This is a genomic window from Aeribacillus sp. FSL M8-0254, from assembly GCF_038008845.1.
Classification (GTDB): domain Bacteria; phylum Bacillota; class Bacilli; order Bacillales; family Aeribacillaceae; genus Aeribacillus; species Aeribacillus composti.
In genome coordinates this window covers 2662647-2720317 of sequence record NZ_JBBOZY010000001.1, presented here as the reverse complement: position 1 = coordinate 2720317, position 57671 = coordinate 2662647, and the positions used below count along the sequence as shown (strand labels likewise).

Here is a 57671-nt window from a genome sequence, read left to right as displayed (position 1 = left end):
TCCGCATCAATTTTTCATGACCAGTTTGGTATTTCTTTCAGTGATCGTACGATGCAGGATATTTTAATAGAGGTTTCGTTTGAGCATGCTTTAAATCAAGAGGAGGCGAAAAAGCTCCGTGATCGGCTCAGCCGTTCTTGACATGACACAGTATTGTTCGTATGATAATATAAAATTCTAGATTTAAAAATAACGTACATAAACAACCGATGACGGAGACAAGTAGCTGGGATGCACATGGACAGAGAGGAAAGGCCTTAGGCTGAAAGCCTTTCCCCATGATCGCTTAGTGAAGAACACTCCGGAGGTTTTCCTCTGAAAGGTGTAAAAGTAGGAGGAAACGTAAATAGGCGTTAACTTTTAAGTGGAAGCATTGCTTCAATTAGGGTGGCACCACGGGAGACTCTCCCGTCCCTACGGGAATCGTCAGGGGACGGGTTTTTTTATGGAATTTATTTTATAAGTGGAGGAGAATCGACAATGGCTTTTCAAATCCCGCGAGGTACACAGGATATTTTGCCGTCGGAGGCTTCAAGATGGCAATATGTTGAGAAAAAAGCTAGGGAAATATGCCGTCTTTATCGCTTTCAAGAAATTCGAACCCCCATTTTTGAACATACGGAATTATTTCAAAGGGGTGTAGGCGAATCAACCGATATTGTCCAAAAAGAAATGTACACTTTTTCCGACAGGAAAGGAAGAAGTTTAACATTAAGACCGGAAGGAACGGCAGCAGTCGTCCGCGCTTTTGTTGAAAAGAAAATGTACGCAGATCCGAACCAGCCTGTAAAGCTTTTTTACATCGGTCCGATGTTTCGGTATGAAAGACCGCAATCAGGGCGTTTTCGGCAATTTGTTCAATTCGGTGTGGAGGCTCTCGGCTCGGACGACCCTGCGCTGGATGCTGAAGTTATTTCTTTGGCGATGGCGTTTTATCAATCGCTCGGCTTAAAAAAATTGAAGCTTGTCATTAACAGTTTGGGAGATCAAGAGAGCAGAGCTGCACATCGTGCTGCTTTAGTCAACCATTTTAAGCCGAGAATTGGAGAATTTTGCTCTGATTGCCAAAAGCGGCTTGAGCAAAATCCGTTAAGAATACTTGATTGTAAACAAGACCGCGAGCATGAATTGATGAAAAGCGCCCCTTCCATCATTGACTTTTTAAACGATGAATCAAAGCAATATTTTGATCAAGTGTTAAAATATTTAACGGAGCTTGGCATTGAGTATGAAATCGATCCAAATCTCGTCCGCGGATTGGATTATTATAACCATACAGCATTTGAAATCATGAGCAATGCGGAAGGGTTTGGGGCGATTACGACTTTATGCGGCGGCGGAAGATATAACGGCTTGGTCGAAGAAGCCGGAGGGCCAAGCACGCCGGGGATCGGCTTTGCTTTAAGCATTGAACGCCTGTTAGCAGCAATTGATGCTGAAAACATCGCTCTTCCGATTGAAAAAGGTCTAGATTGTTATATTGTGGCACTGGGAGATCGGGCGAAGGAACGGTCGGTATCTCTATTGCAGGAAATGCGGAAAGCCGGCATTTCTGCAGACAAAGATTATGAAAATAAGAAAATGAAAGCACAACTGAAGCAAGCGGACAGGCTTCAAGCCAAATTTGTCATCATCATAGGTGATGAGGAGTTAGAAAAAGGCGTGGCGAACGTAAAAAACATGGCAACAGGCGAACAAGATGCGGTGGCATTTGAACGACTTGCAGAGTATATAAAAGAGAGAAAGTAAAGGAGAGTATGTAGGATGTTTGGACGTTCGTATTATTGTGGAGAAATTTCCGAAAAAGCAATCGGCGAAAAGGTCGTTTTAAAAGGATGGGTGCAAAGACGCCGCGATTTAGGAGGACTTATTTTTATCGATTTGCGCGACCGGACAGGAGTTGTCCAAATTGTTTTTAATCCTGAAGTTTCAAAGGAAGCGTTAGAAATAGCTGAAAAAATCCGCAGCGAGTATGTATTGGACATTGAAGGCGAAGTGGTGAAAAGATCGGAAGAGACGATTAATCCGAACATTCGAACAGGAAAAGTGGAAGTGGTTGTTCAATCGGTAACCATTTTAAACAGCGCCAAAACTCCTCCTTTTTCACTTGCGGATCAAAAAGCGGACATTTCCGAAGAGGTTCGTTTAAAATACCGTTATTTAGATTTGCGCCGTCCAGTCATGTTTGAAACGTTAAAAATGCGGCATCAAATTACGAGAGCGATTCGCAACTTTTTGGATGAAAATGGATTTATTGATGTGGAAACCCCCATTTTAACGAAAAGCACACCGGAAGGAGCACGGGACTATCTTGTCCCTTCTCGCGTCCATGAGGGGGAATTTTATGCGCTCCCGCAATCGCCGCAAATATTCAAACAGCTTCTAATGGTTTCAGGATTTGATAAATATTATCAAATTGCAAGATGCTTCCGCGATGAGGATTTGCGCGCAGACAGACAGCCGGAATTTACCCAAATAGATATAGAAACTTCTTTTATGAGCCAAGAAGATATTATGAATCTAACCGAAAAGATGATGGCTCATGTGTTAAAAGAAGTGAAAGGAATCGAGCTTACTCTTCCATTCCAACGCATGCCATATGATGAGGCGATGGCGCGCTTTGGGTCGGACAAGCCGGACGTTCGATTCGGCCTGGAACTTGTTGATGTATCTGAAATTGTGAAAAGCTCCGCTTTCAAAGTTTTCAGTCAAGCAGTTGCAGGTGGAGGGCAAGTAAAGCTAATCAATGTAAAAGGAAAAAAAGACGAATTTTCACGCAAAGATCTAGATGCTCTCCAAGAGTATGTTCACAATTATGGAGCGAAAGGTTTGGCTTGGCTTAAAGTAGAAGAAAATGAAGTAAAAGGCCCAATTGCAAAATTTCTATCAGAAAATGAACAAAATAGTATTTTGCAAGCAGCTGAAGGACAGAATGGAGACTTGCTTCTGTTTGTTGCCGACAAGCCGAATGTTGTTGCTGATTCTTTGGGGGCTCTCAGACTAAAACTAGGAAAAGATTTAGGGCTGATCGAAGAAGATAAACTTGAATTTTTATGGATTACGGATTGGCCGCTCGTTGAATATAATGAAGAAGACGGCCGCTATTATGCATTGCATCATCCGTTTACTATGCCGTTTCGTGAGGACTTGGAGTACTTTGAGAAAGATCCTCTCAAAATGCGGGCTCAAGCATATGACTTAGTGTTAAATGGATATGAACTTGGCGGAGGGTCGATTCGGATTTTTGAAAAAGACGTTCAAGAAAAGATGTTCAAACTTCTTGGTTTTACAGAGGAACAAGCAAGAGAACAGTTCGGATTTTTGCTGGAAGCCTTCGAATACGGTACGCCGCCGCATGGTGGAATTGCACTAGGATTGGATCGGATTGTAATGCTTTTGGCAGGAAGAACAAACTTACGGGATACGATTGCCTTTCCGAAAACAGCAAGTGCGAGCTGTTTGTTAACGGAGGCACCAAGCCAAGTAAACAAAGAGCAATTGGATGAACTGCATCTTGAAGTGAAACATAGCTCAAGGTAATAATTTCCATTATTTGTTTTTTATCTTGAAATCTCATGCTAATTATGATATTCTTTATTCAAAATTTAAGTCCTGATGTGTGCGTCGTACACCTAGTTTTGACCGAACAACGATTTAAATGGGAGCCCGGAGTTTCTAAAGTGAGTAAATGCCTCAAATGCATATGGCACGAGGACTTACAAAGCTTTAGAACAGGGCACCCACCTGCTGAGAGCGGGTTCAAAACGAAGGAAACGGCGACGGCACAATTGGGACTTTTTTAGTTTGTACACTGAATTTTGACAAATTGGAGTGATTTTTTTTGCTTCATCAGTTTTCCCGAAATGAACTAGCGATTGGAAAAGAAGGTTTACATAAATTGAAAAACAGCTCCGTAGCCGTTTTAGGGGTTGGCGGAGTTGGATCTTTTGCCGTCGAAGCTCTTGCACGATCAGGCATCGGGCGATTGATTTTGATCGATAAAGATGATGTCGATATTACGAATATTAACCGGCAAATCCATGCGCTTTTGTCGACGGTTGGAAAACCGAAAGTGGATTTAATGAAAGCAAGAATTGCTGACATTAATCCGGATTGTGAAGTAATTGCATTAAAAATGTTTTACACGGAAGAGACGTATGAAGACTTTTTTAAGCTAAACCCTGACTATGTGATTGACGCCAGCGATACGATCAGCTATAAAATTCATTTAATGAAGGAATGCCTGAAACGGAATATTCCTATTATTTCAAGCATGGGGGCAGCCAACAAAACGGATCCAACCCGTTTCCGAGTAGCAGATATTTCAAAAACACATACAGATCCGATTGCCAAAGTGATTCGAACGAAACTGCGAAAAGAAGGGATCCGAAAGGGAATTCAAGTCGTATTTTCTGATGAACGCCCTGTTGTTATTAGAGAAGATGTCAGAAAAGAAGTCGGCAATAACGAATCAACGATCCGCAAAGCAAAAATGCCCCCGTCATCAAATGCCTTTGTGCCATCCGTAGCCGGATTGATTATGGCTGGTCATGTAATTAATGAATTGCTGAAGGATATAAAAATTTATCGTGTCGGCGACGACGATTAAAAAATGGGGGTGTCAAATAAGCCGTTTTTCGGCTTATTGACGCCCCCTTTTATTTACGTTTTCCATGAGGTTTTGACATTTTGGACAATCCTATTTATTTTTTCAAGATGACGCGGACATGACCGAAGCTTCCTATTCGTCCTTTTCTTTTTTCTTTTTCTCGATATTTTCATATATTTGCGCTAAAGCCTGCTCGAATTTGCCCGTTCTTTTTGGCTTGTAATATTTTTTATGCTTGATGGGGTCAGGCAAATATTGCTGGTTTACCCAGCCTGATTCATAATCGTGCGGATATAAATAGTTCACTCCTCTGCCAAGCTGCTTTGCTCCTTTATAATGAGCATCCCGCAAGTGGGAAGGGACCTCGCCTGTCACTCCTGAGCGAATGTCGGCTAAAGCTGCATCAATCGCTTTATAAGCAGAGTTTGATTTAGGGGATAAACATAGTTCAATCACCGCATTGGCCAAAGGGATGCGTGCTTCGGGAAAACCGATGCGCTCAGCTGCTTCTATAGCCGAAAGAGTTCTAGGTCCCGCTTGCGGATTTGCAAGACCAATATCTTCATAGGCGATGACCGTTAAACGCCTTGCAATCGAAGAAAGATCCCCTGCCTCAATTAATCTGGCCAAATAGTGAAGCGCTGCGTTTACATCGGACCCGCGAATAGACTTTTGAAAAGCAGATAAAACATCGTAATGATGATCTCCGTCTTTATCGTGGGAAAAGCTCTTTTTTTGCATGCACTCTTCAGCAATTTCAACCGTAATGCAAATGTTCCCATTCTCATCTTCCTTTGTTGATAAAACGGCGAGTTCTAATCCATTTAACGCCGCACGCACATCTCCGCCGGAGCTTTCGGCAAAATGTCTTAGAGCTTCGTCGCTGATTTGAACAGGAAAGTCGCTCAGTCCTCTTGGGTCTGTAAGAGCTCTTTTCAGGGCAATCATAATGTCATCTGGAGAAAGAGGGTGCAATTCGAAAATTTGACAGCGGCTCCGAATCGCCGGGTTAATGGCATGATACGGATTGCTTGTCGTTGCACCGATTAAAATAATCATGCCGTTTTCTAAATGTGGAAGCAAAAAATCTTGTTTCCCTTTATCAAGTCTGTGCACTTCATCTAAAATGAGAATGATTTGCCCTGACATTTTTGCTTCTTCTACAACAATTTCCATATCTTTTTTATTGTGGACAACCGCATTCAGCTTTCGAAAAGGCGTGTTAGTGCTGCCTGCTATTGCTGTTGCAATAGATGTTTTTCCGATTCCAGGAGGTCCGTATAAAATCATCGAGCTTAAATATTTAGCTCGCACCATTCGTTCAATAATCTTTCCTTTTCCAACTAAATGTTCTTGTCCAATAATATCTTCTATTTTGGTTGGACGCATTCTATACGCTAAAGGTTCCATTTTATCGCTCCCAAATAAAAATCATATCATCTCATTTACCCACTAATAAAATAATATGCTATAATGTCTAAAGTTTAAAGTAGAACAAAGATGGTGAAAATCTTGAAAAAACTAAAAAATAGGAGTGTAGAAACGTGAGAATTTCAACGAAAGGACGCTATGGTTTAACGATTATGATTGAATTGGCGCGAAAGTACGGAGAAGGACCGACATCTTTGAAAAGTATCGCACAATCTCATGATTTATCAGAGCATTATTTGGAACAATTAATTGCTCCTCTCCGCAATGCCGGACTTGTCAAAAGCATTCGCGGAGCTTATGGCGGATATATTTTAGCGAACGATCCGTCCAAAATAACGGCTGGTGACGTTATCCGTGTGTTGGAAGGACCGATCACCCCTGTTGAAGGAATTGAAGATGAACCGCCTGCTCAAAGGCATCTATGGTTAAAAATCCGCGATGCGGTGAAGGACGTTCTTGACAACATGACACTTGATGATTTAGCAAGCCATACAGGAGATAATGAGCAGGACGCTTACATGTTTTACATTTAAAGTCGGGAGGAATTAACTTTGGAACGGATATATTTGGATCATGCGGCAACATCGCCAGTCCATCCCGCAGTTTTAGATAAAATGACAACCTTTATGAAGGATTATTTCGGCAATCCGTCTAGCATCCATTCTTTTGGCAGAGAAAGCAGACGAGAAGTGGATGAGGCTCGAGAGCTCCTTGCCAAAAGTATTCATGCCGACCCAAAAGAAATCATATTTACAAGCGGAGGAACAGAAGCAGATAATTTAGCGGTAATTGGAACAGCGCTTGCTAATAAAGAAAAAGGAAACCATATTATCACAACAGAAATTGAGCATCCGGCTGTCCTCCAATCTTGCCGCTATCTAGAAAAAAACGGATTTCACGTTACGTATTTGCCTGTCAATCAATCGGGAGTTATTTCTGTCGAGGATCTTAAAAAAGCTTTAAAAGATGAAACGATTCTTGTCACAGTTATGTATGGAAATAATGAAGTAGGTGCCTTACAGCCTATTTCAGAAATAGGAAGATTATTACAAAACCATCAAGCGCATTTTCATACCGATGCAGTTCAAGCATACGGACTCGTTCCAATTGATGTTCGCGAGCTGAATGTCGATCTGCTGTCGGTTTCCGGTCATAAAATAAATGGGCCGAAAGGGATCGGTTTTTTATATGCAAAAGCTGGGGTGAAATTCACTCCGCGCATGCATGGCGGTGAGCAGGAATTGAAGAGAAGAGCCGGAACGGAAAATGTTCCAGCGATTATCGGGTTTGCGGAAAGCGCAAAAATTGCAGAACAAACAAGAAAGGAAAAAACAGAGCAATATGTGCATTTTAAACAAATCATGATCGATGTGTTTGAACAAGAGGGCATTTCCTTCGCTGTGAACGGCTCGATTGACAACAGCCTGCCTCATATATTAAACGTTTTCTTTCCGGGAACAAACGTTGAATCGCTACTTGTCAACCTCGATTTGGCGGGAATTGCGGCATCAAGCGGATCAGCTTGTACAGCAGGATCAGTTGAACCGTCGCATGTGCTCGTTTCAATGTTTGGCAAAAATTCAAAAGAAATAACTTCATCGGTTCGATTCAGCTTCGGCTTAGGAAATACGGAGGCACAAATTGAATCGGCTGCCAAAAAAACAGCCGAGATTGTTAAAAGGTTAACGTCAAAATAGAAAGAGGTGAGAGAGATGGAAAAGGCGCCGCATGAAACAAGAGTCGTAGTCGGGATGTCTGGCGGAGTAGATTCATCTGTAACTGCTTTGCTCCTAAAAGAACAAGGGTACGAAGTCATCGGGGTCTTTATGAAAAATTGGGATGATACGGATGAAAACGGCGTATGTACGGCAACGCAAGATTATGATGATGTAATCCGTGTATGCAATCAGCTTGGGATTCCTTATTATGCAGTGAATTTCGAAAAAGAGTATTGGGATAAAGTGTTCACTTACTTTTTAGAGGAATATAAAGCTGGAAGAACGCCAAATCCCGATGTCATGTGCAATAAAGAAATTAAATTTAAAGCTTTTTTGGAGCATGCGGCTGACTTAGGCGCGGACTATATCGCAACAGGCCATTATGCACGGGTAAAATACCGCGATGGTGTGTACAAATTGCTCAGAGGAAAGGATCTAAACAAAGATCAAACGTATTTTTTGAATCAGCTGAATCAAAAGCAGCTGTCAAAGGTCATGTTCCCCATCGGGCATCTTGAAAAAAAAGAAGTTAGAGAAATTGCGGAAAAAGCCAACTTGGCAACAGCAAAGAAAAAAGATTCAACAGGCATCTGCTTTATTGGCGAGCGAAACTTTAAAGAATTTTTAAGCCAGTATTTACCGGCTCAACCCGGCAAAATGGAGACGTTGTCTGGTGAGGTAAAAGGGAAGCATGACGGGCTTATGTATTATACGATCGGTCAACGCCATGGACTCGGAATAGGAGGAAATGGCGATCCTTGGTTTGTGGTTGGAAAAAATTTAAAAAATAATATTTTATATGTTGAACAAGGATTTCATAATGAACATTTATATTCAGACTCCATTATCGCAACAAATGTTAACTGGATAACCGGTGTTAAACCAACAGATGAGCTTGTTTGCACCGCAAAATTTCGCTACCGCCAGCCTGATCAGCCGGTAAAAGTGAAAATGATCGGTGATCAAACTGCACAAATTTCGTTTGAACAGCCGGTCCGTGCCGTTACACCAGGACAAGCTGTCGTTTTTTATAATGGAGAGGAATGTCTGGGAGGCGGCATTATCGATAAAGTATTTCGCAACGGCGAAAAACTGTGGTATGTCGGTTAAAGAGATAAGCTGTACCGATCGGAATGAGATTTGTTAACTTGGCGCAGCCTCTTTGCCTTTGGATGTGAAAGGATGAAATGGATGCATAAAAATCAACTGGCTTTAGAAGCGATAAAAGAAGGGAAATGGGAAGAAGCAGCGAAATATTTTGCAGAAGCATTGGAAGAAAATCCAAACAACCCTGTGTTATACGTAAATTTTGGGAATTTGCTTGCCTCTTCAGGTGATGCAGAAAGAGCATTGAAATTTTATGAAAAGGCGATTGAGATTGATAAAGGGACGGCTACTGCGTATTACGGCATTGGAACCGTTCATTATAATGCGGGAGATTATCATAAAGCGAAAACATTTTTTGATCAGGCGGAAAAGTATGGGCTTGCTCATAAAGATGTCTATTTTATGCTTGGAATGTCTCTTTACCAGCTTGAACAGCCCCGTCTTGCACTTCCATATTTTTTGCGGGCGGTTGAGCTGGATGAACAAGATGCCAGCGCTCACTTTCAATATGGTTTATGTTTAGCACAAGCAGGCCACATTCAAGAAGCAAAAAAAGAGTTTGAAAAAACGATCGACCTCGATCAACATCACGCAGATGCTTATTATAATTTAGGTGTTGCGTACGCATTTGAAGAAAATAGGGAAGAAGCTTTAAAAATGTTTGATATGGCGCTTTCCATTCAACCGGATCATTTGCTTGCGGGCAACGGGAAAAGGCTGTTAGAAGAAATGATTTAAACGAAATTAGGAGGAAAGAGGATGGGCGGTCAACAGGAGAGTTTGTTTCATGAGGAAAGTACTCCTTTTGTTCGCGGAGTCATTAAACATATTGTCTTCCAGAATGAGCAAAATTTTTATACTGTTATTAAAGTGAAAATTGAAGAGACGAATGAACAGTTTGAGCAAGATCAAGTGACCGTGACGGGTTTTTTTCCTCTTCTCCAATTACATGACAGCTATACGTTTTTTGGCGCGAAAAAATACCATCCAAAATTCGGCGTACAATTTCAAGCTGAGCGTTTTCAAAAGGAGCTTCCAACTACGAAAGAAGGAGTTATTCAATATTTATCAAGCGGGCTTTTTAAAGGAATCGGCAAAAAAACAGCGGAAGCGATCGTGAATGAACTGGGGGAACATGCGATTTCGATTATTTTGGAGGATCCCGATTCATTAAAAAGAGTGAAGAAGCTTTCAAAGGAAAAAGCCAAAATACTGGCTGAAACACTGAAGGAACATCAAGGTTTAGAGGGGGTTTTAATCGGATTAAATCAGCTTGGCATTGGTCCTGCGCTTGGGATGAAAATTTATCAGCTGTATCGGGAAGATACGCTTAAAATCATTCAAAAAAACCCATATCAATTGGTGGAAGATATTGAAGGGATCGGCTTTATTCGAGCGGATGAAATTGGGAGAGAGCTTGGGATCTCCGGCAATCATCCCGACCGGCTGAAGGCGGCTTGTTTGTTCACTATTGAACAAGATGCTGTAAAAGAAGGACATGTATATGTTACAAAAGTTCAGCTGATGGAAAAAGCGAAAAAATTGCTCACCCAAAATGGAGAAGACATATCTGATCAGGATATTGAAAGAATCATTCTTGAATTGGAAGAAGATCGAAAAATTATCGTCGAGGAAGATCGAATTTATTTACCCTCTCTTTACTATGCTGAAGTGGGACTTGCCAATAACATTGAAGAAATTTTAACCCAAAACCAATTTCAAGATATGTTTCCTGAATCAGAATTTTTGCTGGAGTTAGGAAAACTGGAAGAAAAAATGAATGTTCAGTATGCCCCCTCTCAAAAAGAAGCCATTCAGCGGGCTATTCATTCGCCGATTCTTTTGCTGACCGGCGGGCCTGGAACGGGAAAAACAACCGTTATCAAAGGCATCGTTGAAATTTATGCGAACCTCCACGGCCTTTCATTGAACCCAAAAGAATATCAAAAGAAGGAAGAGCCGTTTCCCATTGTACTGGTGGCACCTACCGGACGAGCTGCAAAAAGAATGGCAGAAGCAACCGGTCTTCCTGCCGTCACAATCCACCGCCTTTTAGGATGGAATGGTTCAGAAGGATTTGAACACAATGAGGATCATCCGATTTCTGGAAAGCTTCTGATTGTTGATGAAGTATCAATGGTTGATATTTGGCTCATGCATCAATTGTTTAAATCGCTTCCTTCGAACATACAAATTGTTCTTGTCGGAGACGAACACCAGCTTCCGTCCGTTGGACCCGGCCAAGTGCTTCGCGATTTGATTCAATCCGGCCGAATCCCAGTTGTTACACTGACAGATATTTATAGACAAGCAGAAGGATCTACAATTATTGATTTGGCCCATTCAATCCGCCAAGGAACTCTTCCAGCGAACCTTTTGCAAACGACACAAGACAGATCGTTTATTCCTTGTACAACATCACAAATAAAAGAAGTTATAACGAGAGTAATTGAGAACGCTTTGAAAAAAGGATATTCTGCGAAGGATATACAGGTGTTGGCACCGATGTACAGAGGGATTGCCGGCATTGATCAGTTGAATGAAATGCTTCAGGAAATGTTAAACCCCCCTTCAAAAGAAAAAAGAGAGATCAAGCATGGCAACGTTATTTACCGAATCGGGGACAAAGTGCTGCAGCTCGTCAATCAGCCTGATCAAAACGTGTTTAATGGCGATATTGGGGAGATTGTTTCTATTTTTTACGCAAAAGAAAATGTCGAAAAAGAAGATATGGTGGTCATTTCTTACGACGGTATCGAAGTAACCTATACGAAGCAAGATTTTAATCAGTTTACTCATGCTTACTGCTGCTCCATCCATAAAGCGCAGGGAAGCGAATTTCCGATTGTCATTTTGCCGGTAGTAAAAGGCTACTTTCGGATGTTGAGAAGAAATTTGATTTATACAGCGGTTACAAGGAGCAAGCAATTTTTAATTATGTGCGGAGAATGGGAAGCGTTAAAAATGGGAGTATACAACAATCAGGAGTCGATGAGGCAGACAACCTTAAAAGAGAGGCTGAAAACGTCTGAACTTGCCGAGCTGAAAGAGGAGCTTCCTTTTCCACTAGAAGATGCCAACATTGGGATGGAGAACATCACTCCATATGATTTTATGGAAGAGGGCGAAGGATAATAAATTTGTTCCTTTCCATAAGATCGATAACGATTGACAGATGATGCTACAAACAGGGGACAAATTGTTTAAGCATAAAAAAGCATGCTTTATAGAGACGTATAATTTTTTGGAAAATGGTAACAAATAGTAGTGTGCATAGCGAGAATATACCGGATTAATAAATAATTAAATAAATGAATAAAGAAGGTGTCCCTGTTTGTTAACATGTCCGAATTGTAAAAACAAAGATATTGGAAAAATCGGAGTCAATCAGTATTATTGTTGGCATTGTTTTATTGAGCTTACCGTTACAAAAGGCATTATTCACACACATCAAGTAGAAGAAGACGGAACACTAAGTTCTTTAGATGACTTGTTTCCTGAAGAAGATCGTGCGATTTGAGGCGCCTAAAATGGGCGCCTTCATGCATATTTGCGTGAGCATTCCTCAAAATAAAAAGAGGAGGGATGCGGGATGAATGAGCGAGAGCGGAAATGGCTTTTCCGAATCATTTTTTTTCTCATTTTATCATTGTTTGTATATATGGTTCTTCAGCTAAAAGTCATTTGGTTTCCTATTTTCAAAATGTTAAAAGCTGTTTTAATTCCTTTTATGCTTTCCGGCTTCATTACCTACTTGCTTCATCCCGTAGTGGAAAAACTTTACCGTTCAGGTGTTCCAAGAACATGTTCGATTCTCATCATCTATTTTATTTTTTTCGGAGGAGTCGGTTTTAGCTTTTATAAAGGTGTCCCAATTTTTGTTGAACAAATGAAAGACCTTTCCGAAAATATCCCTATGTTTACAAAATATTACCAAAGCTGGACAGATAAAATTCATGACGGAACAACCAATTTACCTGGAGAAATTCATCATCGAATTGAATCTTTTATTGCTGGAATGGAAACATCCGTCGCTGCCTTTCTTGAACGGATGCTTTCAAGCATGAAGTCAATTATTGATTATGCTGTTATTATTGGTGTCATTCCCTTTCTCGTTTTTTATATGTTGAAAGATTATGAGAAAATGAAAAAGGCCATTTGGTACTTCACCCCGAAGAAATGGAGACGTGAAGGGAGACGTTTTTTAGAAAACGTCGATGAGTCGCTCGGAAGTTATTTACGGGGGCAACTATTTGTTTGTTTTCTGATCGGGCTTTCGGCTTCGATTTTGTTTTGGCTGTTTAAAATTAAATATCCGTTAATTTTAGGGACGATTATCGGAATGACCAATATTATTCCTTATTTCGGTCCATTTATCGGTGCGGTTCCTGCTTTGATGGTCGCTGCGACGCTCTCCATTAACAAAATAATTGTAGTGCTTTTCATCATTTTTGGGCTGCAATTTATTGAAAGTAATATTCTTGGCCCTTTCATCGTTGGGAAAAGCCTGCATATGCATCCGATGGTGATTATTATGGCGCTCTTGGCGGGCGGAGAAATCGGCGGAGTGATCGGTTTAATTTTAGCTGTGCCTTTTATCACTGTTCTGAAAGAGATATTGCTGCATATCATCCTTCTGAGGAAAGCGCATTGACAAGCGATTTTTCGTTGTCTATAATTCGTGATAGACATGGAATAAGTGCATGAAAGCGATGACGAATCGAGTATGTTGCAGTCCATCTTAAAAGAGAGGGGCTTCCGAGGCTGAAAGAAGCTCTAGATGAAGGGCAACAGAACGCTAATTCTGAGTGCAGGCAAAACCTGACGAAAATGCCACGTTACGGCAAATGAAGGTGATGAGCAATTGGCTCATAATCAGGGTGGTACCGCGAGTAACTCTCGTCCCTGTGTAAATCAGAGCATTTACATAGGCGAGAGTTTTTATTTTGCGAGAAAAATGAAGACATTTTAGGAGGAATGCCATGAAAAAGCTCACTTCAGCACAAGTTCGTCAAATGTTTTTAGATTTTTTTAAGGAAAAAGGACATTCGGTTGAACCGAGCGCTTCTTTAATTCCGGTTGATGATCCGTCACTATTGTGGATCAACAGCGGTGTCGCAACATTGAAAAAATATTTTGACGGAAGGGTTGTTCCTGAAAATCCGAGAATTACTAACGCACAAAAATCAATCCGAACAAACGATATTGAAAATGTCGGAAAAACAGCGCGCCATCATACATTTTTCGAAATGCTCGGAAATTTCTCAATCGGCGACTATTTTAAAGAAGAGGCGATTGAATGGGCATGGGAATTTTTAACAAGCGAAAAATGGATTGGCTTCGACCCAAATAGATTATCAGTTACTATTCATCCGGAAGATGAAGAGGCGTATGACATTTGGAAAAATAAAATCGGGTTGCCGGAAGAACGAATTATCCGTTTGGAAGGGAATTTCTGGGATATTGGTGAAGGGCCAAGCGGACCAAATACTGAAATATTTTATGATCGTGGAGAAGAATTTGGAAACGATCCAAATGATCCGGAACTTTATCCCGGCGGTGAAAACGAACGCTATTTGGAAGTTTGGAATCTTGTTTTTTCTCAATTTAATCATAATCCTGATGGAACTTACACTCCGCTACCGAAAAAGAATATTGATACAGGCATGGGCTTAGAGCGAATGGTTTCTGTCATTCAAAATGCGCCGACCAACTTTGACACAGATCTCTTTTTACCGATCATTCAAGCTACCGAAAAGATTTCAGGGGAAGCTTATCGAACCGACAAAGAGAAAGATGTCGCTTTTAAAGTGATTGCCGACCATATCCGCACGGTTACATTTGCTGTTGCAGACGGCGCGCTACCTTCTAATGAAGGCAGAGGGTATGTACTTCGCCGTCTTATCCGCAGAGCGGTTCGGTATGCAAAAACGATCAACATAGACCGCCCGTTTATGTATGAATTAGTTCCGGTTGTAGCGGAAATTATGAACGATTACTATCCGGAAGTAAAAGAAAAAGCATCCTTTGTTCAAAAGGTAATTAAAAATGAGGAAGAGCGTTTCCATGAGACTCTCCATGAAGGGCTTGCCATTTTAGCGGATGTAATCAAAAAGCAGAAAGAACAGGGTAGCCGAATAATTCCAGGCGAAGATGTGTTTCGGCTTTACGACACATATGGTTTTCCAGTGGAATTGACGGAGGAATACGCACAAGATGAAGGCATGGAGCTGGATTATGAAGGCTTTGAACGAGAAATGGAGCATCAAAAAGAACGTGCAAGAAAAGCCAGACAGGATGTCGACTCGATGCAAGTGCAAAGCGGAATTCTTGTGGAATTAAAAGAGGAAAGCAAATTTGTCGGCTACAATACCCTTGAAGCAAATGCACGGGTGCTTGTGATCATAAAAGATGGGGAATTAGTCGATCAAGCCGAGAGCGGGGAAGAGGTCCAAATTATATTGGACGAGACGCCTTTTTATGCTGAAAGCGGAGGTCAAATTGCAGACAAAGGAATCATCAAAAATGATGATGTGGTCTTAAACGTAAAAGATGTGCAAAAAGCGCCGAACGGCCAACACTTGCACCGGGCTGTCATCGAAAAAGGCGTTTTGACAAAAGGAGCAGCAGTTTACGCTTCCGTTTGTGCAGAGTCTAGAAAATCCATCGTGAAAAATCATACAGCGACACATTTGCTGCACCAAGCGCTGAAGGACGTGCTGGGCGTACATGTCAACCAAGCTGGATCGCTTGTTGCTTCCGACCGTCTCCGTTTTGACTTTTCACATTTTGGACAAGTTTCAACAGAAGAGCTGGAAGAAATTGAGCGAATTGTAAATGAGAAAATTTGGGAAAGTATTCCAGTCTCTATCGAGCACATGCCTCTTGACGAAGCGAAAGCGATGGGCGCGATGGCTTTATTTGGAGAAAAATACGGAAAAATTGTTCGCGTTGTTCAAGTAGGCGATTATTCGCTTGAGCTTTGCGGCGGATGCCATGTAACAAATACAGCGGAAATCGGACTGTTTAAGATTGTTTCCGAAACTGGAATTGGTGCAGGAACCCGCCGAATTGAAGCGGTGACAGGAAAAGAAGCGTACCGGTTTATGAATGAACAATATTTATTGTTAAAGGAAATTGGGGCAAAACTGAAAGCGAATGTAAAAAATCTGCCGGAGAGAATTGACAGTCTGCAGCAAGAAATAAAAGAACTACAGCGGGAAAATGAATCTCTTACGATGAAGCTTAGCAATCTGGAAGCGGGGAACATCGCTGAAAAAGCGGTAACGATCAACGGTGTAACAGTTCTTGCGGAAAAAGTTCAAGTGAAAGATATGAACAGATTGCGCGGCATGGTCGATGAACTGAAGCAAAAGCTCGGCTCGGCTATTGTTGTGCTAGCAACGGTATCAGACGGAAAAGTAAATTTAGCAGCCGGCATCACAAAAGACTTAGTTGACAAAGGGTTCCATGCTGGAAAATTAATTAAGGAAATTGCAAGCCGCTGTGGAGGCGGCGGCGGCGGAAGACCTGACATGGCTCAAGCGGGAGGAAAAAATCCTGAACGGTTAGCTGAAGCTCTTCGTTTTGTCGAAGACTGGGTGAAATCCGTTTCATAAATTCCAGTCATAGTGTAAAATGGATGTAGACAAGCAGATTCGCTTTTTAGTCTAGGAAAGAGGTGCAAAAATTGAGTTCCTTCGATAAAACGATGAAGTTTAATTTTTCAGAAGAACCTGTTGAGACAAATGTCAAGGAAGTTCTAAGTGCCGTATACAATGCACTGGAAGAAAAAGGTTATAATCCGATCAATCAAATCGTCGGCTATTTGTTGTCCGGAGATCCTGCTTACATTCCTAGACATAACGGCGCACGCAATCTGATTAGAAAAATTGAACGAGATGAATTAATTGAAGAGCTTGTAAAATTTTATTTGCAAAACAACCGTGAGGAATAAAATGCGAATCATTGGGTTAGACTTAGGTTCAAAAACATTAGGAGTTGCGGTAAGCGATGAGCTGGGATGGACTGCTCAAGGTGTGGAAACGATCAGTATAAATGAAGATGAAGGCGAGTTCGGGATTCAAAGACTCGCTGAACTGATAAAGAAATACGAGGTAGAAAAAATAGTAGTCGGGTATCCGAAAAATATGAACGGCACCGTTGGACCAAGGGGAGAAGCAAGCGAGCGCTTTGCCGCGCTTTTGAAGGAGCAGTTTCAGCTTCCGGTCATTCTATGGGATGAGCGCCTTTCGACGATGGAAGCCGAAAGATTTCTCATTGAGGCGGATGTAAGCCGGCGAAAAAGACGGCAAGTCATTGATAAAATGGCTGCGGTGATTATTTTGCAAAGTTATTTGGACAGTCAACAATAAATTGAGGTGAAATAAGTGGAAGGTGAAAAACATATTACCGTTATTGATGAAAACGGTAATGAACAACTATACGAAATTTTGTTTACGTTTGATTCGGACGAATTTGACAAATCTTACGTTCTTTATTATCCGATCGGCATCGATGATGAGGAAGACGAAGAAGGAATTGAAATTTATGCAGCAAGCTACATTCCCAATGAAGACGGTGAAGGCGGGAAGCTGGAGCCTGTGGAAACCGATGAAGAATGGGAAATGATCGAGGCCGTTTTAAATACATTTTTAGAAGAGGAATAAGCACCGTTTTGCGGTGCTTTTTTTGTTGAGGTGATTTACATCCAAATGAAAAAAACAATTTCTTCCTATAAAAAAATGGAGATTTTTGACGAATAAATGCGTGTATGTAGTATAATAATCGGGACGGAAGGAGGATGAATTGATGGCGGATTCGGATTCGAATAAGGAATTTTTGGATAAGAAACTCCAAGAAAAACTGCATATAGCGAAAATTGTTCGAAAAACTGTGTTAACTGTCCTGATTGCCTTTGTTGTTCTATTTGCTGGAGTGATTGGCGGCGGGTATTTATATGTGCGATCTGCATTAAAGCCTGTTGATCCGGATAATAAGGAACCTGTAAAGGTACAAATTCCGATTGGATCTTCCGTATCGCAAATTGCTTCTATTTTAGAAAAAAATGACATCATTAAAAGTGCGATCGTGTTTAAATATTACGTGAAATTTAAAAATGAATCAGGGTTTCAAGCAGGAAATTATCAATTTCATCAATCGATGACGATTCAAGAAATCGTTGAACGCTTAAAAAAAGGCGAATTAATGGGAGAAGCAGCTATTAAATTAACGATCCCGGAAGGATTGCAACTATCAGAAATTGCTGACATCATCGCCAAACATACTCCCTATTCAAAAAAAGAAATTATGAACCAATTAACAAACCAACAGTTTATCAAACAAATGCAAAAAAAGTATCCTAATACAATAACAGATGACATTTTCAACAGACGTATAAAATATGCATTGGAAGGATATTTGTATCCGGCTACTTATTCGTTTTATGAGGAATCTCCTCCGTTGTCGGAAATCATTGAAACAATGATTAAAAAGACAGATGAAATGCTTGTTCCTTATAGAAACAAAATGAAAGAGCTGAGTCTTTCCACTCATCAATTTTTAACATTAGCGTCTTTAGTGGAGGAGGAAGCGACGGAAAAAGCCGACAGGGAAAAAATAGCCAGCGTTTTTTACAATCGTTTAGAAAAGAACATGCCTCTCCAGACAGATCCAACCGTTTTATATTCATTAGGAAAGCATAAGGAGCGCGTATACTATAAAGATTTGGAAGTCAATTCTCCCTATAACACATATAAACATAAAGGACTTCCGCCGGGGCCGATTGCCAATGCTGGCAAGCAGTCACTAGATGCTGTAGCAAATCCTGCCGATACAAACTATTTTTATTTTCTCGCAACGAAAGAAGGGGAAGTTATATTTACGAAGACGCTGGATGAGCATAACAAAGAAAAAGCTAAGCATATTACGGAAAAGGATTAAAGGTTTGCGATTCGCATTCCTTTTTCTTTTATGTTAAAATATATCGAGCTAAAAAAACAAACTTGAAGAGTTCGAACAGAACTCTTCTTTGATTAAGGGAGTTTTTTAGGAGTGTCCATTTTGCCAAACAAAAAAATCGAGGAATATTTAGCAAATTTTTCTACTACCAAAGATGAAAAATTAGTTCAATTAGAAGCATATGCAAAAGAGCAGAAGGTGCCGATTATGGAAGAGCGGGCGCTGTCTGTCATGCTTCATATTTTAAAGCTCCATCAGCCGAACAAAATATTGGAAATTGGGGCGGCGATCGGCTATTCGGCGATTCTGATGGCAAAAGCGCTGCCGAACACAAAAATTGTAACGATTGAAATAGATCCTCATCGATTTGAACTAGCGGAACAAAATATTCGAGCTTGCGGCCTTGAAAATCAAATTACCATTTATCACGGTGATGCTCTAGAAATCGTACAGGAAGTCAAGCTTGACGGCCCGTTTGATGCGCTCTTTATCGATGCGAGCAAAGGGCAATATAAACGTTTTTTTCAAGCATATGAACCTTTGCTGTCAAAAAGAGCGGTCGTTTTTTCGGATAATGTTCTTTTTAAAGGACTAGTCGCTGAAGAAATGATAGAATCAAAAAGGTTAAAATCTTTAGCGAAGAAAATTAAAGAATATAATGAATGGCTAATGAATCAGCCCGATTGGGATACCGTTATTATTCCGATAGGCGACGGATTAGCCTTCAGTATAAAAAGGGGTGAAGGGGAATGAAAAAACCCGAACTGCTCGTCACACCTGTAAATGTCAAAAATATTGAGAGCCTTTGCAAAGCTGGCGCAGATGCTTTTATCATCGGCGAACAGCGTTATGGCTTAAGGCTTGCAGGGGAATTTCATCGAAAAGATGTATTAGATGCGATTGACCTTGCCCATCAATATGGAAAAAAAGTATACGTTGCAATGAATGCAATTTTTCATAATGATAAAGTAGACGAGCTTGCAGATTATGTAAAATTTGTTCATAATGCGAAGGCAGATGCGATTGTATTCGGTGATCCAGCTGTGTTAATGACTGTTAGGGAAGTTGCTCCGGAGATGAAGCTCCATTGGAATACGGAAACAACCGCAACCAACTGGTATGCATGCAACTATTGGGGAAGGAAAGGCGCCAAGCGTGCAGTACTAGCTCGGGAGTTAAGCATGGAAGCTGTCATTGAAACGAAAGAGCATGCAGAAGTGGAAATAGAAGTCCAAGTCCACGGAATGACGTGCATGTTTCAGTCCAAAAGATCTCTTATCGGCAATTATTTTGAATATCGTGGGAAAGCGATGGAAATTCACAATTATAAATACGGCAAAAATATGTTTTTGCATGATAAAGAGAGAAATAACAAATATCCAATTTTTGAGGATGAAAATGGAACCCATATTATGAGTCCGAATGATATTTGCATCATTGACGAGCTGGAGGAACTGGTTGATGCAGGAATTGATTCTTTTAAAATAGATGGCGTGCTGAAAACTCCGGAATATATTGTAGAAGTGACGAAAAAGTATCGGAAGGCGATCGATTTATGCGCTGAGGATCGAGAGCAATATGAAAATGTTAAAGACAAGCTGTACGCTGAAATTGAGGAAATACAGCCGCCAAACCGCCCGTTGGATACAGGATTTTTCTTTAAAGAGACCGTTTATTAAAAAAACGTTAAAGGAGGAGTTCGCATGCCGGTTGTGAAAGATAAAATTTCAACAATTATCAACGGCAAAAGGGTCATAACGAAAAAACCTGAACTTCTTGCACCTGCCGGAAATTTGGAGAAATTAAAAATCGCCGTCATGTACGGTGCTGATGCCGTCTTCATTGGCGGACAAGAGTACGGCTTGCGTTCCAATGCCGATAATTTCTCCATTGAGGAAATTAAAGAAGGAGTTCAATTTGCTAATCAGTACGGGGCAAAAATATATGTGACGACAAACATTTATGCACATAATGAAAACATCCCTGGACTCGATCAATATTTAAAAGCGCTCGAAGACGCGGGAGTGTCAGGGGTCATTGTCGCAGATCCCCTCATTATTGAAACGTGCAGAAAGGTAGCCCCAAAATTGGAAGTCCACTTAAGCACTCAGCAATCCCTTTCGAATTGGAAAGCTGTCCAATTTTGGAAGGAGGAAGGTTTGGAGCGGGTCGTCCTAGCACGGGAAACGAGCGCTGAAGAAATTAGAGAAATAAAAGAAAAAGTAGATATTGAAATCGAAACGTTTATTCACGGTGCGATGTGCATTGCCTATTCAGGCCGCTGCACATTAAGCAATCATATGACAGCGCGAGACTCAAACAGAGGAGGATGCTGTCAGTCCTGCCGGTGGGATTATGATTTATATGAATATTATAAAGGCAAAGAAGTGCCTATGTTTGCTGAGCAAGACTCGCCATTTGCAATGAGCGCTAAAGACTTAAAATTGGTTGAGTCGATTCCGAAAATGATTGAAATGGGGATCGACAGCTTGAAAATTGAAGGCCGCATGAAATCCATTCACTATGTTGCAACTGTTGTCAGTGTATATCGCAAAGTCATTGATGCATACTGCGCCGATCCCGATCATTTTGTCATGAAACAGGAATGGCTGGAAGAATTGGATAAATGCGCGAACAGAGAAACGGCTCCTGCCTTTTTTGAAGGAGTGCCTGGTTATCAAGAGCAATTATTTGGCACTCACAGCAAAAAAACAGCATACGACTTTGTCGGGCTTGTGCTTGACTGGAATCCAGAAACGAAAATGGTGACATTACAGCAAAGAAACCATTTCAGACCCGGTGACGAAGTAGAATTTTTCGGTCCGCAAATTGACAATTTTCGCATTGTCATCGATAAAATTTGGGATGAAGATGGAAATGAATTGGATGCAGCAAGACATCCTTTGCAAATAATCCGCTTCAAGTGCGAGCATCCGCTATATCCGTATAATATGATGAGAAAAGAGACAAGATAGGGGAAGAATCTGGATTTTTTTATAAAAAAGCAAAACGTTTCTTGAACTGCCGATTATTTTGTAATAACATATCATAGATAAATATTTCCTTCTATAACTATGTTATAAAAGATTCTTTTCTGTCGAAAGAACGGCAGAAAAGTTCTTTCATTTTTTAGGAACCATTAGGGGGATATAAAGAAAAGGAGGACTATTATGGCGGAAGAAAAGGTATTTCCTATGACGAAAGCTGGGAAAGAAAAACTTGAACAAGAACTTGAGTATTTAAAAACGGTAAAGCGAAAAGAAGTTGTAGAACGAATAAAAGTGGCAAGATCATTTGGCGACCTATCAGAAAACTCTGAATATGATTCAGCAAAAGAAGAGCAAGCTTTTGTAGAAGGACGCATTACAACGCTCGAAAATATGATTCGCAATGCGAAAATTATTGAAGAAGACACAGAAAATAAAACAACTGTTTCACTTGGAAAATCTGTTACGTTTATTGAATTGCCTGATGGAGAAGAAGAAACTTATACAATTGTCGGAAGTGCAGAAGCAGATCCTTTCGAAGGGAAAATTTCCAATGATTCTCCGATGGCTAAAAGCCTGCTCGGCCGTCAAGTAGGGGAAGAAGTTGTAGTTCAGACGCCTGGCGGCGATATGACAGTCAAAATTGTACGTGTTGATTAATGTTGATAGCCTTTTAATATAGTTTAAGATGTGCGCACCTCGTCGAAAATATAAGACGAGGTGTTTTTTTTATGAATAAGCGAATAAAATATATAGGCGTCTTCATCATTTTGTTAATGGGTGTTCTCATATATAGACTTGCGCAAATTCAACTGCTTGAAACCGAGTCATTTTCAGAACAAGATGTCAATTTGATGAAAGAAAGCGTCAAACAGAGGACACAAGAAGTAATTATAGATGATGGGCGGGGTCGATTTATTGATCGTGAAAATAAACCTTTGAACGAAACATATTTGCCTACGCTCGTTTTATTTCCATTTCTGAAAAATTATCAATGGCCGATCGATCAATTGGCGGCAGCCATTTCTGTTCGCAAGGATGAAATCGAACAATTATTGAAAGGAACGAAAAATGAACCTATTTTGTTGAATAAAGAAAAAGGATTTCAACTTGATGAACAGGATATAAAAGCCATCAATAAGTTAAAAATTCCGGGAGTATTCGGCATCTTTATGAAAACAGAGCAATCAGACAATATTGCTTCCCATCTTATTGGGATGACAAGCGAAAATGAAACGGAATGGAAAAAAAGATACCCTGACAAAGAGATCACGTCATTAAGTCCTGAAGTAGGCGTGACTGGACTGGAGGAGGCGTTTGATGAATTTTTGCAGCCGGAAGATGCGTCAAGACTTTTATATCATGTTGATGGTCTCGGCAGGCCTCTTTTCGGCGTCAATGTAAAATATATTGCCGATTCCAATCCATTTTACCCAATTGCCGTTCAAACAACGATTGACAAACATTTGCAAGAAAAAGCTGAACAAATTTTAACAAAACATCAAGTAAATGAAGGCGGCCTCGTTCTGTTAGACATTGAAAACAGCGAAGTAGTTACAATGGCCTCTAAACCGGATCTGGACCGGAATGATCCAAAAACATATGAAAATAAAATGCTTTCGGCAATGTTTCCTGGTTCTGTTTTTAAAACCGTTATCGCTGCAGCAGCGATCGACACAAACATGATCAAACCGGAAAGAACATTTAATTGTGACCGGAATGTCTACGGCCAAACAGAAAAAGAGGAAGAAAAGCGGGCTGGAACGCTTACGTTTGAAGAAAGCTTTGCGAAAAGCTGCAATTATGCGTTTGCTACGATCGGTCAGGAATTAATACAAAAAAAGAGCAATATAATTGAAGAATACGCAGAAAAGCTTGGCCTTCTCAGCTTCTCAGGCTGGTCGGGAAAAGTATACCATTACGATCAATTTAAACAATTTCCAAGGGAGCAAAGAGGAACGATTTGGGGAGATGACAGCGACAAAAAGTCAGCAAAGGCCATCGCACAAACCTCCATCGGACAAAAAAATGTAAAGGTTACTCCTCTAGCTGTCGCGAATATGATGGCTACAATTGCTCGCGGAGGAGAAAAAAGAGAAGTGAAAGTCGTGGATAAAATTTTATATAAAAACGGAGAAACGATGTATACATTCAAGAACCATTTGATGAAAGGAGAAAAAATTTCCCCTGCAACATCATCAAAATTAACGGATCTCCTGCTTCAAGTAGTCGCTCATCCTGATGGAACCGGCAGAGCGTTTCAAAGCTTGCCTGTTAAAGTAGCCGGCAAATCAGGCACTGCCGAAACGGGAACATTGAACGACAATGGAAAAAAATTATATCATAAATGGTTTGCCGGTTTTTTTCCTGCGGAACATCCGAAATATGCCTTAGTTGTTGTTGATATGAACAAAACGAGCGGTAGAGCAAAGACAAATGATGTTTTTTACGAAATGGTTGAACAGATTTATAATGTTAATGAAGAATAAAGTATGTTAAAATAATAACTCAAAGATTGGAGAAACAAAGGAGTTGACGGGGAATGGCGGGTTCTCGTTATGAAATTCGGGATAAAAAACGAAAAACGAATTTGATTTTAAATATTTTAATTGGAATTGTCGCCTTACTCATCCTCGTTATTGCTTCTCAGCTTTTTTTGGGAGGCGGTACTGAACAAGCGAATTCCAACAGTGAACAACAAAAAGAGCAATCAAGCTCATCTAAAAATATCGAAGAAGAGACAGCTGAACAATCTAACGATCAGCGGGAAGAAGAAAAAGCAGCTGAACAGAATGAAAGTAATGAAATTAAGGAGGAAGAGGACGAAAATACACAATCAGCAAATAAAGAAAAGGAATCGAGCGATGATCCTTTTGAAGGTGCAACAGTAACTGAAGGAGAAGCAGGTTCCGATGTTGAACAAATCATTGAAAATCCAAATTGGAAACCGATCGGAACAGTCCAGACAGGTGAGCACGTTACGACTTATAAAAAGTCATCTGTAGATTGGAAGGAAATGGAGAAAGCATTAAGCTATGCAACAGGTGTTTCTCTTGAAAATATGCAGACCCTTTGGATCGGCAATAACGGAAGCCCGAATGATGCGAAAGGAACGATTCAAAACAAAGCAGACGGAAAAAAATATAGAGTATCCATTACATGGATAGACGGAGAGGGCTGGAAACCGACTAGAGTTGAAGTATTAAAATAGACTGAAAAGCAAAAAAGACCCTCATGTGTAAAAAGCTGACTGTCAAACACTTGAGGGATCTTTTTTTATGATTTTTATAGCTATTCATGATAGAAAGGAATGTTGGAATATGAAAATTGCAATCATTGGTGCAATGGAAGAAGAAGTTCGCATCCTGCGCGAGAAATTGGATTGTACAAAAGAAGAGGAGATTGCAGGCTGCAGTTTTATGATTGGGAAATACAATCAAACTGATACGATTTTATTAAAATCAGGAATTGGAAAAGTGAATGCAGCCGTAAGCACCACTTTGCTGTTGGAGCGATATCAGCCGGATTATGTGATCAATACCGGCTCCGCCGGAGGATTTCATGAGTCTTTAAACGTAGGGGATGTTGTCATATCCACAGAGGTTCGCCATCATGATGTAGATGTGACGGCTTTTGGGTATGAATATGGTCAAGTTCCCGGGCTTCCTCCATCCTTTAAGGCCGATGAAAAACTGATTGAAATCGCTGAAAGAAAAGCAAAAGACATTTCAGGAATTCAGACGGTAAAAGGGGCGATCGCAACGGGGGATTCTTTTATGAACGACCCCGATAAAGTAGCTTTTGTCCGGTCTAAATTCAGCCATTTGTACGCTGTTGAGATGGAAGCTGCTGCTGTCGCGCAAGTGTGCTACAAATTTCAAACGCCTTTTGTCATCATCCGGGCGCTCTCAGATATCGCCGGAAAAGAGTCGAACATTTCCTTTGAACAATTTTTAGACAAAGCGGCTTTCAATTCATCGGAATTGGTTCTGAAAATGATTGAAGAACTAAGTTGAATGTAAATGGAAACTATTACAAGCCTATCAGCCCGAATCGATATGTTATTCTTTTATAATATAGAATAACTAATTCGATTAGGTGATATCATGGAGGAGAAAAAATTAAAAGAATTAATAGAAGACTATAAGCATTTTGCTCTCGTTCTGCTAGCTGTCGGAACCTTTTTATACATCGGAATATGGATTCCTAATCATTCACCTCGGACAAATATACAAGAAATAATGCTAATCGGAACTTCAACGATGATGTTAGCCAGTTCTATTCTATTTTTTAAATTGTCATCGAAATATCAAAAAAAGCTTGATAAATTGCAATCTTAATCGTTTCTTGAAAAAGGGCTCCAAAAAGTCAGTATAGCTGACTCTTTTGAGCCCCTCTTTTTTGATAAAACATTAGGTGAATGAAGGCGGCATTGTTCTGTTTCATATGAAAACAGCAACTAGCGCTGCAATAAAGGCTGCCTTTTTACAGATTGAAAGCAGTTGTAATGGGCTCTCAACCGTAACGTTCGCATCCTGTCAAATCATGTTACCACCATTTTACGTCAAACAGCGGATTCGCTTTCTGCGATTTTTATTAATCGGTCAATTTTGAGATTCGTTTTTATATCTCGATTTGCGCCAATGCGCTGGAAAACCTGCAATAAGGTTAATGTTGAGTTTTTATGGGATGTCACATATCGGAAAGCCACTTTAAAATGAATTTTGCAGTTTTACGCGAGTAAATCATTCAGGAACTCTCGCAAATTTCGCACAAAATCTCGTTGAAAATGCTTTTCCTTTTATTCTTTTGACATCTTTTTTTCTTTTTCATTTCGGTAAAACTCATGAAACATTTTCATAAGTGCCCTTTTTTCGATTCTGGAAACATAACTCCTCGAAATGCCGAGCTCTTTTGCAATTTCACGCTGCGTTTTTTCCTGCTGCGTATTCAATCCAAACCGCCCGATAATGACTTCTTTTTCTCTTTCGTCTAGAATCGATAAATATTTCTTAATTTTTTCCAGCTCCATATTCAATTGAATCGTGTCGATAATATCTTCATTTTCTGATTTTAGCACATCTATTAAACTGATTTCGTTTCCTTCTTTATCTTGGCCAATAGGATCGTGTAGGGAAACATCTTTTTTTGTTTTTTTTAAGGAACGGAGATGCATCAAAATTTCATTTTCAATGCATCTTGCGGCATATGTAGCAAGCTTTGTCCCTTTGTTTTCGGAATAGCTTTCAATCGCTTTAATTAAACCAATTGTGCCGATGGATATGAGATCTTCTGAGTCTTCACCTGTATTTTCAAATTTTTTGACAATATGAGCGACAAGGCGCAAATTATGTTCAATTAATATATTTCTTGCTTCGTCATTTCCTTCGGCCATCAGGCGGAGATATTTTTTTTCTTCATTTGGGGAAAGCGGTTGAGGGAAAGCATTGTTTTTTACATATGAAACGAGAAAAACCAATTCTTTTATAAAATAGCTTAGTGCAGTCAAAATTCCAGACATGTTTTTCACCCCCGCATTACGTATTATTAAATTGTATGTGATTGCGGCTTTGTCCTTGTATGTCCTTCATGAAAAAGGGGAAAGAGTATGGAAAACAGCTGAGTTTTAGTTATAATGAGACAGTGAAGAAAAATGGATTGGTATCGGAGATCATCAGTTGAAAGGTATTAAGTCATTGTGGATTAACATCAACGATTATCTGTTAAAGGAGTTTAGCGGCTGTGGAACATGCAGCCATGCGCCTCAGGGGTAGGTATTTTAAGCAAAAAAAAGACACCGCTAAGACGATGCTTTTAATAAGTGAGAGAGCGAGCGGCGCTTTATTTCCAATTCTATTAATTCGATGAATTCTTTGCTAAGCCTCATTTCGGTTGCTTTATAGTAAGATTCAATTAAAAATTCGTCCGATAAATTTTTCATAGAAGCGATCATGTTATGGAGAAAGCACCTCCTTTATTTATTACCATAAATTTACCATGTTTTTTAATAGAGAACAACCGTTCTGTTATCCACAGCCTTCGGTGGAAAAGCTGTGGGTAGTTTGTTTATATACTTTACTAAAGATTGATATGAATAGGTGGATATTGTGTATAAAATTATCCACAGCTGTTGAATATGTTAAAAAATTGTCGAATTTTTTTTGTGAAAACAATATTGTTTTGAAAGTAAACTCGAAATTCGGTATGATGAAAAATAGTTTAACAGTAGTCTATTTATTGAATTAAGAGGTGTTCAATTTGCTGAAAAGGTTTTTGCCCGGAGAATATGCGAAAAGCGTTTTTCATATTGATCCTCATTTTTTAAAGGAAAAAGGTATAAAAGGTATTATTACCGATTTAGATAATACTTTAGTAGAATGGGACAGGCCGAACGCAACTCCGAAATTGAAAAATTGGTTTGAAATGATGGAACAGAACGGGATTAAAGTGACAATTGTTTCAAATAATAACGAAAAACGCGTCCGTTCGTTTTCTGAACCGCTGAATATTCCGTTCATTTCGAAAGCGGGAAAACCCCGTGCAAAAGCGTTTAAAAAAGCGGCTGAGCAGATGGGGCTGAAAAAAGAAGAAGTTGTTGTGGTCGGCGACCAGCTGCTGACAGATGTTCTCGGAGGGAATCTCTGCGGTTTTCATACGATTTTAGTTGTGCCTGTATCGTCTACTGACGGCTTTTGGACCCGGATCAACAGGAAAATTGAAAGGAAAATTTTAAAATTGTTAAAACAGAAAGGCATGCTGCATTGGGAGGAGTGATGAGTTTGGATGAGAAGGTTTGCGTCGGGTGCGGAGTAAAAATTCAAACGGAAGATCCATCTGAAATTGGATATGCTCCAAAAGCTGCTCTTGAGAAAGAACAGCCGATCTGCCAAAGGTGTTTTCGGCTGAAACATTATAACGAAATTCAAGATGTCTCGTTAACAAATGAGGACTTTTTAAAAATTTTGCACGGCATTGGCAATACGAAAGCTCTTGTTGTGAAGGTTGTCGACATTTTTGATTTTAACGGAAGCTGGATCAACGGCATACAGCGTTTTATCGGCTACAATCCAGTCATTTTAATCGGCAATAAAGCAGATCTCCTTCCAAAATCGGTGAAAAAAGAAAAGGTTATTCGTTGGATGAAGAGAGAAGCAAAAGAGTATGGATTAACGCCATTGGATGTGCTTTTAATCAGCTCAGAAAAGGGACATGGCATTAAAGAAGCGGCAGAGCAAATAGATCATTATCGCAACGGAGAAAACGTGTATGTTGTTGGATGTACAAATGTTGGGAAATCAACTTTTATTAATCGAATCTTGAAGGAGGTTACGGGAGAAGGGGATATCATTACAACTTCCCATTATCCCGGCACAACGCTCAATCTAATTGAAATTCCGTTAGATGACGGCGCAGTTTTATACGATACACCAGGCATTATCAATGATCATCAGATGGCGCACTTTATTGATAAGCGCGACCTAAAGCTTCTATCGCCGAAAAAAGAAATTAAGCCTAGAGTGTTCCAGTTAAATGAAAGGCAAACTTTATACTTCGGCGGATTGGCAAGACTGGATTATATAAAGGGAGGACGTTCCTCCATTGTGTGCTATATTCCGAACAGCATTGACATTCATCGAACAAAACTGGAGAAGGCGGATCATTTATATGCAACACATTTAGGGGAGCTTTTAACCCCTCCTAGTAAAGAAGCAGTCGAATCCTTTCCAGAACTTGTCCCGCACGAATTCACTATAAATGAAAAAAAGAAAGATATCGTGTTTTCAGGTCTTGGATGGGTAACGATCCACGATGGACCGAAAAGAGTCGTTGCTTATGCACCTAAAGATGTACATGTGGGCGTCCGTCATTCATTAATATAAAAACAAAAAGGTGGAGAGGATTTCAAATGGAGCAAGTTTACGGAGTAATAGGCGACCCGATCGGTCATTCGCTTTCCCCTCTCATTCATAACGATGCTTTCGATTACTTAAATATGAATGCCCGCTATCACGCATTTCAAGTAAAAGGGGAAGAGCTTGAACAAGCGGTAAAAGGGATGAAGGCTCTTGGCATAAAGGGGTTTAATGTAACGGTTCCGCATAAAGTGTCCATCATTCCTTTTCTTGATGAATTGGATGAATCGGCTCAATTGCTTCACGCGGTAAATACAGTAAAAAACGAAGACGGGAGATTAATCGGTTTTAACACAGACGGATACGGATTTTACCTGTCATTGAAAGAGCATATTGACAATACCAATCCCCGAGATTTAAAAGTGCTGCTGATCGGGGCGGGCGGAGCCGCTCGGGCGATCTATACAACGCTGGCGAAAGAAGGCTTTGCGTTCATTGATATTGTAAACAGAACAGCAGAGCGGGCTCATCTGTTAAAGGAAAACTGCAGCTATGAGACAAAAGGAAACGTTTATTCATTCCAACAACTCGATCAAACGTCCAATGAATATGATGTCATCATTCAAACGACATCCATCGGGATGAAGCCGAATATCGAAGAAAAGCCGATTGAATTAACTGGACGCGTTCACGGCGGAACTGTCGTTGCTGATATCATTTATAATCCGCTGAAAACGATGTTATTAAAAGAGGCTGAAAAGCTGGGCCTTAAAACTGTTGACGGAGTAGGAATGTTTGTTTATCAAGGGGCATGTGCGTTTCAAATATGGACGAATGCGGAACCTGATGTCAGTCGAATGAAAAAGCTCGTATATGAAAAATTAGGAGGAAAATCATGACTTTAACTGGAAAACAAAAACGTTTTTTACGCTCTCTTGCACATCATCTGAACCCGATTTTCCAAATTGGAAAGGGCGGAGTAAATTCAAATTTGCTTCAGCAGGTGAACGATTGTTTAGAAGCAAGAGAGCTCATAAAAGTGAACGTGCTGAAAAATTGTGATGAAGATAAAGCAGCAGTTGCTCAAGCACTTGTTGATGGGACAAATGCCCATCTCGTCCAAATCATCGGAAATGTCATTGTTTTATATAAAGAATCAAAAGAAAAAAAACAAATCTTTTTGCCTGAATAAACGAACGGATGGTGCGGAAAAATTGGGTAAAATCGGAATTTTTGGGGGGACATTTGACCCGCCCCATAACGGACATTTATTAATGGCCAATGAGGTTCTTCATTCTCTTAATCTGGACAAAATATGGTTTATGCCGAACAATATTCCACCCCATAAACAAAAGGAGCCGGTGACAGAAACACACCACCGGGTAAATATGCTGAAAAGAGCAATTGAAGGAAATCCATTTTTTCAAGTCCAATTAATTGAACTTGAAAGAGAGGGTCCGTCTTTTACGTATGACACAGTGAAAATATTGAAAGAAAGATATCCAAACGAAGAATTTTATTTTATTATTGGATCAGATATGATTGAAAATTTGCCTCATTGGCATCGAATAGAGGAATTGATGGATATGGTGCAATTTGTCGGCGTGAAACGTAACGGATACTCGAATGAGAGCACATTTTTCGTAAAAGAGGTGGAAGTTCCTCAGTTTGATGTTTCCTCTACAATGATCAGAGAGCGATTGAAAAACGGACAAGCGGTGGACTATCTTCTGCCCAAAAAAGTTATTCAATATATAGGGGAGAATCGATTATATGGAACGTGAAAAAGCGTTAGCAGTTGTGGAAAAGGCGATAACGAAACAGCGTTATCAACATACTTTAGGCGTAATGGAGACAGCCATCAGTTTGGCAAAGCGGTACGGCGCCGATGTGAAAAAGGCAGAATTAGCAGCTATTTTTCATGATTATGCCAAATTTCGGCCAAAAGATGAAATGAGAAAAATTATTATTGAACAAAATATGCCGAAGGACTTGCTGGAATATAATACAGAACTTTGGCATGCACCTGTTGGCGCCTATTTAGTCGAGAAGGAAGTCGGCATTTCTGATAAAGAAATTTTAGATGCGATCCGCTACCATACATCCGGAAGAGAAAACATGACTCTTCTTGAAAAAGTGATTTATTTAGCTGATTATATTGAACCGGGTAGGAGCTTCCCCGGAGTCGATGAAGTCAGGGAATTGGCACAAAAAGATTTAAATGAAGCGCTCGTTCAGTCGATATCCAATACGATTGCATTTTTAATGAAGAAAAAGCAGCCGATTTACCCTGAAACGTTTAAAACTTATAATGCGCTCGTAATGAAAAATTGAAGGAGTGAAGTGGATGAATTCGCGTGATATTCTAGCTTTAACTGTTAAAGCAGGCAGCGATAAAAAAGCAGAAGATATCGTAGTATTAAACATGCAAGGAATCTCACTAATAGCTGATTATTTTATGATTTGCCATGCGAATAACGAAAAAAATGTGCAAGCAATTGCCAGAGAAATGAAAGAGAAAGCGGAGGAAAACGGAATTCCCGTCAAGCGTCTCGAAGGGTTTGACGAGGCAAAATGGGTTCTCATTGATTTAGGAGATGTCGTCGCTCATGTTTTCCACAGGGATGAAAGAAGCTATTATAATTTAGAAAAATTATGGGGAGATGCTCCACGCGAAGAAGTGAGCGAGTGGTTAGCTTGATTTATAAGCATTTTGCATCTGTGTACGACCGATTAATGAAAGATGTTCCTTATGATGAATGGGCGCAATTTTTGCATCAAGAGATTCAACGATATGGAAACGGCGGGAACCAGGTGCTAGATTTAGCTTGTGGAACAGGAGAAATATCGTATAGGATGGCAGAGCTTGGGTATGAGCTAACAGGTGTCGATCTCTCCGGAGAAATGCTCGCCGTTGCCCAGGAAAAGATGATGAAAAAAGGGTTTGATGCGCTCTTTATTGAACAAGATATGAGGGAGCTTAAAGGCTACGAGCCTTTTGATGCGGTGTTATTAAATTGCGATTCCATCAACTACTTGCTGAAGGAAGAGGATGTGGTCAAAACGTTTCAAGCCGTATACGACCACTTGAACCGAAACGGCTTATTTCTGTTTGATGCCCATTCTGTTCATAAAATGGAGAAAATATTTAAACATGCTGTATTCGCTGATAATGATGAGGATGTCAGCTATATTTGGAAATGCTTTGACGGTGAATATCCAAACAGTGTCATTCATGAATTAACCTTCTTTGTGAACAATGGAACGGATTATGTACGGTTGGATGAAGACCATTATCAAAGAACTTTTTCAATTTCTGAGTACCGACATATGTTGGAAAAGTGCGGCTTTACGATCGTTGACATAACGGATGGAATTTTTCAAAGCCCGGACATCGAGCAGGCGGAACGAATATTTTATATTGCGAAAAAAAGTTGAAACCATCGAATGTAATTTTTTTTCGATGGTTTTTTTCATTTTAGCAGGAATTTTCATGAGCCCTGCAGAATATTATTCATTGTCAAATTGATGCCTCACTTTTTGTAAATCTTCATCAAATTTTGCATGGGTGCTTTGAAATAAATGATGAAACATGTCGCCTAGTTCATTTTCAAGCACTTTAATCCCCTCTCCGGTAACTCCCCCTTTTACGTGCACTTTTTCCTGCAATGTCGGAAGCGTGTAATACCCGCTTTCAAGCAGCTTGCCTATGCCGATCATCATCTCGTTTGCTAATTGAACCGCATCCTCTTTCGAAATGTCTGTTTCCGCCTCAGCAGCTTCAATAAATTTTTGTAGCAAAAAGCTGAAAAAAGCCGGTCCGCAGCTGACGATATCAGATGCAACACGGGTAATGTTATTTTCTATTAAGATTGGCTTTGATATTTTTTCAAACATGGAAAGAATGGTATTTCTTGTATGTTCGCTGCATCTATTTCCAAATGTCAGCAAAGCAGCTCCCGCTTTAGCCCTGTTTGTTATGCTTGGTATGACTCGGGCTACTTGGCATGGAACAGCCGATTCGATTTGCTCGACTGAAATCGGGCTCGTAATGGAAATTAAACATTGATGTCCTTGTAAACCAGTTTTCAGTTCCTTTAAAAGGGGGTGTATATCTAAAGGCTTAACGCATAGAAATATGAAATCGCTTTGATGAACGACCTCTATACTTGATGTACAAACATGTATTTCAGGATATTTCCGTTTGATGGCATATGCCTTTTGAATCGTTCTATTCGTTATAAACAACGATGAGGGTGTTGATACTTTTGCCTCGCAAAAAGCTTCAATGAGAATACGCCCCATATTGCCGGTTCCTATAAACCCTATTTTCACTTTTCACCCCTCCTTTTTTTAACATTGTTCTCCTACACGATATGTTCTGCTGCCTTATTTTATGAATGAATATTTAGAAAGGGGAATTCATGTGTATGAACCATTTCCTTTTTATAAAAAAGTATGGGGTTTTTTTGTTAATCATTTTCGCTGCCATTTTGTTTTTTATCATCAACAACTGGCGTGATTCAAACGAGATCGAAGTTTCCGATGAACCATTGCTGGAAACGGATGAACGAACGCCGATGCAAAAAAGCAGAGAAGATGATGACGAAGAAGAGAATGAGCACCGTAACGAACAGACGACGATGATTTTTATTGATGTAAAGGGGGCTGTTCGTAAGCCTGGTGTTTATGAATTGCCGTCATCCAGCAGGGTGTTTGAAGCAATCGAAAAAGCTGGAGGAATGAATGACCAGGCAGACGGAAATCGTGTGAATCTGGCCAGAAAGCTAACAGACGGTATGGTTGTTTATGTGCCAAAGCTAGGCGAAAAAATTGACGAAAATGCTCTTATGGATGAAAGCGGCGCAAATGCTGATGCTTTACAAAGACCGCAAGAGAAAGAAAAAATCAATATTAATACGGCGACAAAGGAAGAGCTGCAAAAATTAACGGGAATCGGCCCTGCAAAAGCGGAAGCAATTATCGCACACCGTGAAGAAAACGGGCCGTTTCAAAAAGAAGAGGATTTATTGGAGGTTACCGGTATAGGAGAAAAAACGTTTGAAAAGATCAAAAATGAGATTAGCGTTGACGAACATGAAGACTTGTCGATAAACTGAAAAAGAATGTTTACAAAATTCGGAGGGGTAAAAGTGGATCGAATTTCTTGGAATCATTATTTCATGGCGCAAAGCCATTTGCTTGCGCTGAGAAGCACATGTACAAGACTTGCTGTCGGTGCTACGATTGTCCGCGATAAACGGATTATTGCGGGGGGATATAACGGCTCGATCGCAGGAGGAGTTCACTGTATTGATGAAGGCTGCTATGTGATTGATAACCATTGTGTTCGAACGATCCATGCGGAGATGAATGCGATATTGCAATGCGCCAAATTTGGAGTGGCAACAGCAGGAGCGGAAATTTACGTCACGCATTTTCCATGCTTAGCTTGCACAAAAGCGATTATTCAAGCGGGTATTCAAAGTGTATATTATGCAAAAGATTACAAAAATCATCCATATGCAATGGAATTATTTGAACAAGCAGGTGTTCATATAGAAAAAGTCGCATTCGATGAAACGACTTTGGATTTAAAAAATGAAGAAAAGCGCGAATATGTTGAGCAGCTTTTAAATGCTTTAAAACATCTCGGCGTATCAGAAACGGACTTGAAAAAATGGAATGAACAAGCCCGTCAACTTTTCGGCTGATCTAATCGAAAAGGAGGTTATTTTTTTGAGAGGCCAGTGGGCATATGTCGCGATTTCCGCATTGTTGGCGATTGTTTCCGCTACCTCTTTTCCTTCCCTTCTTCCTTTTTTCATTTTTGCTGCACTTCTTTTTTTCTTATGGCTTCAACATAAAAGGAAATTAGCTTTCATCGTTGCTTGCTCGTTTTTGTTTATGCTTCCATATTTTCATTGGTATGATCAACAAAATAAAACAAATTATCACGAAGGTATGTTATCAGCAAAAGGAAAGGTAATCTCCTCTCCTGAAATCGACGGGGATCTGATGACATTTGCGGTCGAGACGAATCAGGGAGAAAAGCTGACGGCCCGTTATACATTGAAAACAAAACAAGAGATGAAAAGTACAAATAATATACGGCCAGGTGATATATGCAATTTTTCAGGAAAGCTTGAAAAACCGAAAAATAACACAAATGAAAATGCGTTTAATTATAAGCGCTATTTGTATTTTCAGCAAATCCACTGGCTGTATAAGCTCGACAAAATCGGGCATTGTACATATAAGCCGTCATGGAAAGATCATTTGGAAAATTACCGGCAAAAAATGATTGAATGGATTCAACATAAATTTCCAGAAAAAACAGCCGGCTTCGTCCTTGCTTTGACGGTAGGCTATCAGAACAATATTCCAGAAGAAGATCTTGCCGCTTATCGAAAGCTAGGGATTGTTCATATTCTTTCGATTTCAGGTCTTCACGTAAGCATATTAATCGCCTCACTTTACTTCTTCCTTTTGCGGCTGGGCATTTCAAAAGAACAAACCATTATGATTTTGATTTGCTTCCTCCCCTTTTATGCATTGTTAACAGGAGGAGCTCCGCCTGTCGTCCGCGCCTCTCTTATGGCAGCGCTGATCATGGGAGGAACACTTTTTAAACAAAATATGCCCCTTTCTGATTCAATCTCATTCAGCTTTCTTCTCATGACATTTCTTGACCCGTATGAAGTTTTTCATCTTGGATTTCAGCTTTCTTACGCAGTCACATTTTCGCTGATTTTATCAAGACAAATCTTTCAAAAATGCAGGAATTCATTGCAATTGTTGGCAGCAGTTTCATTTGTTGCCCAAACTGCTTCACTGCCGATTATATGCTACTATTTTTATCAATTTTCTCTATTGAGCTTTATCATGAATATTATGTTTGTGCCGCTATACACGTTCTTTTTGCTGCCGCTTACCATGATCACCCTCATTTTAACCGTAATTTCTTCTTCCATCGGTTCAATATTTGTTTCCCTTCTTCACACTTCTTTTACTTTGTCGTCCAAAACAGCATTATTTTTCAGTAATTTGCCTTTTTTCACGATAACAACTGGCAAACCGTCTGTTTTTTTATTTCTGTTGCAATATATCATTTTTATCAGCCTTTTCTTTCAAATGGAACATAAGCCGATGGCAAAATGGGGAAAACCGATATTATGCAGCGGTTTGCTCACTGCATTGCTGGTGATTGCAGGGAAAATGACAATGCCTGGAGAAGTAACAGTTCTTGATGTCGGACAAGGAGACAGCATTTTTATTAAAGAACCCGGCTTAGGCAGCAGTTATTTAATTGATACAGGAGGAATGGCTGTATTTGAAAAAGAGAGCTGGCAGATGCGAAAAAAACCGCTTTCCATCGCGTTGGACGTTCTGATTCCTTATTTTCAGTCGAAAGGGATAGAGAAAATTGACATTTTGTTTTTAACACATGGAGACTATGACCATATCGGCGAGTCATTAACCTTAATTAAACATTTTCAAATAAATAAATTGGTTATTCCAAAATATTTTTCCAGAGAAGAGCTGGAAAAGCAAATAGTAAAAGAAGCGAAAAATCGAGGAATTGAAATATTTGAATTAGAAGCAGGAGATCGGATCACAGGCAGAACAGCTTTCCACGTTCTCTCTCCTTTCACAAAATCGGATTCTAAAAATAATGATTCTCTCGTCCTCATGGCAAAAATAGGCGGGTTGCGCTGGCTGTTTACCGGTGATCTTGAAGAAAGCGGAGAGCGGCACATGATTAAACAATATCCGAAAATGACTGCGGATGTGGTCAAGATCGGACATCATGGAAGCAGAACTTCGACTAGCGATATATTTTTACGAACAGTTGATCCGAAGATCGGGATCATTTCAGCGGGAAGAAACAATCGTTTCGGACATCCTCATCAAGAAGTATTAGATCGCTTAAAAAAACAAAACGTTTTCATTTTTCGTACAGATCAAATGGGTGCTGTCCAATACAAATATCGAAATTCTAAAGGAACCTTTTTATTCTACCCGCCATACGATACATTAACAAAATAGGGCAGTTTTGACAGCTTGAAAATGGAGTGATGATTGGACGGCTGGGTCCGGATTGTACAAGGAGCAAAAAGAAAGAGACTGCTGTTTGCAGCCTCTCTCTTTACGAGCCGATCAATTTAATCGCTGTTGCAATGATAAACAATGTGGCAAAAAAGCCAAAAGAAACAATAAAACCGACGGCAGAATCAACAGCATCATTACGTTTGCTTACATTTTGTTCAAATTCGTTCATCTATACCCCTCCTCATCATCATAAGTAGTATAAGCGATTTCAGCAAAAAAATCTACATTCTTAAAAATGATTCATGTTAACGATTAACAACTATATTCTTTTTCGAAAGGGAGAATATATGAATGGGTAATCGTTTTTTTGTAAGTGTCCCGGGGCTTACAAAAAACGTTCATATAAATCGGAGGATTGGCTTCGCTGCCAATTCTCCATTATGTTGAAGTGTTGCGAAAAAATTTTTTTCCATATATGATGAATGAAGCACACTTCATTTTTTAGGGGAATCTTAAGATGATTGTCGATTTATGGAATTCATTTAAAAAGAAACAATTTCAGTCTCTTTATTTATTTTTTGGAAAAGAATCATTTTTATTAAATGAAACAATTCGCAAATTGTTAACCGAGGCAATTAGTGAAGACGAACGGGAATTTAATTATTCCGTCTATGATATGGAAGAAACAAATATAGAAACGGCTGTTGAAGATGGGGAAACGATGCCGTTTTTAGGTGAACGCAGGATGGTTGTTGTGAAAAATCCTTATTTTTTGACGAGCGAAAAGAAAAAAGAAAAAGTGGAGCATAATCTTAAAAAACTTGAACAATATGTAGAAAATCCTGCCCCGTTTACTGTTTTTGTCTTTTTGCTTCCACATGAAAAAATTGATGAAAGAAAAAAGCTGACAAAACAAATAAAGAAAGCGGCAACAGTAGTTGAAATGAATTCCTTTTCAGAAGAGGAAACTGTCAAATGGATAAAGGAAAAAGCGGAAGCAGAAAATGTGGCGATGGAAAAAGAAGCGATCGATGAGCTTATGGAAAAAACATCTGGCAACTTAATGATCATAGATAAAGAGATGGAAAAATTATGTGCATATGTTGGAAGCGGAAATAAGTTGACTGCAGAAATAGTCAAGCAGCTCGTTGCACGCTCGCTTGAACAAAATGTTTTTGATTTAATTGATGCCGTCGTCAAAAAGAAAACAGAAGAAGCCTTTAAAATTTTTTATGATTTGTTAAAAATAAACGAAGAACCGATTAAAATTTTAAGCCTCCTTACACAACAATTCCGTCTATTATATCAAGTGAAGCAGCTTTCGAAATCCGGTTACGGACAGGATCGGATGGCGTCATCCTTAAAGGTTCATCCGTTTCGCATTAAGCTGGCTTTAAAACAGGAGAAGCAGTTTTCTGCCAGTGAATTGCAGAACATCATAAAAGCTCTTGCGGAGACAGATTTTGAAATAAAAACAGGAAAAAAAGATAGACAATTAGCGTTAGAGTTTTTGCTGCTGAAGCTGTTTCAGCAAGAAAAAAAGCAATCAACAAGCGGGATAAAAGCTTGATGATTGCTTTTATTTTTATGCAGATAAGCTGTTTAATTTTTTAGCTAAGCGTGATTTGAAACGAGCGGCTGCATTTTTATGAATGATTCCTTTGGAAGCAGCTTTATCAATTTTTTTCGCAGCTACTTTAAACGCTTCTTTTGCTTGTTCAACATCTTTATTTACAACGTACGCTTCAAACTTTTTAATTGCTGTACGCATAGCCGATTTCATTGATGTATTGCGGGCACGGCGTGTTTCATTTGTTTTCATTCGTTTAATAGCGGATTTAATGTTAGCCATTGTTTCACCTCCTACTGACTATATAAAATCAAAGCTGCCGCATTCTTTTTTGGATATAGAACAAAAGTTATTCTATCAAACGGTTTTTTCTTTTGCAATACTAATGTAAATGAAATCCCCCTTTGAAGCTAAGAAATGGGATGAAATGAAATGACTTTGGAAAAAATAGATAAAAATGAACTTGGGGTGACAATGATGAACAACGCGCTTGATTTAAGCAAATATTCAATCAGAACGGATTTGGCGCTTGAAGCGAGAGATTTGGCTCTTGAAAAAAAGAAAGAAATGGAGGGGGTCATCGTTCAAGAAGAAGAGGAAGACGGTATGAAAATTGTCCATATGGACATTACGGATAAAGGTGCTGAGACAATCGGCAAAAAGAAAGGCAAATATTTAACGCTAGAGGTGCAGGGAATCCGCAATAAAGATACCGAACTGCAGGAAAAAGTAATCAAAATGTTTGCAAAGCATTTCAGTTCTTTTTTGGAACAGCTGCAAATTTCTAAAGATGCAAGCTGCTTAGTGGTCGGTCTTGGCAATTGGAATGTCACTCCAGATGCTTTAGGCCCTTTAACATGTGAAAATTTATTGGTCACAAGACATTTGTTTCAGCTTGAACCAGAAAACGTCAAAGAAGGCTATCGACCTGTCAGCGCCCTTGCACCAGGAGTGATGGGGCTAACGGGAATTGAAACATCTGATATTATAACGGGAGTTGTAAAACAATCAAAACCTGACTTCATTATTGCCGTTGATGCATTAGCTGCAAGATCAATAGAGCGTGTAAACAGCACAATACAAATTGCCGATTCCGGCATCCATCCTGGATCCGGCGTAGGAAACAAAAGAAAAGAATTGAGTGTGGACACGATAGGCGTTCCGGTTATATCAATCGGAATTCCGACAGTAGTTGATGCTGTAACGATAACTAGTGATACGATTGATTTTATATTAAAGCATCTCGGCAGAGAAATGCGGGAAGGAAATCGCCCAAAAAATGCGTTGGCTCCGTCTTGGTTTAGCTTTGCTGAAAAAAAGAAGCTGACGGATGAAGATTTGCCTGAGGAAAAAGAGAGAAAGCAGTTTTTAGGGATAATCGGTACACTGGAAGAAAATGAAAAGAGAATGCTGATTCATGAAGTGCTGAGTCCACTTGGACATAATTTAATGGTAACACCAAAAGAAGTAGATATGTTTATTGAAGATATGGCGAATGTGCTTGCGAGCGGTTTAAACATGGCGCTCCATTCCGCGGTGAATGAAGAAAATACCGGGGCTTACACACATTAAAAACAAAGTAAAAGTTCTATTCCTCCCAGTGCTGTCATACATATTTTGTAGACAAGCCTTGGAGGAGGATTTTCATGAAGCATCGCAGAATGGTCGTAACAGTTGATAGGACAAGCTTAAAAAAAATCATCTTAGCGGGATTTTTTTTAATCATTTTTATGTTTTTCATTACAGGGCTTTTGACGTCGATTAAGATTGAATATCGTCCCGCCTCTAGTTCTATTCATGAAATCACGGGAAATATAAACGGCAGAATGTTTCTTCATTTATTAAACTTTGAAAACCGTTATTTTTCTCAAGGATTAGAAGAAAGTAAACCGGATTTTTCAGTTTCTTCCGTCCTTTTTCAATTAACGACAAGCATAAATCCTGATGATCCGCGCAGCTTGCTCGGACGGGAGCTTCCAGGGTTTACTTTGTTCGATGGCGACATCATTGTGGCTGGAGAAGGGACGAATTATACGAACATGCCGATTGAATCCGCTCCCCCGACAGAAGTGCTTTTAGAGGAAAGGGAAGCTTCGATTGACAAGCTTGAAGATGTGGAAGGCGAGGAAAAGCCCAAACAGTCTCCTAACTTAACAACAAATGGAAAAAAAGTCGTATTTATTTATCATACTCACACGACCGAATCTTATTATCCTTTATTAAATGGGGCAAAATCTCCTTTTCATTCAAAGGCGAATGTCACATTAGTCGGAGAAAAATTTGGACAGGAGCTTGAAGAAAGAGGAATAGGAGCGGTTGTGGACAAAACGAATTTTCAAACTGTATTAAATGAGAAAAAATGGAAATATTACAAATCATATGATGTATCAAGACCTGTTGTTCAAGAAGCATTGGCATCGAATCGAGATCTTCAATACATTTTCGACATCCACCGTGATTCACAAAAAAGGGATAAAACAACCATTACGATTAATGGAAAGAGTTATGCCAAAATTGCATTTGTGATTGGCGGGAATAATCCAAATGCTGATAAAAATAAAAAAATTGCACAAAATTTGCACAAATTGTTTGAAAAGAAATATCCGGGCTTAAGCCGTGGTGTGTTTTCCAAAAAAGGCGAAGGAGTTAACGGCGTTTACAATCAAGACTTATCAGAGAATTCGCTGCTGATTGAATTCGGGGGAGTTGATAATAACATGGAAGAACTCAGCAGAACTGTCGAAGCTGTTGCAAACATATTTAGCGAATATTATTGGCAGGCAGAAAAGGTGAGCGGGAGCGTTCAGAACGAGTGACGGCTTGAAAGGGAGGAATGTTTGATGGCGAAGTTTATGGCCAAAAGTCTGCTTCTAACCTTCATTATGTTTTTAGGAGTAATAATTGGCATACAGCAAGCGAGCCATGGCATTCAACAAATGAGAGGCTATGAGACGGAAGAGACAGTCGAAGCCGTTCAACTAAAGCAAAAGGACGACGGAAAACTGGAAGCCACGATTTTGGGAAATCAAGTGACAAGCCACGATTTACAAAAAAAGCAGGAGCAGCTTGAAAAAATAGAGGCATTCAATTTCTTCTCTCAAATTGGAAAATCGCTTGCGAATCTAGTGCAAAAAGGAACGTCAGCGATCATTGAAGGAATATTGGAGCTGATTGAAGCATACACCTAAACAAATTTAAAAGAAAGACTTGAAGCAATCCGCAGGTCTAGTCTATTTCAAAACAGGGTTCAGACAGTCATTCTGATCCCTGTTTTGCGTATTCAATCACAGAATAAATTTTCATTGAATCTCCAATTTTCTACTGATATAATCAAAGCTAGTGTAGTTGGCTAGTAGGAGTGGTGACAAAAATATGAAAAGGGAAGAAAAATTAGAACGCCAGAAGAGAATTCGCAATTTTTCCATCATTGCTCATATAGATCACGGGAAATCAACACTAGCTGACCGGATTCTGGAAAAAACAGCTGCTGTTACCCAAAGGGAAATGAAAGAGCAGCTGCTCGATTCGATGGATCTTGAACGCGAAAGAGGTATAACAATTAAACTGAATGCGGTTCAGTTATCATATAAAGCGAAAGACGGGAATGAATATATTTTTCATTTAATTGATACCCCTGGACATGTTGATTTTACGTATGAGGTTTCGAGAAGCTTGGCTGCCTGTGAAGGCGCCATTTTAGTTGTGGATGCGGCGCAAGGGATCGAAGCGCAAACGCTGGCGAACGTCTATTTAGCGATTGACAACGACTTAGAAATTTTGCCTGTTATTAATAAGATTGACTTGCCGAGCGCTGAGCCTGAACGAGTGCGACAAGAAATTGAAGACGTGATTGGGCTTGATGCTTCTGAGGCTGTGTTGGCATCAGCAAAAGCAGGAATCGGCATCGAAGAAATTTTAGAACAAATTGTTCAAAAAGTCCCAGCCCCGCAAGGTGACCCAGACGCACCTCTCAAAGCGCTTATATTTGATTCTCTGTATGATGCATACCGTGGAGTTGTTGCTTATATACGCGTTTTTGATGGTACGGTAAAAGTCGGAGACCGTATAAAAATGATGGCGACGGGGAAAGAATTTGAAGTAACGGAAGTCGGTGTATTCAAGCCAAAAGCGCATCCTGTACAGGAGCTCACGGTTGGCGACGTCGGTTATTTAACGGCTTCCATTAAAAATGTCAGTGACACACGAGTTGGTGATACGATCACTAGCACTGTCAATCCGGCTGCCGAGCCACTGCCGGGGTACCGAAAATTAAATCCGATGGTCTTTTGCGGGATGTATCCAATAGATACGGCAAAATACAACGATTTACGTGATGCTCTTGAAAAATTACAGCTGAATGACTCCGCATTGCAATTTGAACCTGAAACATCGCAAGCACTGGGCTTTGGATTTCGCTGCGGCTTTTTAGGTCTGCTGCATATGGAAATCATCCAAGAGAGAATTGAAAGGGAATTTCATATTGATTTAATTACGACGGCACCTAGCGTTATTTATCATGTTTATTTAACAGACGGCAGCATGGTTCAAGTTGATAACCCTTCGAACATGCCGGATCCGCAAAAAATTGACCGAATAGAAGAGCCTTATGTGAAAGCCGGGATTATGGCTCCAAACGACTATGTTGGTGCGGTGATGGAGCTTTGCCAAGGAAAACGCGGCCAATTCATAGATATGCAATATTTGGATGAAACGAGAGTCAATATTGTTTATGAAATCCCCCTTTCGGAAATCGTTTATGATTTTTTTGATCAGTTGAAATCAAGCACAAAAGGGTATGCATCGTTTGACTACGAACTCATTGGCTACAAACCTTCAAAACTTGTGAAAATGGATATTCTTTTAAACGGGGAGAAAATCGATGCTTTATCCTTCATTGTTCATCGTGACAGCGCCTATGAACGCGGCAAAGCTATCGTTGAAAAATTAAAAGAGCTTATTCCAAGGCAGCAATTTGAAGTTCCTGTTCAGGCTGCAATTGGAAACAAGGTCATCGCACGTTCAACGATTAAAGCTTTACGTAAAAATGTGTTGTCAAAATGTTACGGTGGAGATGTGTCGCGTAAACGGAAGCTTCTTGAAAAACAAAAAGAAGGAAAAAAACGAATGAAACAAGTCGGCTCTGTCGAAGTGCCGCAAGAAGCCTTCATGGCTGTGCTGAAAATGGATGAAAACCAAAAATGATGTTGACGAGTGCCGCAGCCATTGCTGCGGCATTAGCGCTTTGGAAAGGCAGGAGAATGAAAAATGGCTGAAGCCGCGTATATTCATATCCCGTTTTGCGAACAAATATGCCACTACTGTGATTTCAATAAATTTTTTTTACAAAACCAGCCTGTTGATGACTATTTGCAAGCACTGCGTTTGGAAATGATAAAGGCAATGGAGGATCAAGTATTAAATGAAGAATTAAAAACGATATTTATCGGCGGAGGTACGCCTACTTCCCTGTCAGCCAAACAGCTCGATCATTTAATGGAGAGCATACATCAAACTTTGCCGATGCAATCCGTAGTTGAATTTACAGTTGAATGCAATCCAGATCAATTAACGATGGAAAAGCTGTCTGTATTGAAAAACGCCGGAGTCAATCGCCTATCCATCGGAGTGCAAGCCTTTCAAGATTCATTACTGAAAAAAATTGGAAGGACTCATAATAAAGAAACAGTATTTCAAGCAGTTGAACGGGCAAGATCGCTAGGCTTTGAAAATATTAGCATAGATCTTATGTACGGTCTTCCCGGCCAAATGATAGAAGAATGGAAAGAAACTCTTTCCGTTGCATTTTCATTAGAGGTCCAGCATATGTCTGCTTATTCGCTAATCGTAGAACCGAAAACGGTGTTTTATAATTTAATGCGAAAAGGAAAGCTTTTGCTTCCTTCTCAAGAGGAAGAGGCGTTTATGTATGAGACCGTTATGAATGAAATGGAACGACACGGATACCATCAGTATGAATTAAGCAATTTCGCACGCAAAGGCTTTGAAAGCAAACATAATTTAACGTATTGGTATAATAACCATTACTATGGATTTGGAGCTGGAGCACACAGCTATTTGGACGGGATCAGGCGGGAAAACGCTCGACCGCTGAAGAAATATATTGAAATGATTTATAAAAATAATGGAACGGCCTTTGTTTCGGAGAATATGCTGACAAAAGAAGAAATGATGGAGGAAGAAATGTTTCTCGGATTGCGGACGATTAGAGGGGTTTCCAAAAAACGGTTCCGAGATAAATACGGATTAGATGTTGGGGAAGTATTTGGCCCGCAAATTGAAGAACAATTAAGAAAAGGTCTTTTATCTGAAAGTGCATCACATCTTTTTTTAACAAGAAAAGGAATGCTTTTAGGCAATGAAGTATTTCAAGCATTTCTCGCAGTTAGTTAATTGACAATTCTTCTTTCATTTGATAACTTTATCATAGAATTAGCACTCGAGTAATATGAGTGCTAACAGAGGTGATGTTCCTTGCTGACAGATCGTCAATTATTAATTTTGCAAATTATAATTGATGATTTTATTCAATATGCTCAGCCGGTTGGCTCCCGTTCTTTATCGAAAAAGGAATCGATTACGTTCAGCTCGGCTACAATCCGAAATGAAATGGCGGACTTGGAAGAATTAGGATTGATTGAAAAGACCCATACGTCATCAGGCAGAGTACCGTCCGAAAAAGGGTATAGATACTATGTCGACCATTTATTGTCACCAAAAAAATTAACGAAAAAAGAAATTATGGCGATAAAATCCATTTTCGCCGAGAAAATATATGAATTAGAAACGCTTGTTCAAAAATCAGCTCAAATTTTATCTGAGCTTACAAGCTATACAGCGATTGTTTTAGGTCCGAAAGTTTCGGAGAACCGACTCAAACGTTTGCAAATCGTTCCAATTAACGAAGATAAGGCGGTTGCCATATTTGTAACGAACACAGGCCATGTTGAGAATAAAATGATTACTTTTCCAGAAAAAATAGACATGAGTGAACTGGAAAAAATCGTAAATATTTTAAATGAAAAGCTTGCTGGCGTGCCTCTAAGCGAATTAAAGGATAAAATATACAAGGAAATTGCAAACATTTTACGGAAGCATATTAGAAATTATGATATTTTATTAAAATTGATTACTGGCACGCTGAATGTAGGTCACGAAAAAATATATTTCGGAGGAAAAACGAATATTTTGAGCCAGCCGGAGTTCCGCGATGTCTCTCAAATTCAAACATTTTTAGATTTCATAGAACAAGAAGATGAACTGTATGAGTTGCTAAAGACAAACCCGTCAGGCATTACGGTGAAAATTGGCACGGAAAATAAAATATCTGCTATGGAAAACTGCAGCTTAATTACTGCCACCTATTCAATTGGCGAGAAGCAAATCGGCACAGTCGCGGTGCTTGGCCCGAAACGAATGGATTATTCAAGGGTCATCAGCCTTTTAAAATTTTTCTCGAAAGATTTATCACAAGTTTTAACAAAGCTATATCAAGGATAGGATGGGGAATTCTCCATCCCTTTTCCTTTGCACTTTAAGGGAGGTGAAATGATGGCAAACGATCAGACTGAAAAAGAACAAACAATCCAAGAAGAAGTTGAATACAATAACGAGAAAGCCGAAAACGAGAAAGAAGAAATGCCTGATCAAGAAGAATTGCGCCAAGAGGGCAGCCAAGAGGAAAAAGGTGAAGACCAATCTTCTTCAAATGCTGAAGAGGAATTGGTGAAAGCGAATGAAAAGATCGCTGAGCTTGAGGCAAAGCTGGAGGAAATGGAAAATCGCATGCTTAGAGCTCAGGCCGATTTTGAAAATTTTCGCCGGCGCAGCAGGCTTGATATGGAAGCACAGCAAAAATATCGTGCGCAAAGTTTAATATCAGATCTTTTGCCTGCAATTGATAATTTTGAACGGGCGTTGAAAATTGAGGCAGAGGATGAAAAAACAAAATCCGTTTTGCAGGGCATGGAAATGGTTTACCGTCAGATCCTTCAAGCACTTGAAAATGAAGGAGTTGAAGTGATCGAAGCGGTTGGGAAACCGTTTGATCCGCACCTTCATCAAGCGGTAATGCAAGTGAAAGACGAAAATTTCGAATCCAATGTTGTTGTGGAAGAGCTGCAAAAAGGCTACAAACTGAAAGACCGGGTTATTCGACCATCTATGGTAAAGGTTAATGAGTAATTACATATGATAATTAGCAGGAGGTTGTGATATATGGGTAAAATCATCGGTATTGACTTAGGAACAACGAACTCTTGTGTAGCGGTTCTGGAGGGCGGCGAACCGAAAGTGATTCCAAACCCAGAAGGAAACCGGACGACACCGTCGGTTGTTGCATTTAAAAACGGCGAGCGTCAAGTAGGTGAAATTGCAAAACGCCAAGCGATCACGAATCCAAATACAATTATTTCTATTAAACGCCACATGGGAACTGACTACAAAGTGGAGATTGACGGAAAAAAATATACGCCGCAGGAAATTTCTGCTATTATTTTGCAGCATTTAAAATCGTATGCAGAAGATTATTTAGGGGAAAAAGTAGAAAAAGCTGTCATTACTGTTCCTGCCTATTTTAACGATGCTCAGCGCCAAGCAACAAAAGATGCAGGAAGAATAGCCGGTCTTGAAGTTGAACGGATTATCAATGAGCCGACTGCAGCTGCTTTAGCTTACGGTCTTGACAAAATGGATGAAGATCAAACCATTTTAGTTTATGACTTGGGCGGCGGTACATTTGATGTGTCCATTCTTGAACTTGGGGACGGTGTTTTTGAAGTAAGAGCAACAGCGGGCGACAACCATCTCGGCGGTGATGACTTTGACCAAGTCATTATTGACTATTTAGTAGATCAATTTAAAAAAGAAAATGGCATTGATCTTTCCAAAGACAAAATGGCTCTGCAAAGATTGAAGGATGCTGCGGAAAAGGCGAAAAAAGACTTATCAGGCGTAACATCAACACAAATTTCTTTGCCGTTTATTACTGCAGGTGAACAAGGACCGCTTCATCTGGAAGTGACATTAACGCGGGCAAAATTTGAAGAACTGTCTGCCCATCTTGTTGAAAAAACTATGGGTCCTGTTCGCCAAGCATTGAGCGACGCTGGTTTAACGAAAAACGATATCGATAAAGTAATTTTAGTCGGAGGCTCCACTCGGATTCCTGCTGTTCAAGAAGCGATTAAAAAGGAAATTGGCAAAGAGCCTCATAAAGGCGTTAACCCGGACGAAGTCGTTGCGTTAGGTGCTGCAATTCAAGGCGGTGTCATCACAGGTGATGTGAAGGACGTTGTGCTCCTAGACGTTACTCCATTATCGCTTGGAATTGAAACGATGGGCGGAGTGTTTACAAAACTGATTGAACGGAACACTACGATCCCAACGAGCAAGTCGCAAATCTTTTCAACTGCTGCTGACAACCAAACTGCGGTCGATATTCACGTTCTGCAAGGGGAACGTCCGATGGCTGCTGACAATAAAACATTAGGACGCTTCCAATTAACAGATATCCCGCCTGCGCCGCGAGGAGTGCCGCAAATCGAGGTAACGTTTGATATCGACAAAAACGGAATTGTAAACGTAAGTGCTAAGGATTTAGGAACTGGAAAAGAACAAAAAATTACAATTAAATCATCCACGGGATTATCCGAAGAAGAAATTGAGCGCATGATTAAGGAAGCGGAAGAAAACGCTGAAGCTGACAAAAAACGAAAAGAACAGGCAGAATTGAGAAATGAAGCTGACCAGCTTGTCTTTACGACAGAAAAAACATTAAAAGAGCTGCAAGGAAAAGTTGACGAAGCAGAAGTGAAAAAAGCAAACGAAATAAAAGACGCATTAAAAGAAGCGATTGATAAAAATGATTTCGATCAAATAAAAGCGAAAAAAGAAGAACTTCAAGAAATCGTTCAGAACCTTTCTGTAAAACTTTATGAGGAAGCGGCTAAACAAGCACAGACAAATAATCAACAAAATAATTCTGAAAACAAAAATAAAAATGACGATGATGTGATTGACGCTGAATACAAAGAAGTAGATGACAAATAAAATGTTTTATTCTGAAAATGGATAAGTCAAAGTCAGGCATGTCTTGACTTTGACTTTTTTCAGTAAAGGCGGTTAACAGTTGCTTTCTTCCGTTTGTCAATGTTAAAATTTACTCTATGTGAGAAATCGGGAGTGTGAATATATGGCGAAGCGTGATTACTATGAGGTGCTTGGAGTTAGTAAGAACGCAACAAAAGAGGAGATTAAAAAAGCCTATCGCAAGCTGTCCAAAAAATATCATCCGGATATTAACAAAGACCCAGACGCGCCCGAAAAATTCAAAGAAGTAAAAGAAGCGTATGAAGTGTTAAGCGACGACACAAAAAGAGCCCAATATGACCGCTACGGTCATGCAGGTGCTACTCAAGGCTTCGGCGGCTTTAACGGTGAAGAATTTGAAGCGGATTTCGGGGGATTTGGATTTGATGACTTATTCAGTTCGATCTTTGGCGGAGGAAGAAGAAGAGATCCGAATGCTCCTCGAGCAGGTGCAGATATTCAATATACGATGACGATTTCATTTGAAGAAGCTGCGTTCGGAAAGGAAACGACAATTGAAATTCCTAGCGAAGAAACATGTGATACTTGCCACGGTTCAGGAGCGAAACCTGGTACTACTCCGGAAACTTGTCCGCATTGCGGAGGTTCGGGTCAAATCAGCTCAGAGCAGCGAACAGCTTTTGGTGTTTTTGTGAATCGGCGCGTTTGTTATCAATGTAACGGAACAGGTAAATTTATCAGACATCGCTGTACAACTTGTGGCGGCAGCGGAAAAGTGAAGAAACGCAGAAAAATCCAAGTGAAAATTCCAGCTGGTGTAGATGACGGTCAGCAGCTCCGCATACAAGGGAAAGGAGAGCCGGGAATTAACGGCGGTCCATCAGGTGATTTATATATTGTTTTCCACGTACAGGAACACGAATTTTTCGTCCGCGATGGTGATGACATCTATTGTGAAATGCCGCTGACATTCGCACAAGCTGCGCTAGGAGATGAGATTGAAGTTCCTACTTTATACGGTAAAGTGAAATTAAAAATACCTGCAGGCACGCAGACAGGCCGAAAATTCAGACTGTCTGGAAAAGGGATCAAAAATGTTCACGGCCATGGCATAGGAGATCAATATGTAACTGTTCGCGTCGTTACACCAACTAACCTTACGGAAAAACAAAAAGAATTGCTGCGGGAATTTGCGGCTATCAGCGGGAATCAACCTGATGAACAGGAAGAAAGTTTTTTTGATAAAGTGAAGCGGGCGTTTAAAGGAGATTAAAGGATTGGGGTTACTAAAATGAAGTGGTCAGAGATTAGCATCCACACAACGGAAGAAGCGGTTGAACCTATCTCTAATATTTTACATGAAGCGGGTGCTGGTGGAGTAGTTATTGAAGATCCGTATGATCTTATAAAAGAAAGAGAAGATCAATATGGAGAAATATATCAGCTTGATCCTGAAGACTATCCTGATGAAGGTGTCATCATTAAAGCGTACCTTCCTGTGAATAGCTTTTTAGGCGAGACGGTGGAAGGGATAAAAGAACGGATAAATAACCTGCTGTTGTATGATATTGATTTGGGGCGGAACCATATTACAATTAGTGAAGTCAATGAGGAAGAATGGGCTACCGCTTGGAAGAAATATTACCGTCCTGTGAAGGTTTCAAAAAAATTTACGATTGTCCCCACATGGGAGCTGTATGAACCTGCTCACACCGATGAACTGATCATTGAATTGGATCCTGGTATGGCGTTTGGAACTGGAACCCATCCAACAACAGTTCTCTGCATACAAGCACTTGAAAAAAAGGTGCAAAAGGGAAATATTGTAATTGATGTTGGTACAGGGTCAGGCGTATTGAGCATCGCGAGTGCTTTGCTGGGGGCCGATAAAGTCATCGCACTTGATTTGGATCCAGTTGCAGTGGACAGCGCGCGATTAAATGTTAAATTGAATAAAGTGCAGCATCTTGTTCAAGTCAAGCAAAACAATTTGTTGGACGATATCGATGTTAAAGCAAACGTAATTGTTGCAAACATATTAGCTGAAGTCATATTGCGATTTGTTCGTGATGCGCATGAGCGTTTAGAAAACGGCGGTTATTTTATTACTTCCGGAATTATTCAAAACAAAAAACACGAAGTGGAGCAAGTTTTAATCGAAGCTGGTTTTACGATTGAAGAGACGATGACGATGGAAGATTGGGTCGCCTTTATCGCAAAAAAATAGAGGGATTGAAGATGCAGCGTTATTTTATTCATTATGCAAAAAAAGAATTAGCTGATATTATTGACATCACCGGGGAAGATGTCCACCACATTTCCCGGGTGATGCGGATGAAACAGAATGATCAAATTATATGTGTAACAAAGGATGGATATTCAGCCCTTTGCCAAATTGTTCAAATATCTGCCGATAAAGTATGCTGTTCCATTTTAGAGTGGATCGAGAACAATTCAGAGCTTCCGGTAAAAGTGATATTAGCGAATGGGCTGCCTAAAGGGGATAAATTGGAGCTCGTCATTCAAAAAGGGACGGAGCTTGGTGCTTCCAAGTTTATCCCTTTTAATGCTGCTCGTTCAATTGTAAAATTAAATGAAGGTAAAATAAATAAAAAATTAGAGCGGTGGAATAAAATTGCGAAAGAAGCTGCGGAACAGTCACATCGGACCATAATTCCTGAGGTGACGAAGCCAGCTTCATTAAAGGATGTCATTTCTTATGCTGCATCAGCCGATGTAAAAATTGTCGCTTATGAAGAGCATGCAAAAAAAGGTGAAACGAGCAATTTATTTTGTGCTTTAAATTCTTTGCAGCGGGGAGGATCATTATTCGCTGTTTTTGGACCAGAAGGAGGTTTTACAGCCGAGGAGATTAAGCAGTTATCCGATAACGGCTTTCTTTTATGCGGGCTAGGTCCGAGAATATTGCGGGCGGAAACGGCTCCTCTTTATTTATTATCTGCAGTATCCTATCATTTTGAACTGTCGAGGTGAAAAACATGCCGACTGTTGCTTTTCATACATTAGGATGTAAGGTAAATCATTATGAAACAGAAGCTATTTGGCAGCTATTTAAAGAAGCGGGATATGAGCGTCGGGATTTTGAAGCGATTGCGGATGTATATGTCATTAACACTTGTACGGTGACGAATACAGGTGATAAAAAAAGCCGCCAAGTAATACGGAGAGCGATCCGCAAAAACCCTGACAGTGTTATTTGCGTTACAGGTTGTTATGCGCAAACGGCACCCGCAGAAGTCATGGCCATTCCTGGGGTTGATATCGTTGTCGGTACACAAGATCGAAAAAAAATGCTCGATTATATTGAGCAGTTTAAGAAGGAGCGCCAGCCGATCAACGGTGTGACAAACATTATGAAAGCTCGGGTATTCGAGGAGATGGACGTACCTTCCTTTACAGACCGGACGCGGGCGTCTTTAAAAATACAAGAAGGCTGCAATAATTTTTGCACGTTTTGTATTATTCCTTGGGCACGCGGTCTTATGCGGAGCCGGGATCCAAAAGAAGTGATTAAACAGGCTCAAAAGCTGGTGGATGCTGGATACAAAGAAATTGTTTTAACCGGCATCCATACAGGAGGATATGGGGAAGATTTAAAAGATTATAATTTTGCGCAGCTTCTTCGCGATATTGATTCTGAAGTGAAAGGATTAAAGCGGCTTAGAATTTCTTCAATTGAAGCGAGCCAAATAACTGATGAAGTAATTGAAGTGCTGAAAACGTCCGATAAAATTGTCCGCCATTTGCATATACCGCTTCAATCAGGATCAAACAGCGTCTTAAAGCGGATGCGCCGTAAATATACGACGGAATTTTATGCTGAGCGTCTGAAACGGCTGCGGGAAGCTTTGCCTGGGCTTGCGGTAACTTCTGATGTGATTGTAGGTTTCCCGGGTGAAACGGAAGAAGAATTTATGGAAACATACAACTTTGTTAAAGAACACCGTTATTCTGAGCTTCATGTTTTCCCTTATTCGAAGCGGACAGGAACACCAGCTGCCCGAATGGAAAATCAAGTTGACGAAGACATAAAAAACGAACGCGTACACCGGCTGATCGCATTAAGCGATCAACTAGCAAAAGAATATGCCTCAAAATTTGAGGGACAAGTACTGGAGGTTATTCCAGAAGAACCTTATAAAGAAGCTCCAGACAGCGGCAAATATGAAGGATATACGGACAATTATTTAAAAGTTGTTTTTCCGGCGACGAAAGAGATGGTTGGGAAAATTGTGAAGGTGAAATTAACTAAGGCTGGCTATCCATATAATGAAGGACAAGTAGTCCGTATAGTCGATGAAGACTATTTACAGAAGTCTTCTTAATCTAGCTTTTTCTTGTGTAAAACAGACTTTGATGTAAGCTGTACCACTTTTTATGAAGGGAGCCTTCTCATGAAAAGGGAAATTGCGAAGTATATTGACCATACTGTTTTAAAGCCGGATGTCACGCAGGCAGATATTGAAAAGCTTTGTTTTGAAGCGAAGGAGTACGGATTTGCATCTGTCTGTGTTAACCCCGTATGGGTGGAAACAGCAGCTAATTTGCTGCAAAAATCAGATGTGAAAGTTTGCTCAGTGATTGGTTTTCCGCTTGGAGCAACAACTACTGAAGTAAAGGCATATGAAACGACAGAGTTGGTTCAAAAAGGTGCAGCGGAATTAGATATGGTGATAAACATCAGCGCATTAAAGGATCAGCGTTATCATGCAGTTGAAGAAGATATTCGTGCTGTCGTTGAAGCGGCAAACGGAAAAGCTTTGATAAAGGTGATTATTGAAACATGTCTATTAAATGTTGATGAGAAAAGAAAAGCGTGTGAGCTAGCTGTAAAAGCCGGAGCAGATTTTGTCAAAACATCGACAGGATTTTCTACCGGTGGTGCAACAGTTGACGATGTGAAGCTTATGCGTGCAGTAGTAGGTCCGAAATTCGGCGTGAAAGCATCTGGCGGAATCCGCGATTATAAAACTGCGATCATGATGATAGAAGCCGGTGCGACAAGAATTGGTACTAGTTCTGGAGTGGCGATTATAAAAGGAAGTGAACGTTAATCTATTATAATCACAGAATTGCTGGATTTTTTACATTTAGTTTAAAAAAGTTTTCCCGCAGTTTGTTGCGGGATTATTTTTTTATCCATGCTGAAATAGTTTTTGTCCACCATAATACAAAATTTGCATATTGATTCGCAAACGGGAGAATGATTAAAGAAGTTATCAAGTTAAAAATCAGGCTAAAGTGAGCGATTTGGAAATCTGGTTCATTTGTTAACAATGTTAAATTATTTGCGAAAAAAGGAATAAGCGGAACGAACAGGATCACTCCAAACACATTCAGCCAAAGATGGGCAAAAGCAGTATATTTCGCTTCTTGTTTAGAGCCGATCGAGGCCAATAAAGCTGTAATGCAGGTGCCGATATTTGCGCCGAGAACAAAAGCTAATCCTGTTTCTAATGGCAGCAGCTGTTCGTTCATAAAGCTCATGACAATTCCGATTAATGCAGTCGATGATTGAATAATTCCGGTGAAGACCGCGCTTATTCCGACAGAAAAAAGCAAATGGTCACTCGATTTGGCAAGCAGATCAGACATAACCTGCAGGTCAGACAAAAGAAAAGCAGCTTTTTCAAACCCGTTCAAAGCTAAAAAAATACACGATATGCCGAAGCATGAACAGCCTAATGAAAATAAAATTCTGTTTTTAAAAAGCATGAGAAGAAGAGAAATTGCAAACATCATCCCTAAATAGTCATCTATTTCAACGGCTAGAAATTCGGTCGTAAAGGTCGTCCCGACATTGGAACCTAAAATAATTCCAATTGCATCTTTAAACTTTAACAAACCAGCGGAAACAAAACTAACTGTAATCACCATCACTAGAGAACTGCTATGAACAAGAGCTGTTGCAATCATGCCGGTTAGAAAGGATTTGATTGGGGCATTCGTGCAGTTGTACAGCCATTTCTCCAGCTGCCTATGGGACATTTGCTGAAATCCGTATTTCATCATTGCCATTCCGCAAAAAAATAAAAGGAAACAAGAAAAAAATAATAACAGCAATTGCATTCCCATGAAAACCACCTCATCAACAGTCTATGGACAAGGTGTCACAATAAGACCTTATAAACGAGTAATTTTTTTCAATCGAACAAGTTATATTTTTTCAGACAGCCTGTTTGGCGGCTTTCAAACGATCTTGAATCATTTCTTTATATACATGATGAATTTGGAAATTCTTCCATACAAAAGCTGATATGAAACAGTCTTGTAAACCTGTCCGGTAAAAAAAGTCATAAGGAATAGGAAAGATGTTTTGAACATTGACCAAATAAATCGATTATATTATACTAACTTAGTAAATGTTCTTTTTGATAAGGAACATGAACTGGCTTTGTTCGGAGGGAGGGAAAAAGGATGTCTAAAACGATCGTACGTAAAAACGAATCGCTTGAGGATGCTCTTCGCCGCTTCAGACGCCAAGTATCAAAAACTGGTACTTTGCAGGAATATAGAAAGCGCGAATTTTATGAGAAGCCTAGCGTAAGACGCAAGAAAAAATCTGAAGCTGCAAGAAAGCGTAAATATTAAAAGAGGGTGTATATTAATTATGGGTCTTCTTGAGCGTTTAAATCAAGATATGAAGCAAGCGATGAAAAATAAAGAGAAAGATCGCCTTTCAGTCATTCGCATGGTAAAAGCATCCTTGCAAAATGAAGCGATTAAACTCGGAAAAAGTGAGTTGACTGAAGAAGAGGAATTAACGGTACTTTCTCGAGAATTAAAGCAACGTAAAGACTCCCTCCAAGAATTTGAAAATGCAGGTCGTTCAGATTTAGTTGAAAAAGTGAAAGCTGAAATTGCAGTAATAACTGAATATATGCCTGAGCAATTATCTGAAGAGGAATTAATACAAATTATTAAAACAACAATTTCGGAAGTGAACGCAACGTCCAAATCCGATATGGGGAAAGTAATGGGAGCCGTTATGCCAAAAGTAAAAGGAAAAGCAGATGGCTCGCTTGTCAATAAATTGGTTCAGGATTTGCTTTCATAATTCGAGTAAAAAGCTTGCCGCTTTCTATGTGCGGCAAGCTTTTAAGTTTTTGCAGCGGATTCATCCTATGGACTGCGGCAGTCGATTAATGAATGTAGCTGCCTTGCAATTCATCAATAGTGGTTCAGTTGTTGATAGCAAGCTTGTCGGCGAAAGAATATAGCTGCTATGCAAATGTCCGCAAAAAATTGAGCAGAGGGCAACAATGAAGGAAAACAATCGGAAAGATCGCTGATCTCAATGAAGATTATCGGGAAAATACGGCGGCAATAAAGGAAAACCTATCGAAAAGAGCACACCTCTATCTAGCTGTGAGAACAGGGAAAAACGACAGCACTATTTGCTCTGAAAGGGAAAGGATTTATTTCGGAGTTAACCCAAATATTTTCATTGAAACCTCAATGGGATCAACATGACGGAGCGTATAAGCGGCGCCTGAGCTGTTCATACGCTCTTTTTTGATGAAGGGAAAACCGTTCTATCCATATAGTTTGAGCAGTTTTTCTTTTGACATCATTAAATATTTCGGCGGCCGCTTCAAGCTATCGAAGCGATATTGAATGATTAAATACATAGGGGTAAATGTCAAAAGCTTATACCATTTATAAAATGGATTTTGAATGGCAAACGTTTCAAAGCCCAGCCGTTCAGAGCCTTTATTTAAAATAGTTATTCCAATAATCCCTTTCACATTGTGAAATTGTGAATGATTCCGCAAGTATTGAACGATATTTGGCAGCCCTTTTTCTGTTTTAGAGTAAATGTATCTTCCTTTTTGAATTTCGCTCTTAAAATGATTCAGTTCCTTCATTAAATAGACGTTATGAAGATGTATTTTTAACAGAAGATCATTTTTTTTAATTTTTGTACCGTCTGAAAGAATTATTTGCCTTCCTTTATATTTTGTCAATCGAACCCGGAAAATGTCACGATTATTCTCCTTGTCCCTCACATACTCAAGCCGCGAACAAAGGTAATAAATGGGATCCAATAGGCACCAAAACTTAAAAAAACAATATCTCAACCTTCCCATTTGCAACACCTTTCACTTTTTTTCTTACAGTTTATTTTTAGCATACGAATTGTTTTTATTTATAAAAAATTTTTTTCGAATAGCCATGCGAAATTAAGAAAAAACTTTTAAAGAACTCCATCAATAACAATGGTGAGCGATATGAAAAAAATTTTATATCTTCCTTTTTTGACCATACCTTCAGGCCATCATCAAACAGCTGATG

60 protein-coding genes, 1 other RNA gene and 2 other annotated features (2 of these 63 cut by a window edge) are annotated in these 57671 nt (G+C 39.8%); of the genes, 53 read left to right on the top strand and 8 right to left on the bottom strand.

From position 1 onward, the window contains the following. From NSQ44_RS13235 to NSQ44_RS13215, 5 genes are all read left to right on the top strand, one after another. Positions 1 to 141 carry the 3' portion of a hypothetical protein gene (locus NSQ44_RS13235; RefSeq protein WP_340857255.1) on the top strand. It extends 27 nt beyond the left edge of the window, so only the last 141 of its 168 coding nucleotides appear in the window; the start codon falls outside the window, past its left edge; its stop codon occupies positions 139 to 141. Positions 142 to 200: 59 nt separating this feature from the next. Further along, positions 201 to 419 (top strand) — a binding site (T-box leader). A gap of 61 nt (positions 420 to 480) precedes the next feature. Beyond that, a complete protein-coding gene (hisS, locus tag NSQ44_RS13230; protein WP_144596729.1) occupies positions 481 to 1749 on the top strand; it encodes a histidine--tRNA ligase in 1269 nt (422 codons plus the stop codon). Positions 1750 to 1764: 15 nt separating this feature from the next. After that, complete coding sequence (gene aspS / locus NSQ44_RS13225; RefSeq protein ID WP_340857254.1) at positions 1765 to 3540, top strand: aspartate--tRNA ligase; 1776 nt, start codon at positions 1765 to 1767, stop codon at positions 3538 to 3540. Positions 3541 to 3606: 66 nt separating this feature from the next. Next, a non-coding RNA gene (gene ssrS / locus NSQ44_RS13220) (6S RNA) lies at positions 3607 to 3799 on the top strand. A 42-nt stretch (positions 3800 to 3841) separates the two neighbouring features. Further along, positions 3842 to 4609 (top strand): tRNA threonylcarbamoyladenosine dehydratase, encoded by a 768-nt coding sequence (locus NSQ44_RS13215; protein WP_063387985.1) that lies wholly within the window; start codon positions 3842 to 3844, stop codon positions 4607 to 4609. Between the two features lie 132 nt (positions 4610 to 4741). Here the strand turns inward: NSQ44_RS13215 and NSQ44_RS13210 are convergent, their stop codons facing one another. Beyond that, positions 4742 to 6019 (bottom strand): replication-associated recombination protein A, encoded by a 1278-nt coding sequence (locus NSQ44_RS13210; protein WP_340857253.1) that lies wholly within the window; start codon positions 6017 to 6019, stop codon positions 4742 to 4744. Positions 6020 to 6153: 134 nt separating this feature from the next. Here NSQ44_RS13210 and cymR point away from each other — a divergent pair, with 134 nt between their 5' ends. The 20 genes from cymR (at position 6154) to NSQ44_RS13110 (ending at position 26152) form a co-directional block, all read left to right on the top strand. Beyond that, the gene (cymR, locus tag NSQ44_RS13205) at positions 6154 to 6573 is read left to right on the top strand and encodes a cysteine metabolism transcriptional regulator CymR (protein WP_340857252.1); all 420 of its coding nucleotides are present in this window, start codon (positions 6154 to 6156) and stop codon (positions 6571 to 6573) included. 18 nt (positions 6574 to 6591) lie between these two features. Continuing rightward, complete coding sequence (locus NSQ44_RS13200; RefSeq protein ID WP_340857251.1) at positions 6592 to 7737, top strand: cysteine desulfurase family protein; 1146 nt, start codon at positions 6592 to 6594, stop codon at positions 7735 to 7737. 15 nt (positions 7738 to 7752) lie between these two features. Beyond that, the gene (gene mnmA, locus NSQ44_RS13195; RefSeq protein ID WP_094246267.1) at positions 7753 to 8868 is read left to right on the top strand and encodes a tRNA 2-thiouridine(34) synthase MnmA; all 1116 of its coding nucleotides are present in this window, start codon (positions 7753 to 7755) and stop codon (positions 8866 to 8868) included. 81 nt (positions 8869 to 8949) lie between these two features. After that, complete coding sequence (locus NSQ44_RS13190; protein WP_094246536.1) at positions 8950 to 9603, top strand: tetratricopeptide repeat protein; 654 nt, start codon at positions 8950 to 8952, stop codon at positions 9601 to 9603. Between the two features lie 21 nt (positions 9604 to 9624). Beyond that, positions 9625 to 12000: an SF1B family DNA helicase RecD2 gene (gene recD2, locus NSQ44_RS13185; protein ID WP_094246266.1), complete on the top strand. Its 2376-nt coding sequence runs from the start codon at positions 9625 to 9627 to the stop codon at positions 11998 to 12000. A 199-nt stretch (positions 12001 to 12199) separates the two neighbouring features. Further along, complete coding sequence (locus NSQ44_RS13180; RefSeq protein WP_340857250.1) at positions 12200 to 12385, top strand: hypothetical protein; 186 nt, start codon at positions 12200 to 12202, stop codon at positions 12383 to 12385. Positions 12386 to 12457: 72 nt separating this feature from the next. Further along, positions 12458 to 13519: an AI-2E family transporter gene (locus tag NSQ44_RS13175; RefSeq protein WP_340857248.1), complete on the top strand. Its 1062-nt coding sequence runs from the start codon at positions 12458 to 12460 to the stop codon at positions 13517 to 13519. Positions 13520 to 13568: 49 nt separating this feature from the next. Further along, positions 13569 to 13775, top strand: a binding site (T-box leader). A gap of 72 nt (positions 13776 to 13847) precedes the next feature. After that, positions 13848 to 16484 carry an alanine--tRNA ligase gene (gene alaS / locus NSQ44_RS13170; protein ID WP_094246263.1) on the top strand — a complete coding sequence of 879 codons (2637 nt, stop codon included), beginning with the start codon at positions 13848 to 13850 and terminating at the stop codon, positions 16482 to 16484. A gap of 71 nt (positions 16485 to 16555) precedes the next feature. Continuing rightward, positions 16556 to 16822, top strand: a complete 267-nt coding sequence (locus tag NSQ44_RS13165) for an IreB family regulatory phosphoprotein (RefSeq protein WP_340857247.1) — start codon at positions 16556 to 16558, stop codon at positions 16820 to 16822. 1 nt (position 16823) lies between these two features. Further along, on the top strand, positions 16824 to 17240 hold the full coding sequence (ruvX, locus tag NSQ44_RS13160) for a Holliday junction resolvase RuvX (RefSeq protein ID WP_094246262.1): 417 nt from the start codon (positions 16824 to 16826) through the stop codon (positions 17238 to 17240). Between the two features lie 15 nt (positions 17241 to 17255). Next, positions 17256 to 17534, top strand: coding sequence for a DUF1292 domain-containing protein (locus NSQ44_RS13155; RefSeq protein WP_340857246.1), 279 nt, complete (start codon positions 17256 to 17258; stop codon positions 17532 to 17534). A gap of 142 nt (positions 17535 to 17676) precedes the next feature. Further along, positions 17677 to 18807: an endolytic transglycosylase MltG gene (mltG, locus tag NSQ44_RS13150; protein WP_340787998.1), complete on the top strand. Its 1131-nt coding sequence runs from the start codon at positions 17677 to 17679 to the stop codon at positions 18805 to 18807. A 120-nt stretch (positions 18808 to 18927) separates the two neighbouring features. Next, positions 18928 to 19578, top strand: a complete 651-nt coding sequence (locus NSQ44_RS13145; protein ID WP_340857245.1) for an O-methyltransferase — start codon at positions 18928 to 18930, stop codon at positions 19576 to 19578. Beyond that, complete coding sequence (locus tag NSQ44_RS13140) at positions 19575 to 20504, top strand: peptidase U32 family protein (protein ID WP_063387999.1); 930 nt, start codon at positions 19575 to 19577, stop codon at positions 20502 to 20504. Before NSQ44_RS13145 ends, NSQ44_RS13140 begins: the two co-directional genes overlap by 4 nt. 24 nt (positions 20505 to 20528) lie before the next feature. Then, complete coding sequence (locus NSQ44_RS13135; RefSeq protein WP_340857244.1) at positions 20529 to 21800, top strand: peptidase U32 family protein; 1272 nt, start codon at positions 20529 to 20531, stop codon at positions 21798 to 21800. Between the two features lie 195 nt (positions 21801 to 21995). Next, on the top strand, positions 21996 to 22472 hold the full coding sequence (greA, locus tag NSQ44_RS13130; protein ID WP_063388001.1) for a transcription elongation factor GreA: 477 nt from the start codon (positions 21996 to 21998) through the stop codon (positions 22470 to 22472). Between the two features lie 71 nt (positions 22473 to 22543). After that, the gene (locus NSQ44_RS13125) at positions 22544 to 24301 is read left to right on the top strand and encodes a peptidoglycan D,D-transpeptidase FtsI family protein (RefSeq protein WP_340857242.1); all 1758 of its coding nucleotides are present in this window, start codon (positions 22544 to 22546) and stop codon (positions 24299 to 24301) included. 53 nt (positions 24302 to 24354) lie between these two features. Continuing rightward, entirely contained in the window at positions 24355 to 25023 is a 669-nt protein-coding gene (locus NSQ44_RS13120; RefSeq protein WP_339196895.1) for a YrrS family protein, read from the top strand. 109 nt (positions 25024 to 25132) lie between these two features. Beyond that, entirely contained in the window at positions 25133 to 25828 is a 696-nt protein-coding gene (gene mtnN, locus NSQ44_RS13115) for a 5'-methylthioadenosine/S-adenosylhomocysteine nucleosidase (RefSeq protein ID WP_063388168.1), read from the top strand. A 90-nt stretch (positions 25829 to 25918) separates the two neighbouring features. Continuing rightward, complete coding sequence (locus NSQ44_RS13110) at positions 25919 to 26152, top strand: YrhC family protein (protein ID WP_063388004.1); 234 nt, start codon at positions 25919 to 25921, stop codon at positions 26150 to 26152. A gap of 461 nt (positions 26153 to 26613) precedes the next feature. Here the strand turns inward: NSQ44_RS13110 and sigK are convergent, their stop codons facing one another. Both sigK and NSQ44_RS13100 read right to left on the bottom strand, forming a co-directional pair. After that, positions 26614 to 27333, bottom strand: coding sequence for an RNA polymerase sporulation sigma factor SigK (sigK, locus tag NSQ44_RS13105; RefSeq protein WP_063388005.1), 720 nt, complete (start codon positions 27331 to 27333; stop codon positions 26614 to 26616). 279 nt (positions 27334 to 27612) lie between these two features. After that, complete coding sequence (locus NSQ44_RS13100; RefSeq protein ID WP_063388169.1) at positions 27613 to 27753, bottom strand: sporulation histidine kinase inhibitor Sda; 141 nt, start codon at positions 27751 to 27753, stop codon at positions 27613 to 27615. A gap of 317 nt (positions 27754 to 28070) precedes the next feature. Here NSQ44_RS13100 and NSQ44_RS13095 point away from each other — a divergent pair, with 317 nt between their 5' ends. The 8 genes from NSQ44_RS13095 to NSQ44_RS13060 are packed head-to-tail and all read left to right on the top strand — an operon-like array spanning position 28071 to position 33103. Further along, complete coding sequence (locus NSQ44_RS13095) at positions 28071 to 28586, top strand: YqeG family HAD IIIA-type phosphatase (RefSeq protein WP_094246256.1); 516 nt, start codon at positions 28071 to 28073, stop codon at positions 28584 to 28586. Continuing rightward, a complete protein-coding gene (yqeH, locus tag NSQ44_RS13090; RefSeq protein WP_445659507.1) occupies positions 28586 to 29692 on the top strand; it encodes a ribosome biogenesis GTPase YqeH in 1107 nt (368 codons plus the stop codon). The genes NSQ44_RS13095 and yqeH overlap by 1 nt, the downstream gene beginning before the upstream one ends. A 26-nt stretch (positions 29693 to 29718) precedes the next feature. Further along, complete coding sequence (gene aroE / locus NSQ44_RS13085; protein WP_063388008.1) at positions 29719 to 30564, top strand: shikimate dehydrogenase; 846 nt, start codon at positions 29719 to 29721, stop codon at positions 30562 to 30564. After that, positions 30561 to 30857, top strand: coding sequence for a ribosome assembly RNA-binding protein YhbY (gene yhbY, locus NSQ44_RS13080; protein ID WP_340857240.1), 297 nt, complete (start codon positions 30561 to 30563; stop codon positions 30855 to 30857). The genes aroE and yhbY overlap by 4 nt, the downstream gene beginning before the upstream one ends. Before the next feature lie 22 nt (positions 30858 to 30879). After that, the gene (locus tag NSQ44_RS13075; protein WP_066250550.1) at positions 30880 to 31449 is read left to right on the top strand and encodes a nicotinate-nucleotide adenylyltransferase; all 570 of its coding nucleotides are present in this window, start codon (positions 30880 to 30882) and stop codon (positions 31447 to 31449) included. Beyond that, positions 31439 to 31999, top strand: a complete 561-nt coding sequence (gene yqeK, locus NSQ44_RS13070; protein ID WP_063388011.1) for a bis(5'-nucleosyl)-tetraphosphatase (symmetrical) YqeK — start codon at positions 31439 to 31441, stop codon at positions 31997 to 31999. Before NSQ44_RS13075 ends, yqeK begins: the two co-directional genes overlap by 11 nt. 13 nt (positions 32000 to 32012) lie before the next feature. Further along, entirely contained in the window at positions 32013 to 32366 is a 354-nt protein-coding gene (gene rsfS / locus NSQ44_RS13065) for a ribosome silencing factor (RefSeq protein ID WP_063388012.1), read from the top strand. Then, entirely contained in the window at positions 32354 to 33103 is a 750-nt protein-coding gene (locus NSQ44_RS13060; protein ID WP_340857239.1) for a class I SAM-dependent DNA methyltransferase, read from the top strand. Before rsfS ends, NSQ44_RS13060 begins: the two co-directional genes overlap by 13 nt. 72 nt (positions 33104 to 33175) lie before the next feature. On the opposite strand, the gene comER is transcribed toward NSQ44_RS13060, so the two are convergent. After that, on the bottom strand, positions 33176 to 34000 hold the full coding sequence (gene comER, locus NSQ44_RS13055) for a late competence protein ComER (RefSeq protein WP_340787976.1): 825 nt from the start codon (positions 33998 to 34000) through the stop codon (positions 33176 to 33178). A gap of 134 nt (positions 34001 to 34134) precedes the next feature. Between comER and NSQ44_RS13050 the strand changes: the two genes are divergently transcribed. Genes NSQ44_RS13050 through NSQ44_RS13040 form a run of 3 tightly spaced genes read left to right on the top strand, consistent with a single transcriptional unit; the run spans position 34135 to position 37714 of the window. Then, positions 34135 to 34785: a helix-hairpin-helix domain-containing protein gene (locus tag NSQ44_RS13050; protein WP_340805777.1), complete on the top strand. Its 651-nt coding sequence runs from the start codon at positions 34135 to 34137 to the stop codon at positions 34783 to 34785. A gap of 33 nt (positions 34786 to 34818) precedes the next feature. Next, positions 34819 to 35379, top strand: a complete 561-nt coding sequence (locus NSQ44_RS13045; RefSeq protein ID WP_063388016.1) for a ComE operon protein 2 — start codon at positions 34819 to 34821, stop codon at positions 35377 to 35379. Positions 35380 to 35404: 25 nt separating this feature from the next. Beyond that, on the top strand, positions 35405 to 37714 hold the full coding sequence (locus NSQ44_RS13040; RefSeq protein ID WP_340857237.1) for a DNA internalization-related competence protein ComEC/Rec2: 2310 nt from the start codon (positions 35405 to 35407) through the stop codon (positions 37712 to 37714). Positions 37715 to 37814: 100 nt separating this feature from the next. On the opposite strand, the gene NSQ44_RS13035 is transcribed toward NSQ44_RS13040, so the two are convergent. Continuing rightward, positions 37815 to 37946, bottom strand: coding sequence for a YqzM family protein (locus NSQ44_RS13035; protein WP_065095531.1), 132 nt, complete (start codon positions 37944 to 37946; stop codon positions 37815 to 37817). Between the two features lie 288 nt (positions 37947 to 38234). Here NSQ44_RS13035 and holA point away from each other — a divergent pair, with 288 nt between their 5' ends. Beyond that, on the top strand, positions 38235 to 39287 hold the full coding sequence (gene holA, locus NSQ44_RS13030) for a DNA polymerase III subunit delta (protein WP_340857236.1): 1053 nt from the start codon (positions 38235 to 38237) through the stop codon (positions 39285 to 39287). A gap of 15 nt (positions 39288 to 39302) precedes the next feature. Here the strand turns inward: holA and rpsT are convergent, their stop codons facing one another. After that, on the bottom strand, positions 39303 to 39569 hold the full coding sequence (rpsT, locus tag NSQ44_RS13025) for a 30S ribosomal protein S20 (RefSeq protein WP_063388018.1): 267 nt from the start codon (positions 39567 to 39569) through the stop codon (positions 39303 to 39305). Between the two features lie 195 nt (positions 39570 to 39764). On the opposite strand from rpsT, the gene gpr reads away from it, so the two are divergent. From gpr to deoC, 13 genes are all read left to right on the top strand, one after another. Then, a complete protein-coding gene (gene gpr / locus NSQ44_RS13020; RefSeq protein WP_063388171.1) occupies positions 39765 to 40859 on the top strand; it encodes a GPR endopeptidase in 1095 nt (364 codons plus the stop codon). Positions 40860 to 40933: 74 nt separating this feature from the next. Continuing rightward, positions 40934 to 42103: a stage II sporulation protein P gene (gene spoIIP / locus NSQ44_RS13015; RefSeq protein ID WP_340857235.1), complete on the top strand. Its 1170-nt coding sequence runs from the start codon at positions 40934 to 40936 to the stop codon at positions 42101 to 42103. 24 nt (positions 42104 to 42127) lie between these two features. Then, on the top strand, positions 42128 to 42475 hold the full coding sequence (locus NSQ44_RS13010; protein ID WP_063388020.1) for a DUF3679 domain-containing protein: 348 nt from the start codon (positions 42128 to 42130) through the stop codon (positions 42473 to 42475). 184 nt (positions 42476 to 42659) lie between these two features. After that, positions 42660 to 44489, top strand: coding sequence for a translation elongation factor 4 (gene lepA / locus NSQ44_RS13005; protein ID WP_340857234.1), 1830 nt, complete (start codon positions 42660 to 42662; stop codon positions 44487 to 44489). A gap of 63 nt (positions 44490 to 44552) precedes the next feature. Beyond that, positions 44553 to 45698, top strand: a complete 1146-nt coding sequence (gene hemW, locus NSQ44_RS13000) for a radical SAM family heme chaperone HemW (RefSeq protein WP_340857233.1) — start codon at positions 44553 to 44555, stop codon at positions 45696 to 45698. Between the two features lie 81 nt (positions 45699 to 45779). Continuing rightward, positions 45780 to 46805 carry a heat-inducible transcriptional repressor HrcA gene (gene hrcA, locus NSQ44_RS12995; protein WP_340857232.1) on the top strand — a complete coding sequence of 342 codons (1026 nt, stop codon included), beginning with the start codon at positions 45780 to 45782 and terminating at the stop codon, positions 46803 to 46805. 51 nt (positions 46806 to 46856) lie between these two features. Further along, entirely contained in the window at positions 46857 to 47489 is a 633-nt protein-coding gene (gene grpE / locus NSQ44_RS12990; protein ID WP_232515773.1) for a nucleotide exchange factor GrpE, read from the top strand. A gap of 33 nt (positions 47490 to 47522) precedes the next feature. After that, on the top strand, positions 47523 to 49355 hold the full coding sequence (gene dnaK, locus NSQ44_RS12985) for a molecular chaperone DnaK (protein ID WP_063388025.1): 1833 nt from the start codon (positions 47523 to 47525) through the stop codon (positions 49353 to 49355). 142 nt (positions 49356 to 49497) lie between these two features. After that, positions 49498 to 50628, top strand: coding sequence for a molecular chaperone DnaJ (dnaJ, locus tag NSQ44_RS12980; protein WP_340857231.1), 1131 nt, complete (start codon positions 49498 to 49500; stop codon positions 50626 to 50628). Positions 50629 to 50646: 18 nt separating this feature from the next. Continuing rightward, positions 50647 to 51582 carry a 50S ribosomal protein L11 methyltransferase gene (gene prmA / locus NSQ44_RS12975; RefSeq protein WP_340857230.1) on the top strand — a complete coding sequence of 312 codons (936 nt, stop codon included), beginning with the start codon at positions 50647 to 50649 and terminating at the stop codon, positions 51580 to 51582. 11 nt (positions 51583 to 51593) lie between these two features. Continuing rightward, positions 51594 to 52349: a 16S rRNA (uracil(1498)-N(3))-methyltransferase gene (locus tag NSQ44_RS12970; RefSeq protein ID WP_340857229.1), complete on the top strand. Its 756-nt coding sequence runs from the start codon at positions 51594 to 51596 to the stop codon at positions 52347 to 52349. 5 nt (positions 52350 to 52354) lie between these two features. After that, positions 52355 to 53701 carry a tRNA (N(6)-L-threonylcarbamoyladenosine(37)-C(2))-methylthiotransferase MtaB gene (gene mtaB, locus NSQ44_RS12965; protein WP_066250569.1) on the top strand — a complete coding sequence of 449 codons (1347 nt, stop codon included), beginning with the start codon at positions 52355 to 52357 and terminating at the stop codon, positions 53699 to 53701. Positions 53702 to 53770: 69 nt separating this feature from the next. Next, positions 53771 to 54430, top strand: coding sequence for a deoxyribose-phosphate aldolase (gene deoC, locus NSQ44_RS12960; RefSeq protein WP_144596757.1), 660 nt, complete (start codon positions 53771 to 53773; stop codon positions 54428 to 54430). 73 nt (positions 54431 to 54503) lie between these two features. On the opposite strand, the gene NSQ44_RS12955 is transcribed toward deoC, so the two are convergent. Then, entirely contained in the window at positions 54504 to 55451 is a 948-nt protein-coding gene (locus NSQ44_RS12955; protein WP_340857228.1) for a Na/Pi symporter, read from the bottom strand. Between the two features lie 342 nt (positions 55452 to 55793). Between NSQ44_RS12955 and rpsU the strand changes: the two genes are divergently transcribed. Together rpsU and NSQ44_RS12945 are read left to right on the top strand one after the other, a co-directional pair. After that, positions 55794 to 55967 (top strand): 30S ribosomal protein S21, encoded by a 174-nt coding sequence (rpsU, locus tag NSQ44_RS12950; protein ID WP_063388032.1) that lies wholly within the window; start codon positions 55794 to 55796, stop codon positions 55965 to 55967. Between the two features lie 19 nt (positions 55968 to 55986). Then, positions 55987 to 56433: a GatB/YqeY domain-containing protein gene (locus NSQ44_RS12945; protein WP_063388172.1), complete on the top strand. Its 447-nt coding sequence runs from the start codon at positions 55987 to 55989 to the stop codon at positions 56431 to 56433. A gap of 478 nt (positions 56434 to 56911) precedes the next feature. On the opposite strand, the gene NSQ44_RS12940 is transcribed toward NSQ44_RS12945, so the two are convergent. Further along, positions 56912 to 57466 (bottom strand): YkoP family protein, encoded by a 555-nt coding sequence (locus tag NSQ44_RS12940; protein WP_340857227.1) that lies wholly within the window; start codon positions 57464 to 57466, stop codon positions 56912 to 56914. A 141-nt stretch (positions 57467 to 57607) separates the two neighbouring features. Here NSQ44_RS12940 and NSQ44_RS12935 point away from each other — a divergent pair, with 141 nt between their 5' ends. Next, positions 57608 to 57671 carry the 5' portion of an MGDG synthase family glycosyltransferase gene (locus NSQ44_RS12935; protein WP_340857226.1) on the top strand. Its footprint extends 1046 nt past the window's final position, so only the first 64 of its 1110 coding nucleotides appear in the window; its start codon is at positions 57608 to 57610; its stop codon lies off the right edge, out of view.

Coding starts and splice junctions, on each gene's coding strand:
- hisS (WP_144596729.1), top strand. CDS start 481: ATGGCTTTTCAAATCCCGCGAGGTACACAGGATATTTTGCCGTCGGAG.
- aspS (WP_340857254.1), top strand. CDS start 1,765: ATGTTTGGACGTTCGTATTATTGTGGAGAAATTTCCGAAAAAGCAATC.
- NSQ44_RS13210 (WP_340857253.1), bottom strand. CDS start 6,019: ATGGAACCTTTAGCGTATAGAATGCGTCCAACCAAAATAGAAGATATT.
- mnmA (WP_094246267.1), top strand. CDS start 7,753: ATGGAAAAGGCGCCGCATGAAACAAGAGTCGTAGTCGGGATGTCTGGC.
- NSQ44_RS13190 (WP_094246536.1), top strand. CDS start 8,950: ATGCATAAAAATCAACTGGCTTTAGAAGCGATAAAAGAAGGGAAATGG.
- recD2 (WP_094246266.1), top strand. CDS start 9,625: ATGGGCGGTCAACAGGAGAGTTTGTTTCATGAGGAAAGTACTCCTTTT.
- NSQ44_RS13175 (WP_340857248.1), top strand. CDS start 12,458: ATGAATGAGCGAGAGCGGAAATGGCTTTTCCGAATCATTTTTTTTCTC.
- alaS (WP_094246263.1), top strand. CDS start 13,848: ATGAAAAAGCTCACTTCAGCACAAGTTCGTCAAATGTTTTTAGATTTT.
- ruvX (WP_094246262.1), top strand. CDS start 16,824: ATGCGAATCATTGGGTTAGACTTAGGTTCAAAAACATTAGGAGTTGCG.
- mltG (WP_340787998.1), top strand. CDS start 17,677: ATGGCGGATTCGGATTCGAATAAGGAATTTTTGGATAAGAAACTCCAA.
- NSQ44_RS13140 (WP_063387999.1), top strand. CDS start 19,575: ATGAAAAAACCCGAACTGCTCGTCACACCTGTAAATGTCAAAAATATT.
- NSQ44_RS13135 (WP_340857244.1), top strand. CDS start 20,529: ATGCCGGTTGTGAAAGATAAAATTTCAACAATTATCAACGGCAAAAGG.
- greA (WP_063388001.1), top strand. CDS start 21,996: ATGGCGGAAGAAAAGGTATTTCCTATGACGAAAGCTGGGAAAGAAAAA.
- NSQ44_RS13125 (WP_340857242.1), top strand. CDS start 22,544: ATGAATAAGCGAATAAAATATATAGGCGTCTTCATCATTTTGTTAATG.
- NSQ44_RS13120 (WP_339196895.1), top strand. CDS start 24,355: ATGGCGGGTTCTCGTTATGAAATTCGGGATAAAAAACGAAAAACGAAT.
- mtnN (WP_063388168.1), top strand. CDS start 25,133: ATGAAAATTGCAATCATTGGTGCAATGGAAGAAGAAGTTCGCATCCTG.
- NSQ44_RS13110 (WP_063388004.1), top strand. CDS start 25,919: ATGGAGGAGAAAAAATTAAAAGAATTAATAGAAGACTATAAGCATTTT.
- sigK (WP_063388005.1), bottom strand. CDS start 27,333: ATGTCTGGAATTTTGACTGCACTAAGCTATTTTATAAAAGAATTGGTT.
- NSQ44_RS13100 (WP_063388169.1), bottom strand. CDS start 27,753: ATGAAAAATTTATCGGACGAATTTTTAATTGAATCTTACTATAAAGCA.
- yqeH (WP_445659507.1), top strand. CDS start 28,586: ATGAGTTTGGATGAGAAGGTTTGCGTCGGGTGCGGAGTAAAAATTCAA.
- aroE (WP_063388008.1), top strand. CDS start 29,719: ATGGAGCAAGTTTACGGAGTAATAGGCGACCCGATCGGTCATTCGCTT.
- yhbY (WP_340857240.1), top strand. CDS start 30,561: ATGACTTTAACTGGAAAACAAAAACGTTTTTTACGCTCTCTTGCACAT.
- yqeK (WP_063388011.1), top strand. CDS start 31,439: ATGGAACGTGAAAAAGCGTTAGCAGTTGTGGAAAAGGCGATAACGAAA.
- rsfS (WP_063388012.1), top strand. CDS start 32,013: ATGAATTCGCGTGATATTCTAGCTTTAACTGTTAAAGCAGGCAGCGAT.
- NSQ44_RS13035 (WP_065095531.1), bottom strand. CDS start 37,946: ATGAACGAATTTGAACAAAATGTAAGCAAACGTAATGATGCTGTTGAT.
- holA (WP_340857236.1), top strand. CDS start 38,235: ATGATTGTCGATTTATGGAATTCATTTAAAAAGAAACAATTTCAGTCT.
- rpsT (WP_063388018.1), bottom strand. CDS start 39,569: ATGGCTAACATTAAATCCGCTATTAAACGAATGAAAACAAATGAAACA.
- gpr (WP_063388171.1), top strand. CDS start 39,765: ATGAACAACGCGCTTGATTTAAGCAAATATTCAATCAGAACGGATTTG.
- spoIIP (WP_340857235.1), top strand. CDS start 40,934: ATGAAGCATCGCAGAATGGTCGTAACAGTTGATAGGACAAGCTTAAAA.
- NSQ44_RS13010 (WP_063388020.1), top strand. CDS start 42,128: ATGGCGAAGTTTATGGCCAAAAGTCTGCTTCTAACCTTCATTATGTTT.
- lepA (WP_340857234.1), top strand. CDS start 42,660: ATGAAAAGGGAAGAAAAATTAGAACGCCAGAAGAGAATTCGCAATTTT.
- hemW (WP_340857233.1), top strand. CDS start 44,553: ATGGCTGAAGCCGCGTATATTCATATCCCGTTTTGCGAACAAATATGC.
- grpE (WP_232515773.1), top strand. CDS start 46,857: ATGGCAAACGATCAGACTGAAAAAGAACAAACAATCCAAGAAGAAGTT.
- dnaK (WP_063388025.1), top strand. CDS start 47,523: ATGGGTAAAATCATCGGTATTGACTTAGGAACAACGAACTCTTGTGTA.
- dnaJ (WP_340857231.1), top strand. CDS start 49,498: ATGGCGAAGCGTGATTACTATGAGGTGCTTGGAGTTAGTAAGAACGCA.
- prmA (WP_340857230.1), top strand. CDS start 50,647: ATGAAGTGGTCAGAGATTAGCATCCACACAACGGAAGAAGCGGTTGAA.
- NSQ44_RS12970 (WP_340857229.1), top strand. CDS start 51,594: ATGCAGCGTTATTTTATTCATTATGCAAAAAAAGAATTAGCTGATATT.
- mtaB (WP_066250569.1), top strand. CDS start 52,355: ATGCCGACTGTTGCTTTTCATACATTAGGATGTAAGGTAAATCATTAT.
- deoC (WP_144596757.1), top strand. CDS start 53,771: ATGAAAAGGGAAATTGCGAAGTATATTGACCATACTGTTTTAAAGCCG.
- NSQ44_RS12955 (WP_340857228.1), bottom strand. CDS start 55,451: ATGGGAATGCAATTGCTGTTATTATTTTTTTCTTGTTTCCTTTTATTT.
- rpsU (WP_063388032.1), top strand. CDS start 55,794: ATGTCTAAAACGATCGTACGTAAAAACGAATCGCTTGAGGATGCTCTT.
- NSQ44_RS12945 (WP_063388172.1), top strand. CDS start 55,987: ATGGGTCTTCTTGAGCGTTTAAATCAAGATATGAAGCAAGCGATGAAA.
- NSQ44_RS12940 (WP_340857227.1), bottom strand. CDS start 57,466: ATGGGAAGGTTGAGATATTGTTTTTTTAAGTTTTGGTGCCTATTGGAT.